At 68.2% G+C, this 56063-nt stretch carries 57 protein-coding genes (2 of these 57 only partly in view); 28 read left to right on the forward strand and 29 right to left on the reverse strand.

Going from position 1 to position 56063, the window contains the following annotated elements:
* The 3 genes in view from AC3IFE_RS34175 to AC3IFE_RS34185 are tightly spaced (at most 49 nt apart) and all read left to right on the forward strand, a layout consistent with a single transcriptional unit that may run on beyond the window.
* Nucleotides 1-388, forward strand: partial view of a hypothetical protein gene (locus AC3IFE_RS34175; RefSeq protein WP_489194841.1) — the 3' portion only. Its footprint begins 302 nt before the window's first position; the window shows 388 of its 690 coding nt (coding positions 303-690); the start codon falls outside the window, past its left edge; its stop codon occupies nt 386-388.
* A 45-nt stretch (nt 389-433) separates the two neighbouring features.
* Nucleotides 434-1753: an MFS transporter gene (locus AC3IFE_RS34180; protein ID WP_489194934.1), complete on the forward strand. Its 1320-nt coding sequence runs from the start codon at nt 434-436 to the stop codon at nt 1751-1753.
* A 49-nt stretch (nt 1754-1802) separates the two neighbouring features.
* Nucleotides 1803-2504: a DUF2848 domain-containing protein gene (locus AC3IFE_RS34185; RefSeq protein ID WP_489194843.1), complete on the forward strand. Its 702-nt coding sequence runs from the start codon at nt 1803-1805 to the stop codon at nt 2502-2504.
* Nucleotides 2505-2862: 358 nt separating this feature from the next.
* Here AC3IFE_RS34185 and AC3IFE_RS34190 read toward each other — a convergent pair whose 3' ends face one another.
* A complete protein-coding gene (locus tag AC3IFE_RS34190; RefSeq protein WP_489194845.1) occupies nt 2863-3840 on the reverse strand; it encodes an NAD-dependent epimerase/dehydratase family protein in 978 nt (325 codons plus the stop codon).
* 99 nt (nt 3841-3939) lie between these two features.
* Between AC3IFE_RS34190 and AC3IFE_RS34195 the strand changes: the two genes are divergently transcribed.
* Complete coding sequence (locus AC3IFE_RS34195) at nt 3940-4842, forward strand: LysR family transcriptional regulator (protein ID WP_489194847.1); 903 nt, start codon at nt 3940-3942, stop codon at nt 4840-4842.
* 31 nt (nt 4843-4873) lie between these two features.
* Here the strand turns inward: AC3IFE_RS34195 and AC3IFE_RS34200 are convergent, their stop codons facing one another.
* Nucleotides 4874-5194, reverse strand: coding sequence for a DUF7660 family protein (locus AC3IFE_RS34200; RefSeq protein ID WP_089470175.1), 321 nt, complete (start codon nt 5192-5194; stop codon nt 4874-4876).
* A gap of 60 nt (nt 5195-5254) precedes the next feature.
* Complete coding sequence (locus AC3IFE_RS34205; RefSeq protein ID WP_089470607.1) at nt 5255-6127, reverse strand: LysR family transcriptional regulator; 873 nt, start codon at nt 6125-6127, stop codon at nt 5255-5257.
* Between the two features lie 147 nt (nt 6128-6274).
* On the opposite strand from AC3IFE_RS34205, the gene AC3IFE_RS34210 reads away from it, so the two are divergent.
* The gene (locus tag AC3IFE_RS34210) at nt 6275-7735 is read left to right on the forward strand and encodes an MFS transporter (protein WP_489194850.1); all 1461 of its coding nucleotides are present in this window, start codon (nt 6275-6277) and stop codon (nt 7733-7735) included.
* 89 nt (nt 7736-7824) lie between these two features.
* Here AC3IFE_RS34210 and AC3IFE_RS34215 read toward each other — a convergent pair whose 3' ends face one another.
* From AC3IFE_RS34215 to AC3IFE_RS34235, 5 genes are all read right to left on the reverse strand, one after another.
* Complete coding sequence (locus AC3IFE_RS34215; RefSeq protein ID WP_489194936.1) at nt 7825-8022, reverse strand: oxidoreductase-like domain-containing protein; 198 nt, start codon at nt 8020-8022, stop codon at nt 7825-7827.
* Between the two features lie 241 nt (nt 8023-8263).
* Nucleotides 8264-9652 (reverse strand): cell envelope integrity protein CreD, encoded by a 1389-nt coding sequence (gene creD, locus AC3IFE_RS34220; RefSeq protein WP_489194852.1) that lies wholly within the window; start codon nt 9650-9652, stop codon nt 8264-8266.
* Between the two features lie 103 nt (nt 9653-9755).
* Nucleotides 9756-11216 (reverse strand): two-component system sensor histidine kinase CreC, encoded by a 1461-nt coding sequence (gene creC, locus AC3IFE_RS34225; RefSeq protein ID WP_489194854.1) that lies wholly within the window; start codon nt 11214-11216, stop codon nt 9756-9758.
* A gap of 15 nt (nt 11217-11231) precedes the next feature.
* Nucleotides 11232-11939, reverse strand: a complete 708-nt coding sequence (gene creB / locus AC3IFE_RS34230) for a two-component system response regulator CreB (protein ID WP_489194856.1) — start codon at nt 11937-11939, stop codon at nt 11232-11234.
* Between the two features lie 76 nt (nt 11940-12015).
* Complete coding sequence (locus AC3IFE_RS34235; RefSeq protein ID WP_489194858.1) at nt 12016-12729, reverse strand: SDR family NAD(P)-dependent oxidoreductase; 714 nt, start codon at nt 12727-12729, stop codon at nt 12016-12018.
* Between the two features lie 374 nt (nt 12730-13103).
* Between AC3IFE_RS34235 and AC3IFE_RS34240 the strand changes: the two genes are divergently transcribed.
* On the forward strand, nt 13104-13781 hold the full coding sequence (locus tag AC3IFE_RS34240; RefSeq protein WP_489194860.1) for a dihydrodipicolinate reductase: 678 nt from the start codon (nt 13104-13106) through the stop codon (nt 13779-13781).
* Nucleotides 13782-13877: 96 nt separating this feature from the next.
* Here AC3IFE_RS34240 and AC3IFE_RS34245 read toward each other — a convergent pair whose 3' ends face one another.
* Both AC3IFE_RS34245 and AC3IFE_RS34250 read right to left on the reverse strand, forming a co-directional pair.
* On the reverse strand, nt 13878-14687 hold the full coding sequence (locus tag AC3IFE_RS34245; protein ID WP_089470183.1) for an SDR family oxidoreductase: 810 nt from the start codon (nt 14685-14687) through the stop codon (nt 13878-13880).
* Nucleotides 14684-15517 carry a molybdenum cofactor biosynthesis F family protein gene (locus AC3IFE_RS34250; RefSeq protein WP_489194938.1) on the reverse strand — a complete coding sequence of 278 codons (834 nt, stop codon included), beginning with the start codon at nt 15515-15517 and terminating at the stop codon, nt 14684-14686. The genes AC3IFE_RS34245 and AC3IFE_RS34250 overlap by 4 nt, the downstream gene beginning before the upstream one ends.
* Before the next feature lie 170 nt (nt 15518-15687).
* Between AC3IFE_RS34250 and AC3IFE_RS34255 the strand changes: the two genes are divergently transcribed.
* The 3 genes from AC3IFE_RS34255 to AC3IFE_RS34265 all read left to right on the forward strand — a co-directional run bounded on the left by AC3IFE_RS34255 (nt 15688) and on the right by AC3IFE_RS34265 (nt 18354).
* A complete protein-coding gene (locus AC3IFE_RS34255) occupies nt 15688-16482 on the forward strand; it encodes an AraC family transcriptional regulator (RefSeq protein ID WP_489194862.1) in 795 nt (264 codons plus the stop codon).
* A gap of 190 nt (nt 16483-16672) precedes the next feature.
* Nucleotides 16673-17605 carry a DMT family transporter gene (locus AC3IFE_RS34260; protein ID WP_489194864.1) on the forward strand — a complete coding sequence of 311 codons (933 nt, stop codon included), beginning with the start codon at nt 16673-16675 and terminating at the stop codon, nt 17603-17605.
* A 200-nt stretch (nt 17606-17805) separates the two neighbouring features.
* Entirely contained in the window at nt 17806-18354 is a 549-nt protein-coding gene (locus AC3IFE_RS34265) for a permease (protein ID WP_489194866.1), read from the forward strand.
* Nucleotides 18355-18455: 101 nt separating this feature from the next.
* Here the strand turns inward: AC3IFE_RS34265 and AC3IFE_RS34270 are convergent, their stop codons facing one another.
* Nucleotides 18456-18590, reverse strand: a complete 135-nt coding sequence (locus AC3IFE_RS34270; protein ID WP_050017418.1) for an entericidin A/B family lipoprotein — start codon at nt 18588-18590, stop codon at nt 18456-18458.
* 235 nt (nt 18591-18825) lie between these two features.
* On the opposite strand from AC3IFE_RS34270, the gene AC3IFE_RS34275 reads away from it, so the two are divergent.
* From AC3IFE_RS34275 to AC3IFE_RS34310, 8 genes are all read left to right on the forward strand, one after another.
* Nucleotides 18826-20121 carry an aspartate carbamoyltransferase gene (locus AC3IFE_RS34275; RefSeq protein WP_089470186.1) on the forward strand — a complete coding sequence of 432 codons (1296 nt, stop codon included), beginning with the start codon at nt 18826-18828 and terminating at the stop codon, nt 20119-20121.
* A gap of 472 nt (nt 20122-20593) precedes the next feature.
* Complete coding sequence (locus tag AC3IFE_RS34280; protein WP_489194869.1) at nt 20594-22837, forward strand: TonB-dependent receptor; 2244 nt, start codon at nt 20594-20596, stop codon at nt 22835-22837.
* A 3-nt stretch (nt 22838-22840) separates the two neighbouring features.
* Entirely contained in the window at nt 22841-23596 is a 756-nt protein-coding gene (locus tag AC3IFE_RS34285; protein WP_489194871.1) for a tetratricopeptide repeat protein, read from the forward strand.
* The gene (locus AC3IFE_RS34290) at nt 23593-24276 is read left to right on the forward strand and encodes a Fe2+-dependent dioxygenase (RefSeq protein WP_489194873.1); all 684 of its coding nucleotides are present in this window, start codon (nt 23593-23595) and stop codon (nt 24274-24276) included. Before AC3IFE_RS34285 ends, AC3IFE_RS34290 begins: the two co-directional genes overlap by 4 nt.
* Before the next feature lie 85 nt (nt 24277-24361).
* Complete coding sequence (locus tag AC3IFE_RS34295) at nt 24362-24601, forward strand: type II toxin-antitoxin system Phd/YefM family antitoxin (protein WP_021158157.1); 240 nt, start codon at nt 24362-24364, stop codon at nt 24599-24601.
* Nucleotides 24598-24993, forward strand: a complete 396-nt coding sequence (locus AC3IFE_RS34300) for a type II toxin-antitoxin system VapC family toxin (protein ID WP_089470610.1) — start codon at nt 24598-24600, stop codon at nt 24991-24993. Before AC3IFE_RS34295 ends, AC3IFE_RS34300 begins: the two co-directional genes overlap by 4 nt.
* Nucleotides 24994-25372: 379 nt before the next feature.
* The gene (locus tag AC3IFE_RS34305; RefSeq protein WP_089470190.1) at nt 25373-25957 is read left to right on the forward strand and encodes a nucleotidyltransferase family protein; all 585 of its coding nucleotides are present in this window, start codon (nt 25373-25375) and stop codon (nt 25955-25957) included.
* Between the two features lie 171 nt (nt 25958-26128).
* The gene (locus tag AC3IFE_RS34310; RefSeq protein WP_012339712.1) at nt 26129-26269 is read left to right on the forward strand and encodes a hypothetical protein; all 141 of its coding nucleotides are present in this window, start codon (nt 26129-26131) and stop codon (nt 26267-26269) included.
* Between the two features lie 50 nt (nt 26270-26319).
* On the opposite strand, the gene AC3IFE_RS34315 is transcribed toward AC3IFE_RS34310, so the two are convergent.
* The 8 genes from AC3IFE_RS34315 to panE all read right to left on the reverse strand — a co-directional run bounded on the left by AC3IFE_RS34315 (nt 26320) and on the right by panE (nt 35593).
* Complete coding sequence (locus AC3IFE_RS34315) at nt 26320-27078, reverse strand: SDR family oxidoreductase (RefSeq protein WP_089470191.1); 759 nt, start codon at nt 27076-27078, stop codon at nt 26320-26322.
* Complete coding sequence (locus AC3IFE_RS34320) at nt 27075-28622, reverse strand: FGGY-family carbohydrate kinase (RefSeq protein WP_489194877.1); 1548 nt, start codon at nt 28620-28622, stop codon at nt 27075-27077. The genes AC3IFE_RS34315 and AC3IFE_RS34320 overlap by 4 nt, the downstream gene beginning before the upstream one ends.
* A gap of 29 nt (nt 28623-28651) precedes the next feature.
* Complete coding sequence (locus AC3IFE_RS34325; protein ID WP_089470193.1) at nt 28652-29740, reverse strand: alcohol dehydrogenase catalytic domain-containing protein; 1089 nt, start codon at nt 29738-29740, stop codon at nt 28652-28654.
* A gap of 46 nt (nt 29741-29786) precedes the next feature.
* Entirely contained in the window at nt 29787-30794 is a 1008-nt protein-coding gene (locus AC3IFE_RS34330; protein ID WP_089470194.1) for an ABC transporter permease, read from the reverse strand.
* Nucleotides 30781-32301 (reverse strand): sugar ABC transporter ATP-binding protein, encoded by a 1521-nt coding sequence (locus AC3IFE_RS34335; protein WP_301738149.1) that lies wholly within the window; start codon nt 32299-32301, stop codon nt 30781-30783. The genes AC3IFE_RS34330 and AC3IFE_RS34335 overlap by 14 nt, the downstream gene beginning before the upstream one ends.
* A 62-nt stretch (nt 32302-32363) precedes the next feature.
* Nucleotides 32364-33305: a substrate-binding domain-containing protein gene (locus AC3IFE_RS34340; protein ID WP_006485848.1), complete on the reverse strand. Its 942-nt coding sequence runs from the start codon at nt 33303-33305 to the stop codon at nt 32364-32366.
* A gap of 119 nt (nt 33306-33424) precedes the next feature.
* Nucleotides 33425-34384, reverse strand: a complete 960-nt coding sequence (locus tag AC3IFE_RS34345) for an AraC family transcriptional regulator (protein WP_489194880.1) — start codon at nt 34382-34384, stop codon at nt 33425-33427.
* A gap of 261 nt (nt 34385-34645) precedes the next feature.
* Nucleotides 34646-35593 carry a 2-dehydropantoate 2-reductase gene (gene panE / locus AC3IFE_RS34350; protein ID WP_489194882.1) on the reverse strand — a complete coding sequence of 316 codons (948 nt, stop codon included), beginning with the start codon at nt 35591-35593 and terminating at the stop codon, nt 34646-34648.
* A gap of 248 nt (nt 35594-35841) precedes the next feature.
* Here panE and AC3IFE_RS34355 point away from each other — a divergent pair, with 248 nt between their 5' ends.
* Nucleotides 35842-37395, forward strand: coding sequence for a methyl-accepting chemotaxis protein (locus tag AC3IFE_RS34355; RefSeq protein ID WP_089470198.1), 1554 nt, complete (start codon nt 35842-35844; stop codon nt 37393-37395).
* A gap of 22 nt (nt 37396-37417) precedes the next feature.
* Here AC3IFE_RS34355 and AC3IFE_RS34360 read toward each other — a convergent pair whose 3' ends face one another.
* On the reverse strand, nt 37418-38095 hold the full coding sequence (locus AC3IFE_RS34360; RefSeq protein WP_089470612.1) for a LuxR C-terminal-related transcriptional regulator: 678 nt from the start codon (nt 38093-38095) through the stop codon (nt 37418-37420).
* Nucleotides 38096-38474: 379 nt separating this feature from the next.
* Here AC3IFE_RS34360 and AC3IFE_RS34365 point away from each other — a divergent pair, with 379 nt between their 5' ends.
* The gene (locus tag AC3IFE_RS34365; RefSeq protein WP_089470199.1) at nt 38475-38966 is read left to right on the forward strand and encodes a hypothetical protein; all 492 of its coding nucleotides are present in this window, start codon (nt 38475-38477) and stop codon (nt 38964-38966) included.
* 68 nt (nt 38967-39034) lie between these two features.
* Here the strand turns inward: AC3IFE_RS34365 and AC3IFE_RS34370 are convergent, their stop codons facing one another.
* The 4 genes from AC3IFE_RS34370 to AC3IFE_RS34385 all read right to left on the reverse strand — a co-directional run bounded on the left by AC3IFE_RS34370 (nt 39035) and on the right by AC3IFE_RS34385 (nt 43296).
* Nucleotides 39035-39541: a hypothetical protein gene (locus AC3IFE_RS34370; protein WP_089470613.1), complete on the reverse strand. Its 507-nt coding sequence runs from the start codon at nt 39539-39541 to the stop codon at nt 39035-39037.
* 130 nt (nt 39542-39671) lie between these two features.
* Complete coding sequence (locus AC3IFE_RS34375) at nt 39672-41069, reverse strand: sigma-54 dependent transcriptional regulator (RefSeq protein WP_489194940.1); 1398 nt, start codon at nt 41067-41069, stop codon at nt 39672-39674.
* A gap of 131 nt (nt 41070-41200) precedes the next feature.
* On the reverse strand, nt 41201-41785 hold the full coding sequence (locus AC3IFE_RS34380) for a hypothetical protein (protein WP_489194884.1): 585 nt from the start codon (nt 41783-41785) through the stop codon (nt 41201-41203).
* Nucleotides 41786-41940: 155 nt separating this feature from the next.
* Nucleotides 41941-43296 carry a chemotaxis protein CheA gene (locus tag AC3IFE_RS34385; protein WP_489194886.1) on the reverse strand — a complete coding sequence of 452 codons (1356 nt, stop codon included), beginning with the start codon at nt 43294-43296 and terminating at the stop codon, nt 41941-41943.
* Between AC3IFE_RS34385 and AC3IFE_RS34390 the strand changes: the two genes are divergently transcribed.
* Nucleotides 43286-43579: a hypothetical protein gene (locus AC3IFE_RS34390; RefSeq protein WP_256979757.1), complete on the forward strand. Its 294-nt coding sequence runs from the start codon at nt 43286-43288 to the stop codon at nt 43577-43579. The two genes, AC3IFE_RS34385 and AC3IFE_RS34390, sit on opposite strands and share 11 nt — an antisense overlap.
* Here AC3IFE_RS34390 and AC3IFE_RS34395 read toward each other — a convergent pair.
* The 3 genes from AC3IFE_RS34395 to AC3IFE_RS34405 form a co-directional block, all read right to left on the reverse strand.
* A complete protein-coding gene (locus AC3IFE_RS34395) occupies nt 43563-43841 on the reverse strand; it encodes a hypothetical protein (RefSeq protein WP_089470202.1) in 279 nt (92 codons plus the stop codon). The two genes, AC3IFE_RS34390 and AC3IFE_RS34395, sit on opposite strands and share 17 nt — an antisense overlap.
* Nucleotides 43842-43913: 72 nt before the next feature.
* Complete coding sequence (locus AC3IFE_RS34400) at nt 43914-44504, reverse strand: hypothetical protein (protein ID WP_089470203.1); 591 nt, start codon at nt 44502-44504, stop codon at nt 43914-43916.
* A 111-nt stretch (nt 44505-44615) separates the two neighbouring features.
* Nucleotides 44616-44939, reverse strand: coding sequence for a hypothetical protein (locus tag AC3IFE_RS34405; protein ID WP_089470204.1), 324 nt, complete (start codon nt 44937-44939; stop codon nt 44616-44618).
* 634 nt (nt 44940-45573) lie between these two features.
* Here AC3IFE_RS34405 and AC3IFE_RS34410 point away from each other — a divergent pair.
* Nucleotides 45574-45765 carry a hypothetical protein gene (locus tag AC3IFE_RS34410; RefSeq protein WP_489194889.1) on the forward strand — a complete coding sequence of 64 codons (192 nt, stop codon included), beginning with the start codon at nt 45574-45576 and terminating at the stop codon, nt 45763-45765.
* A gap of 1034 nt (nt 45766-46799) precedes the next feature.
* Here AC3IFE_RS34410 and AC3IFE_RS34415 read toward each other — a convergent pair.
* Nucleotides 46800-47723, reverse strand: a complete 924-nt coding sequence (locus AC3IFE_RS34415) for an AraC family transcriptional regulator (protein ID WP_089470206.1) — start codon at nt 47721-47723, stop codon at nt 46800-46802.
* Nucleotides 47724-47904: 181 nt separating this feature from the next.
* On the opposite strand from AC3IFE_RS34415, the gene AC3IFE_RS34420 reads away from it, so the two are divergent.
* Nucleotides 47905-48366, forward strand: a complete 462-nt coding sequence (locus AC3IFE_RS34420; protein ID WP_050015050.1) for a (2Fe-2S)-binding protein — start codon at nt 47905-47907, stop codon at nt 48364-48366.
* A gap of 2 nt (nt 48367-48368) precedes the next feature.
* Nucleotides 48369-50579 carry a xanthine dehydrogenase family protein molybdopterin-binding subunit gene (locus AC3IFE_RS34425; protein WP_489194892.1) on the forward strand — a complete coding sequence of 737 codons (2211 nt, stop codon included), beginning with the start codon at nt 48369-48371 and terminating at the stop codon, nt 50577-50579.
* Nucleotides 50580-50699: 120 nt separating this feature from the next.
* Here the strand turns inward: AC3IFE_RS34425 and AC3IFE_RS34430 are convergent, their stop codons facing one another.
* Nucleotides 50700-51902 carry a Fic family protein gene (locus AC3IFE_RS34430; protein WP_489194894.1) on the reverse strand — a complete coding sequence of 401 codons (1203 nt, stop codon included), beginning with the start codon at nt 51900-51902 and terminating at the stop codon, nt 50700-50702.
* Between the two features lie 415 nt (nt 51903-52317).
* Between AC3IFE_RS34430 and AC3IFE_RS34435 the strand changes: the two genes are divergently transcribed.
* The 5 genes from AC3IFE_RS34435 to AC3IFE_RS34455 form a co-directional block, all read left to right on the forward strand.
* Nucleotides 52318-52716 carry a winged helix-turn-helix domain-containing protein gene (locus AC3IFE_RS34435; RefSeq protein ID WP_089470209.1) on the forward strand — a complete coding sequence of 133 codons (399 nt, stop codon included), beginning with the start codon at nt 52318-52320 and terminating at the stop codon, nt 52714-52716.
* 391 nt (nt 52717-53107) lie between these two features.
* Nucleotides 53108-54247 carry a type III secretion system cytoplasmic ring protein SctQ gene (gene sctQ / locus AC3IFE_RS34440; protein ID WP_489194896.1) on the forward strand — a complete coding sequence of 380 codons (1140 nt, stop codon included), beginning with the start codon at nt 53108-53110 and terminating at the stop codon, nt 54245-54247.
* 4 nt (nt 54248-54251) lie between these two features.
* Nucleotides 54252-54926, forward strand: coding sequence for a type III secretion system export apparatus subunit SctR (sctR, locus tag AC3IFE_RS34445; RefSeq protein WP_489194898.1), 675 nt, complete (start codon nt 54252-54254; stop codon nt 54924-54926).
* Complete coding sequence (locus AC3IFE_RS34450) at nt 54926-55714, forward strand: lytic transglycosylase domain-containing protein (RefSeq protein WP_489194900.1); 789 nt, start codon at nt 54926-54928, stop codon at nt 55712-55714. Before sctR ends, AC3IFE_RS34450 begins: the two co-directional genes overlap by 1 nt.
* A gap of 251 nt (nt 55715-55965) precedes the next feature.
* Nucleotides 55966-56063: the 5' portion of an LWXIA domain-containing protein gene (locus tag AC3IFE_RS34455; RefSeq protein ID WP_489194902.1), read on the forward strand. It continues 13402 nt past the right edge of the window; only the first 98 of its 13500 coding nucleotides appear in the window; it begins with the start codon at nt 55966-55968; its stop codon lies beyond the right edge, outside the window.

Here is a 56063-nt window from a genome sequence, read left to right on the forward strand (position 1 = left end):
CGGCGAACTGACGATCGAGGCCGGCGACGGCGAAGGCGCGCATCTCGCGCTCTTCGTGCTGCCGCCGGATCGCATCGACGTGCCGCAACTGCGCGAGGGCTTCAACGCTGCACTGCGGGAACCGGGCATCCACGCCGCGCGGCTGTTCCGCACCGCGCCGGACTTGTCCGCACCGATCGGCGCCGCGGCGGCCGCCCGGCCCGCCGCCGATGCGCTGGTGCTGATCGAAGGCAGCGACGCAGTAGCCACGCGCCGCGTGACCGCCACGCTCGCCGGACACGACGACGTACGCACCTTCGAGCTGCTGTGGCGCGCCGCCGCACCGCTGCCGGCTGCGCACCGCGAGGCCGAAGCCGAACCGGCCACCGCTGCCGCGCTGCCTGCCTGAACGCTCGACGCCGGCACCCACGCCGGCCCCGTCACCCGTCACGACCTGCCCGATACCATGAGCACTCTCGCCCAGCCCGCCGCCCACACGCCCCACCGTGTCCGCAACAGCCGACTCGCGACCGCGAGCATGATCGGCACGTCGCTCGAGTGGTACGACTTCACGATCTACAACACGCTCGCCGCACTCGTTTTCAACCATCTGTTCTTCCCGTCGGTCGATCCGCTGGCCGGCACGATCCTCGCGTTCTCGACCTATGCGGTCGGCTACGTGTCGCGCCCGCTCGGCGGCTTCGTGTTCGGCAACCTCGGCGATCGCATCGGCCGCCGCGCGGTGCTGATGCTCACGCTCGTGCTGATGGGCGTGACGACCGCGCTGATGGGCGCGCTGCCGACCTATGCGCAGGCCGGCATCCTGAGCCCGATCCTGCTCGTCGCGCTGCGTTTCGTGCAGGGCGTCGCGCTCGGCGGCGAATGGGCCGGCGCGGTGCTGCTGTCGGTCGAGCACGGCGACCAGAAACGGCGCGGGCTGTCCGCGTCGTGGACGCAGATCGGCCCGTCGTTCGGCACGCTGCTCGGCACCGGCTGCATCGCGCTCGTCACGCTGTCGACCACGTCCGACAGCTTTCTGTCGTGGGGCTGGCGCGTGCCGTTCGCGGCCAGCGCGCTGCTCGTGGCGTTCGGCTTCTGGGTGCGGCGCGGCGTCGACGAAACGCCGCAGTTCGAGCAGCTCGCCGAATCGCACGCGACCGCCGAAGTGCCCGTCGCCGACGTGCTGAAGTACCACTGGAAGCGCCTGCTGATCGCGGGCGGCTCGCGAATCGGTTCGGACGTGCTGTATGCGCTGATCGTCGTGTTCACGCTGACCTACGTGACGACCGTGCTGCACCTGTCCCGCCCCGTCGCGCTGACGGCCGTGATGATCGGCACGGCCTGCAACGCGCTCGCGGTGCCGTTCTTCGGCGCGCTGTCGGACCGTTTCGGCCGCCGGCCCGTGTATCTCGCCGGCGCCCTGGCCGGGATCGTGTGGGCGTTCGTGTTTTTCACGCTGCTCGATTCGGCGCGCCCCGTGGCGATCGTCGCGGCCGTCGCGATCGGCCTCGTGATCCATGCGGTGATGTACGGCCCGCAAGGCGCGTTCGTGACCGAACAGTTCCCGACGCGCGTGCGCTACGCGGGCTCGTCGCTCGCGTACACGCTCGCCGGCATCGTCGGCGGCGGCTTCGCGCCGCTCGTGATCGCCGCGCTGTTCCGGCAGACGGGCACGACGACGGCCGTGTCGCTGTACGTCACCGCCGCGCTCGTCGTCACGTCGATCGCGCTCGTCGCCGCGCGCGAGACCGCGCACCGGCCGCTCGCGGATTGAGCGTCGCCGCCAGCCGGTTCATTCCCTTGCACCTCGAACGGATATCCGCATGCCAACCCTGTCGTTCAACGTGATTTCCCTGCACGGCGCGCCAGCCGCCGTCGACGTCGATATCGAACGCGTCGTGATCGCCGGCTGGGCCGGCCGCGACCCGGCCGCGATCCGCGCGCACATCGACGAACTCGCGGCGCTCGGCGTCGCGCCGCCATCGACCACGCCGTGCTTCTATCGCGTGTCGTCGGCGCTGCTCACGCAGGCGCCGTCGATCGGCGTGCTCGGCGCGCGCTCGGGCGGCGAGATCGAATGCGTGCTGATCGACAGCCCGGCCGGCACGCTGGTCACGGTCGGCTCCGATCATACGGATCGCGAAGTCGAGGCGTACGGCGTCGCCGTGTCGAAGCAGGTATGCGCGAAGCCGCTCGGCCGCGACGCGTGGCGCCATGCGGATGTCGCCGATCACTGGGATGCGCTGGAGATGCGTTCGTGGCTGATCATGCGCGACGGCGAGCGAACGGCGTACCAGCACGGCGCGCTCAGCGGCCTGCTCGCGCCCGACGCGCTGTGGCAGCGGTTCGACGATCGCCGCACGATGCCCGCGCGCTGCGCGATGTATGGCGGCACGGTCGCCGTGCACGGCACGATCGCGACGATGGGTGACGGCGATGCGTTCGAGATGGAGTTGCACGATCCGGTGCTCGGACGCAGCCTCACGCATCGCTATGCAGTCGAGGTGTTGCCGGTCGTGGCTTGACGGCGAGCGGAAAACCGCACGCGACGGGGACGCGGGCGCGACGGCTGTCGGTCGTTACGCCTGTTCCTACCTGTACGGCTCGAAGCAGTGATAGTCCGGGAAGTTGAACTGCGCGTTGCCGCAGTACAGCACACCTGCCAGGTTGGTACACCCGCTCAATGTGAACATGATTGCTCCCGCAACCGACATTTTCCACCCGAAATACCCCATCGCGCCCCCGTTTTCGCCTTATCGGTATCGACCGACATGATGCGCACCGGACGCACGCGGGTATGTGGAGAATTGTGGTCCCGGGGGCACTTCGGTTTACCGTGACACGTTTCCGCGCGCGGGCGCCGCCCGTGCTCCCCGCCGTTGCTCACCCGAGACACCCGAGCCCCGCCAGCGTCGCCTCCACCGCCGTATCGAGCGGCGTCACCGGCTCGCGGCCAAGCACCGCGGTCACGCGCGCGTTGTCCATCCGGATCGGTTCGCGCCACAGGTAACGCATCTCGAGCAATTCGCGCAGCGTCGTGACGAACGGCGCGGCCGCCCACACGAGCCACCACGGGAAATCGCGCAGCGCCGGCCGCATGCCGTGCCGCTGCGCGACGCGTTGCACGGCCTGCGCCATCTGCATGCCGTCTTCATCCCAATGCCCGCCCAGATGGAAACGCGCGAACGGCTCCAGCGTCTCGCGCCGCTCGATCAGCTCGAGCATCGTGCGGGCCACGTCCGGCACATACGACCATTGATGGCCGACGCCGCGGCTCGGCACGCTGATGGTCGCGACGGGCCGCCCGGGCTTGATCAGCCCCTGCGAGAACCAGCTGTTGCCGAGCTGCGGCCCGAAGAAATCGCCGGCGCGCACGACGATCGCCCGCACGCCGTGCACGCTGGCGTCCTGCAACCGCCGCTCCAGTTCGACGCGGATCGCGCCCTTGCGGGTCGCCGGATGCTGCGGCGCATCTTCCCGCAGCACCGGAAACGCATCGGCGCCGAAGTTGTAGACCGTGCCCGGCAGCACGACGGTGGCTTGCGCGGCCCGGGCCGCCGCGATCGTATTGTCGATCATCGGCAGCACCTGCGTGGCCCAGTTCCGGTATCCGGGCGGGTTCACCGCATGCACGATCACGCTGCAGCCGCGCGCGGCGCGCACCACCGCATCGCGATCCAGTGCGTCGCCGCGCATCCATGCGATGCCGTCGCGCTCCACGACCTCGGCATCGAGCCCGCGCTTGAGCGCCCGCACCTGCCAGCCCGCATCGCGCAATTGCCGTGCGACTTCCCCGCCGATCCCGCCGCTCGCACCCAGCACGAGTGCCTGCCGTTGCGTCCCGCCTGCGTTTGCCAACATTGCCGCTCTCCTTGAATGGCGTCATCACGACACGCATTCTGGCGCGCGGGCCACTAGCAAGGAATTGCCGAACCTGGCAGATCGGCTATACATTTATGCATGACCACCGATCTGAACTGGGAACGCTACCGCACCTTCCTCGCGGTGCTGACGGAAGGCTCGCTGTCCGGCGCGGCGCGCGCGCTCGGCATCACGCAGCCGACGGCCGGCCGCCATGTCGCGGCGCTCGAAGCCGCATTCGGCCAGACGCTGTTCACGCGCTCGCCGTCGGGCCTGCTGCCGACCGAGGCCGCGCTCGCGCTGCGCGGCCACGCGGAGGCGCTGCGCAGCGCGGCGGCCGCGTTCGAGCGCGCGGCGGCCAGCCATGGCGCCGGCGTGCGCGGCATCGTGCGGATCTCGGCCAGCGACGTGATCGCCGTCGAGGTGCTGCCGCCGATGCTCGCGCAGTTACGGCGCGACCATCCGGGGCTCGTGATCGAACTGGTGCCGACCGACCGCATCCAGGACGTGCTGAAACGCGAGGCCGACATCGCGGTCCGGATGGCGCCGCTCACGCAGGACGCGCTCGTCGCGCGGCGAGTCGGCGACATCGAAGTCGGGCTGTATGCGCGCGACGATTACCTGGCGCACCACGGCGCGCCCGCGACGAGCGACGCACTCGCGCATCACGCGCTGATCGGCTTCGATACGGTCACGCCGTTCATCCGCTCGGCGGGGCGCGGCATGCCGCTCTGGAAGCGCGACGCGTTCGCGCTGCGCACCGACAGCAATCTCGCGCAGCTCGCGATGATCCGCGCCGGCTACGGGATCGGCTTCTGCCAGACGGCGCTCGCGAAACGCGACGCGCGGCTCGTGCGCGTGCTGCCTGACGGGCCCGCGACGCGGCTGGAAACCTGGGTCGTGATGCACGAAGACCTGCGCACGAGCCCGCGCTGCCGCGTCGTGTTCGATGCCCTCGCCAACGGGCTGCGTGCGTACGCGGACGGTGAAGCCACCGAGTAGAAAGCGGCGGCCGTGAATCGCGCAGGCCGCGCTATTCGTAGATTTTTCCGGCGAACAGGATGTCGGCGATCCGCCGCCACGGGTTGTCCGGCACGTCGTAGAAACGCAGCCCCTCTTCCGACGCCTCGGCCCAGTCGATCATCGCTTCCAGGTACTCGCCGATCGACCGGTTTTCCCAGCCGAGCGCGGCGTGCGCGTACGGCGACAGCGGCGAGTCTGCCTCGAGTTGCCGCTCCGTGTGCCAGTCATGGCCGAGCACGCGCAGGAAGTGGATCAGCGAACGCTCGTCGACCACGCGCTCCAGCGCATCCTGCAGCTTCGCGGCCATCTCGCGCTTCAGTTCGTCGTTCATGCCTGTGGTCCCCCTGGCGCGCCTCTCGTTACGCGCCGTCGCGTGTCGCGCGGCATGGTTTTACATCAGCAGTTGACGCGACAGCACCTCGCGCGCCTGGGTAACGGTTTCGCGCTCGCCCGGCAGCGGCGGCGTCAGCGAAAACACCGCGTCGGGCAGCGGCGGCAGCCGGTATTTCGGGCCGAGCCGCATCAGGCCGTCGCCAATCGCCGACGCGCACAGGCAGCCGACTCCCAGCCCCGCCGCGAGCATCGACTGCAACCCCGCGACACCCGACGCGCTGTGCACGAGCACGTACGGCGTGTGCTGCTCGTCGAGCGAGCGCACCGCGACCTGATGCATCATGCAGTCGTCCGGCAGCAGCACCAGCGGCAGCGGCTCGGGCAACTGCTCGGCGAGCGCCGGCGACGCGACCCACGACAGCGGTTCGCGCCGCAGCACCCAGCGCGTGTCGGCCGACACCGGCCGGAACGGCCCGCTCGACATGTTCATCACCACGCCGAGATCGATCTGCCCGCGCGCGTGCGCCGCTTCGATCTCCGCGCTCTTCATCGCGCTCACGTGCAGGCTCAACTGCGGGTAGCACTCGCGCAGCCGCGCCAGCATGCCCGCCACTTCATTCGTACGGTAGTAATCGGTGATCGCGACGCGCAGCTCGCCCTTGATCGCCTGCCCGCGCAGTTCGTCGAACGCGGCCTCGTTCAGCGCGACGATGCGCCGCGCGTGCTGCAGCAGCCGCGAGCCGGCCGGCGTCGGCTCGACGCCGCGCTTGCTGCGCACGAACAACGGCACGCCGGCCCGCGATTCGAGCTTGCGCACCTGCTCGCTGACCGTCGATTGCGACAGGTGCAGCAGCGGCGCGGCGGCCGTCAGGCTGCCGGCGTCCGCGACCGCCGCGAAAGTGCGTAACTGATCCAGGTCGAAACCGCGCATCGCCTCCCCCATCCATCGAATAACCCGATGGATGCTACCACTCTTTCCCGCTTTTCCGAATCATGAGCGATATCCAGAATAAGGGGTCAACGGCCTGCCTGTGTCGATCGCATACCCGGCCCTCATTTTTTGGATCCTGCTTTCCTCATGACGAACCACACCCTTGCTCCCCGCGCGCCGGCCGGCGCGACTGCCGCGGCGATGCCGCGCAGCCGCCACGGCTGGGCGCTCGTGGTCCTGCTGGTCGGCGCCATTCTGCCGCCGCTCGACTACTTCATCGTGAATCTCGCGCTCCCGGCCATTCGCGACGGCATCGGCGCGCGCCAGGCCGAGTTGCAGCTCGTCGTGTCGGCCTATGCGTGCGCGAACGCGGTCGTCCAGATCACCGGCGGGCGTCTCGGCGACCTGTACGGACGCAAGCGCATGTTCATGGTCGGCATGGCCGGCTTCGTGCTCGCGTCGACGCTGTGCGGGCTCGCCGGCAACGGCACGGTGCTCGTCGGCGGCCGCGTGCTGCAGGGCCTGTTCGCCGCGATCCTCGCGCCGCAGGTGCTCGCGACGATCCGCAGCGTGTTCAGCCCGCAGGAACAGGTGCGCGTGATGGGCTTCTACGGGTTCGCGTTCGGCCTCGCGGCCGTGATCGGCCAGCTCGGCGGCGGCGCGCTGATCAGCCTGCATCCGTTCGGGCTCGGCTGGCGCGCGATCTTCCTCGTCAATCTGCCGATCGGCATCCTGGCGCTGATCGGCAGCTGGCGCTTCATCCCGGAAAACCGCGCGCCGCGCGGCCAGCGCATCGACGTGCCGGGCACGGTGCTGATGTCGCTGTTCCTGCTGATGCTCGTGTACCCGCTCACGCACGGTCGGGAAGCCGGCTGGCCGCTGTGGATGATCGCGTGCGGCATCGGCGCGCTGCCGATGCTCGGCGCGCTGCTGGCGGTCGAAGCGCACCGGCTCGCGCGCGGCCACGATCCGCTGCTCGACGTGCGGCTGTTCCGCAACCCGGTCGTCGCGCTCGGGCTCCTGCTCGCGTTCCTGTTCTACATGCTGAGCGCGTTCTTCCTGAGCTACGGGATCTATCTGCAGGGCTGCCTGAACTGGTCGCCGCTCGCGTCCGGCTTCGCGATCCTGCCGCTCGGGCTCGGCTTCCTCGCGAGCCCGCTGCTGATGCCGCGCCTCGTCGCCCGCTTCGGCGGGTATCGCGTGCTCACGCTCGGCTTCGCGATGCTCGCGGGCGGCGTCGCGGTCGCCGCCGCGCTCGCCCGCGACGGCGCGCCGGGGCCCGGCTTCTATGCGGGCATCGCGGCGATCGGCATCGGGCAAGGGCTCGTGCTGCCGTCGGTCGTGCGGATCGTGCTCGCGGAAGTCGACACGGCCCGCGCGGGGGTCGCGTCGGGGATGGTCAGCGCGATGCTGCAGATCGGCGCGGCGGTCGGCGCCGCGACGATCGGCGGCGTGTTCTTCGCGCGGCTCGGCGTGCATCCGGCCGCGCTCGATTACGTGCAGGGGTTCAGGGCGTCGATGTTCACGCTGACGATCGTGTTGCTGGGCTGCATCGCCTTGTCGATGGCGCTCGGGCCACTGCATCGGCGGCTGCATGCGCATGCGTGACGGATACGCGGGACGGAAATGGCCGCGTCAGTCCAACGCCGGCAACCGATGCGGCGCATGCAACGCATGGCCGCTCGCCGGCATCCGGTTTATTCGCGATGCTCGCGCTGTGTTTGTCGCGCCTCCCATTCGGCCAGTTCGACGCGATAGCGCGCGAGCGCTTCGTCGTACAGGTCGAAGACGCACGGCGAACAGCCGCTGTTGCAGCAGTCTTCCAGTTCGGGTGGGATAGGCGGGGTCGGACGGGGATCGTCGATGGACGGATCTCCGGAAACTGAGTTCGGCACGGCGTGGTCCGGTAACGTGGAGTGGAGAGTATAGGGCGAGACGGGCCGCCGCCGCGTTCGGCCGGCCGCGCCGAGCGTCTCTCCCATCCCGACCGCTGATCGAGATCGCGGCCATCGTCGAGATTCCGCTGGCGCGGTTTCGTCGCGCCAGGATGGCCGTGTGAAAGGCATCAGGCCCGCGTGAAAACGCGCGCCGGCCGCTATATTCCCGACCGGCGCGCGCTCATGCTCCCCCTCGCGCTTACTTCGCCGGCGCGCCCGGCTTCACCGCCCCCGGCTTGTCGGCCAGCGGCTGCCACGCGGCGCCGAGCGAATACCAGTCGACGCGGCGCGTGAGCGTCATGATGCCGGCAAGGATCGCGAACAGCAGCAGCGAACCGAGCATCAGCGCATTGTCTTCCGACAGCAGCAGCCCGTAGAGCGCGGCATACAGCACCGCGAGCAGCGCCGTGAACGTCGCGCCGCGCTTCACGCTGTGCAGCACGAACGACAGGTAGAAGCCGAGCAGCCCGATGCATGCGCCGCTCGCCGCGAGATACGCATAGCCGAACGCAATGTGCTCGGACAGGCTCAGCAGCAACAGGAAGAACAGCGCGAGCGACAAGCCGACCAGCGCGTACTGGATCGGGTGAATGCGCAGCCGCTTGACGAGCTCGTACATGAAGAAGCTCGCGAACGTGAGCATCACGAACAGCGCACCGTATTTCGTCGCGCGTTCGGCCTGCAGATAGACGTTTACGGGTTCGATCACCGACACCGACGCCATCTCGATCTCGCCCCCGCCGTTGCCGGACGCCACTTGCTCGCGCGCCTTCGTGTTGAACGACGTCACGTGCCAGTTGCCGACGAAACCGCGCGCATCGATCGTGCGCTCGGCCGGCAGGAATTCGCCGCCGAAACTCGGATGCGGCCACGTCGATTTCAGCGAGAAGTCGTTCTGGTCGCCCACCGGCGCGAACGCGACCGATTCGGCGCCCGCCAGCGGCAGGCCGATGCTGAACGGCACGACCGCCGCGCCGGCGTTTGCGTCCGCCAGCGCCGCGAGATCGACGTTCGCATGCACGCCCTGGCGCAGGCTGTCGAGCCGCGTGCCCTGCTCCACGTCGATCCGCTTGCCGCCGATGCGCAGGTCCGGCTGCGCCTTCAACCCGCGAAGGTCTCCGATGCCGAGCGCGACATACGCGCCGTCGATCTTGAAGCTCACGTGGCCGTCGGCCTGCGGCAGCTTCTTCAGGTCCGGCAGCGGCAACGTGCCCGTCACCCGGCTGTCGAGCGCGTACACCAGTGCCTTGTGGATGCCGCGATAACGCACGCTGACCGACAGCGTGCCGTCGACGTTCAGCGTCTTCGGGAACACGAGCAGCCGTTTCGTCTCGCTTTTCAGGCTCGTTTTCGCCTTGCCGCCGGCGCGCACGTCGTCGCTCACGCGCGTGACTTCCGTGTAACGGACGACGAGCACCGGCCCCGTCACCGTCTGCGGCCCCGCGTAGCTCGCCCAGATGCTCTGCAGCGCGCTCTGCCGATAGTCGGCGCGCTCTCGCACGATGCTCTGGACCATCTGTAGCGGGATCAGGATCGCCAGCGCGAGGAACGCGGTGATCATGGACTTGAACAACAGGACTCGATTCATGGCTGGCAAGTACCGGGATGGAAGGTACGGTCAGCATGAGCGGCCCCGGTGAAGGCCGATTGAAGCCTGTGTGAAGCGAATGTGTGGCGAGCGTGAAGCGCAGTCAGCCGGCCGACGGCAGCGTGAGCGTCGCGCACGCGCCGCCTTCCGCGCGGTTGGCGAGCGCGACCTGACCGTGGTGCAGCATCGCGACTTCGCGAACGAAACAGAGCCCGAGGCCCGTACTGCGATCCTGCCCGTCCGGGCGCGGCAGCGAATAGAAGCGTTCGAACACGCGCGACAACGCATAGTCGGGCACGCCGGGGCCGTCGTCCGCGACGCGCACGACCGCGACGTACGCCCTGCCCGCCGGCTGCCGCTCGAGCGCGATCCGGATCGTGCTGCCTTGCGGCGCGAAATCCAGCGCGTTGTCGAGCAGGTTGACGAGCGCCTGTCGCAGCAGGAACGGATCGCCGTCGACGACCGGCGCATCGGCCCCGTCAGCCGCATCGTTCGCGTCGATCCGCAGGCTCACGCCGCGCTGCCGCGCGCGCGGCTCGATATCGTCGACGAGCTGTTCGAGCACCGGCCGCAACGCGACCGGTTCGTGCACCGACAGCCGCTGCTTCTGCTCGACCTCGGCCAGCGCGAGCAGCTTGCGGATCATCTGTTCGAGGCGACCGGCCTGGCGGCGGATGTTCTCGGTGAAGCGCCGGCGGTTCGCGACCGGCATGTCTTCCTGCAACAGCTCGGCCGCGCCGCTGATCGCGGCCAGCGGGCTCTTCATTTCGTGCGTGAGCGTGTGGATGTAGGTTTCCACGTACTGCCGGTCTTCCAGCCGCTGATGCATGCTTTCCACCGCGCGCCCGAGTTCGGCCAGCTCGTTCGCGCCCTGCAGCGGCATCGACGCGCGCTCGCCGGCCGCGATCGCGCGCGCATAGCGCTGCAGGCGCCGCAGCCCGAGCACCAGCCACCACGTGCACGCCGCGCCGATCAGGATCGCGCCGCCCATCAGCAACGCGCCGTACAGCATGATCTTGCGCTGGCTGCGCGCGATGAACGGCGCGACCGTCTGGTTCGGCTTCGCGATCGTCAGCACGCCGATGATCTCGTTGCCGCGCCGGATCGGCGCCGCCACGTGCATCACCGTGCTGCCGTCGTCGTTCGGATCGCTGCGCGTGCTGCGCGCGCCGTATTCGCCGCGCAGCGTCCGGTACACGTCGTTCCAGCGCGAATAGTCCTGCCCGACCGCGCGACCGGACGAGTCGTAGCGGACGATGCCGTGCGCGTCGGTGATGTAGAGACGGTAGCCGATCGCATTCTTCTGGATGCCCCACACGTTCGCGCTGACCGGGCGCTCGTGCAGTTTCCCGAGCTGCCGTGCGAATGTGCCGTCGGCGATATGGCCGTTCGCCATGTCGTCGGCCGCCAGCGTCGCCAGCACCTGCGCGGTATCGACGAGCGTGTCCTCCATCGCTTCGCGCACGCCGGGCTTCACCTCCTGCACGAACACGCGCAGCGTGATCAGCGCGGCCAGGCCGACGATCAGGAAAAAGCCGAAGAAGATGCGCAGGCCGATATGCATGGGCGGTGTCGATCGTTACGGTTGCAGCGAATAGCCCATTCCGCGATGCGTGCGGATCGGGTCGCGCTCGGGATCGATCGCGCGCAGCTTGGCGCGCAGCGTCTTGACGTGCGTGTCGACCGTGCGGTCGGCCGAATCGAGCGCCTCGTGCCACACGAGATCCATCAATTGTTCGCGCGAGTAGATGCGGCCCGGATGCCGGACCAGCAGCGCGAGCAGCCCGAATTCATAGCGCGTGAGGTCCAGCGCGTGGCCGAGCCACGCCACACGCGCGCCGTCGGCGTCGAGCGTGAAGCCGGCGGCGACCGGGGCAGGCGCGTCGGCGGGTGCGGGTGCGGGTTCCGCCGTGGCCGCCCGATGGAAGCGGCGCAGGATCACGCGCACCCGGGCGGCCAGCTCACGCGGCGAAAACGGCTTGACGACGTAATCGTCGGCGCCGATCTCGAGCCCGACGATCCGGTCGATCTCGTCGTGCCGCGCGGTCAGGAAAATCACCGGAATGTCGGTGAACGTGCGCAGCCGCCGGCATACCTCGAAACCGCCGAGGTCCGGCAGGCCGACGTCGAGCACCACGAGATCGACACGCGTGTCGCGCAGGCGGTCGAGCGCCGCCTGCCCAAGCGTGCAGTGAACGGTCTGCATGCCGTCGGTGCCGAGGGCATAGACGATCGTGTCCGCGATCGCCTGTTCGTCTTCGACGATCAGGATGGTGGGCTGAGTCATGGTGTCGGGTTCGGGTCGCGCAAGCCGGTGCGACATTGTACGCACGGCCGGCCCCGGCGAGCCCTCCGCCGGCGCACTACGCGACGCGGCCGCTCACCGGAATCGACGCACCGGTGATCGCCTGCGCGCCGGCCGACAGCAGGAATCCGATCGTCGCCGCGAGCTGTTCGGGCCGGACCCAGCGCGAGAAGTCGGCGTCGGGCATGTCCTTGCGGTTCGGCGGCGTGTCGATGATGCTCGGCAGCAGCGCGTTCACGGTCACGCCGCGATCGAGCAGTTCCGCCGCCAGCGCCTCGGTGAGCCGTGCGACGCCCGCCTTCGCGGCCGCATACGCGCCCATCCCCGCGCCGGCCTTGAACGCCGCGCCCGCGCCGATGTTGACGATGCGGCCGGCCTGGCTCGCCACCAGGTACGGCAGTGCGGCCTTCGACGCATTCAGCGCGGTCTTCACGTTCAGTTCGTACATGCGGTCCCACGTGGCGGCATCGCCGTCGGCGATCGTCTGCCACACGAATGCGCCGGCGATGTTCAGCAGCGCATCGACCCGGCCGAATTCGCGGTTGACCATGTCGAGCGCCTGCGTGGCGGCCTGCGGATCGACGAGATCGATGCCGCCGATGCGCAGCGCATCGGCCGGCACGCCGGGCAGCGCCTGCGCCGCCGGGGCCGCGCCGCGGCCGATCAGCGCGACGCGTGCGCCGCGCTCGCCGAGCCACGCGGCCGTCGCGACGCCCAGATGACCGAAGCCGCCGGTAATCGCGACTACCTTGCCTTTGAAATCGGGTTCCATCGATGTGTTCTCCTGGATCGAGCGTGATGGGATGAAATGCCGACAGCGTAGCGCCGTTCACGCGTTCGTGCGCGCGGCGATGAGGGTGCGGCGGCGCAGTTCGTCCGTCGGTGAGCCGTGGCTGGCCGGGGGGAAATCGGCGAACGGTCGACGGGAGATTGGCTGCGAGCCGGGAGCTGCATCGCGAAACGGATCGCCGCTCATACGTCGCGAGACGGGGCGACGCCTGCGCGAGCCCACGAGCACGCGGTCGGACGGCCGGGCATAATGCGCGATGCCCGGCACCCATGGCGCGCGAGGAGGCAACCGGGCTGGCCCGCCCGACGGCCCGGGCCACCGCCGTCTCGCATCCCGAACCTCAACCCGTCAATCCCATGCAAGTACTCGTCATCGGAACCGGCAAGCTCGCCAACGAGTTGCTCGGCTCGCACAAGCTCGACCCGGCCACCTGTCGCGTGATGCCGTGGTCGGACAGCACACGAACCGAGGCCCGGTCGATCGTCGTCCATGCCGGCTCCGGCCGCGAACTCGCCGCGGCGATCGCGTTCTGCCAGGGCACCGCGTCGCCGCTCGTCGAGTTGTCGACCGGCTCCGGCCTCGAAAGCGGAACGTACGGCTTTCCGGTCGTGCTGTGCCCGAACACGAACATCCTGATGCTCAAGTTCATGAGCATGCTGGAAGCCAGCGGCCACCTGTTTCGCGACTGCGACGTCAGCGTGACCGAGTCGCATCAGGCCGGCAAGACCTCGGTGCCCGGCACGGCCGTCGGCATCGCCCAGTCGCTCGGCGTACGGCCGGAAACCGTCCGCTCCGTGCGCGAGCCGGTCGTGCAGCGCAGCGAATTCGGCATCCGCGACGATCAGCTCGGCCGCCATGCGGTTCACCGGATACGCATCGACGACGGCGCCTGCAGCCTGCAGTTCGAATCGCGCGTATCCGGCGATACGCCCTATGCGGATGGCGTATCGCGCATCGTCGAGGCCGTGCGGCAGCACGATCTCGAGCATCGCCGCTATTCGATCGTCGAATTCATCCGCAACGGCTGGCTGTAGTCGCGACAGCGGCGGCCTGCGACACGAGCGCCCATGGCGCGGGCCGCACGCCTGTGCCGGCGAGGCCTCGCCGCGCTCGCCCTCGCTGGCTCGCCGCTACCCGTCTGCCAGCACCGCGCCGCTCTCCGGCAACGTCGCCCCGCCATCGACGACGATCGTCTGCCCGGTGATGTACGCCGCATCGGCCGACGCGAGAAACAGCATCGCGTTCGCGATGTCCTCCGGCTCGCCCATCCGCGCCAGCGGAATGTCGCGCGCGATCTGGGCCGCGACCGACGCGTCGCCGAGATTGCCGGCCGCCGGCGTGCGGATCATCCCCGGTTCGACGCCGTTGACGGTCACGTTGCGGCGCGCCAGCTCCAGCGCCGCCGCCCGAATGAAGCCGTTTACGCCGGCCTTCGACGCCGCGTAATGCGCCAGCCCCGGATAGGCGACGCGCGGCCCCGTCACCGACGACGTGACGAGCAGCCGCCCGGCCCCCGCGCGCTCGAATGCCGGCAACGCGGCCTGCGCCAGCCAGAACAACGCCGACAGGTTGACCGACAGCGTCCGGTCGAGCGTCGGCTCGTCGATCTGCGCGAACGGCGTCAACGGAAAGTACGCGGCATTGTGGATGACGACATCGAGCCGGCCGCCGTCGCGCTCGACTGCCGCGACGAGCGCATCCAGTTCGGCCCGGCTCGCGGCATCGACCCGGTACGCGCGTGCGTCGCCGCCCGCCCCGGCCAGCGCGTCGGCCTGCGCGGCTGCCGCCTCGCCATTCAGGTCGGCGACCGCGACGAACGCATCGGATTCCGCGAAACGGCGCGCGATCGCCGCGCCGATCCCTTGCGCGGCACCCGTGACGAGCACGACGCGGCCGCTGAAATCCGCACGCAAGCGGCCGCCGCCGAGCACGGCGGTCATCGCTGCGCCTCGTCGCCGAGCGGATGCACGGTTTCGTTCAGCACCTGCGCGTACGCGCCGACCGGGAAATTCGACAACGAGCCGAAATCGCTGCCCTGATAGCCGAAGATCTTGCCGTCGGTCTTGTGCTGCGCGAAGTCGATCAGCACGACGCCGAGCGTCGGCACCACCTTCTCGCGCCACACGAACAAGTAAAGCTCGTCCGCAATCTTGAAGTAATGACAGCGGTCGACATCGGCCAGCCCGCCCTCGACGCCCTGCAGGCACTGCCACGCGTAGAAATTCTCGTTCAGGTAGATGTGCTCGTAGCATTCGGTCGGGCTGTAGCGGTACATCGTCCGCTTGCCGATCAGCTCGCGCGTGGGCGCATGCAGCGGCCCCGGCCGGGCGTGGCCGCCGAGCGTGCCGTGCCGGAATTGCGCATCGACGGCCGTCAACGGCAGCCCGCGCGCGACGCGCGTGAACGCATCGATGCGCGTGTCGGCTTCCGTCGGCAGCGTACCGACGACCGACGTCCACACGCCGGTGTCGAGATCGATCACGAGGCTCACCGACGTCGCCCGCGCTGTGGCATCGATGTAGTCGACGAAGTACAGCCCGTCGCGCAGCCGCGTCACGCGGCACGCCACGCGGCCCTCCGTATCGGTCGCCGCATCGCGCCACTGCAGCGCGCCCGCCTCGAACGTATAGACACGCCATGCGCCCGATGCGTCGTCGAGCGTCAGCGTCCGCCCAATGAGTGCGTCGACGGGGGCGAGGACGTTCGCGTCCGGCGCGAAGCCGTCCGCGAGCGCGCCCACCTGAATGAATACCGGATCCTGTCGTTCCACCTGCCCTCTCCCGCGCAGCTTCAGGCCCGGCGGGCCGTGTACGCTGCTCATGTGCACATGGTGCGGGCTGCGCGCGCGGCGCGGTATCGGCCAAAAGGATGAAGGGCGCGCGGCGCCGGAACGCGCTACAGTGCACGTGATCCGCGCCGCCACCGGCGCGAGGAGCGCACATGCACCGTGTCACCCACTACCGACGCACCGGCGAAGGCATCGAGGCGATCAGCCTCGAATCCGATCGCGCGTTTCCGCGCCACGCGCACGACGAATTCGGGGTCGGCGTGATCGTCAGCGGTGCGCACCGGTCGTGGAGCGGCCGCGGGCAAGTCGACGCGCTGGCCGGCGACACGATCATGGTCAACCCCGGCGAGATGCACGACGGCTCGCCGCTCGAGGCCGGCACTGGCCGGCGATGGCGGATGCTCTACCTCACTCCCGCGCTGATCGCGGGCGTCGCGGCGGAAGAAGGCGTCGGCGCCGTCGAGCTCGCGCATCCAGCCGTGCGCGACGCGCGGCTCGCGGCCGCCGTCGGCCGGCTGCATGCGCGCATCGTCGCAGGCGAAACCCAGCCGCTGGCCCGCGACGAAGCGCTCGTGATGCTCGTCGCCGGTTTGCTCGCCCGGCACGCAAACCGCACGCTGCCCACGGCCGGCGTCGCACCGGCGGTCCGCATCGCCCGCGAGCGGCTCGACGCGGCGCCGGCCGCGCCCGTGTCGCTCGCCGAGCTGGCCGACCTGAGCGGCGTCAGCCGCTTCCAGTTGCTGCGCGGCTTCGCGCGCGAGCTCGGCATCACGCCGCATGCCTATCTGGTCGAGTCGCGCACGCGGCTGGCGCGCACGTTGCTGGCCAGCGGCCTGCCGATCGCCGATGCAGCGGCTGAAGCCGGCTTCGCCGATCAGAGCCACCTGACACGGGCGTTCGCGCGCCACTTCGGGATCACGCCGGGGCGATTCACGCAGGCGGGTTAAGTCGCACTGTCCCGCTGCCCTGCGCGCAGCGCGAGGCCGCCGGGCGCACCGCATTCGCAGGCGGTTGCCGCCTCGACGGCGGCCGCGACCCATTGCGTCCGGGCACGTCGACGGCGCCCCGTATTCAACGCCCCACTCTGCTGCAATTTCGTTCAAGACGCCCCGTGCCCGGTACGCGACGATGCGGCGCATGAAGACACGACTGATTGGCTATCTCTATCTCGCCGCCGCGATGGCCGGTGTCGGCAGCACCGTCATCGCGAGCCGTCTCGCGGCGGGCGGCCTGCCGCCGTTCGCGGCCACCGCGCTGCGCTTCCTGATCGCGACCCCGCTGCTGTTCGCGCTGATGCGCGCGCAGCGCATGCGCTGGCCACGCATTTGCGCACGCGACGCCGCGCTGCTCGTGATCCAGGCGGCGGCGGGCGGCGTCGGCTATACGGTGCTGCTGATCAGCGGGACGAAGCTGTCGTCGCCGCTCGATGCGGGCGTGATGCTCGGCACGCTGCCGGCCATGTCGACGCTGATCGCGGCCGTCGTGCTGCGCGAGCGGCAGACGCCGCGCGACTGGCTGGCTGCCGCGCTCGCCACCGCCGGCGTGCTGTTCGTCACGTTCGCGCCAGGCCACGCGATGCCGTCGCTGCAGACGCTTGCCGGGGATGCGCTGGTACTGGCGGCCGTCGCATGCGAAGCGGTCTTCATCCTGCTCAACCGGCGGCTCGCCGCGCCGTTGCCGCCGCTTGCGCTTTCCACCGCGATGTCGGGCCTTGGCTTCGTGCTCGCCCTCGTGCCGGCCGCGTTCGAATGGCATGCGGTGGCGAGCGGCTGGACCGTCGGCGCGGTGTCGGCGATCGCGTACTACGCACTGATTCCGACCGTGCTCGGCTATCTGTGCTGGTATGCGGGTTCGGCGCGCACGAGCGGCACCGAGGCCGCCCTGTTCACCGCGGTCGCACCGGTTTCGGCCGTGCTGTTCGCCGTCGCGCTGTTCGACGAAGCGCTGAGCGGCACGCGTGTCGCCGGCATCGCGCTCGTCGTCGCCGGCATGCTCGTCGGCGCGACGCGACGGCGCGAGCCGCCCGGCGAATCGCGCACGACGCTCGCGGCGCGGGCCGCCACCGACTGACGCGCGTTCATCGCGCCCCGGCGGAAAGGGCAGCCGCGCCCTGCCGTCGCATCGCCTGTCGCTCTCCGTCTTCCCGCCATGCAGCCGGCGACTGCAGGAATGTGTCCGCGCGCCGCAAAACCGTTGCGCACGGCTGCGCAAGATGCAATATTCGCGTGGCCGGCCCCTTTGACCACCCTCGAACGACAATCCGCCAAGCAATGAACAGGAAGGAAGCCAAAACAAGAATCGCGGTGCTGCTGTCCGCGGGAACGAGGAAGGCCGACGCGCTGGCCGAACTGTCCGGACAGGGGCTCAAGGATCGCGTGCTCGCGCACCTGATCGCGTCGCGCCCGGACCCCGAACGCTGCCGCAAGAACAAGGTGCACATCCGGATCCTGATCGCGCTCGGCATCGCCCAGCTGGTCATCAGCCTGATGCTTGCGTACTACTTCTTCGCATCCGACGCCGGCACCGTCCTCGTCACCGTATTCCTTGCGTTGACCGTGCCGCTGTCGCTGCTGTTCATCTGGGGCTTCGCAACCCATCGTGTCGGCGCGTATCACGCGTTCATCGTGTTGTCGCTGCTGCAGATGCCGAAGGCCATCGCCGATCTCGGGCGCGATCCGGCGGCCGCGCTGCCGAGCGTCGCGATCACGGCCGTGCTGGTCGGTTACGTGTGGTTCGTCCGCAACCGGCTGTTCCCCGACTACGGCTGGTTCGCGCCGCGCAAGGTCGACGGCAGCTACGCATTCGTGGAACGCACCTGACGCCGGCGGCGTCGACTCGCGCACAAAAAAGGCGCCGGGCCGCCCCGCCATCGCGGGAAGGCCCGGCGCCTTCTGCATTTCTGCATGCCGGAACGGCTGGCTTACTTGGCCTTTTCAGCCGAATCGCTGATCGCCTGGCCGCCCTTCGAAATGTCCTGGCCCACGCCGGCGACCGTATTGCAACCGGCGAGCGCGGCGGTCAGTACCAGCAGCATTGCAGCAATCGTACGCGTCATTCTCATTCTCCTTGGAATCAACAAGCCCGATCGGGCGAATCGTGTGTGGCGTGGCGCCCGGCATGCTGCCGGACACGGGGCCTGACCTGATTATACGGAGAGCCGCGCCGCGCGCCAGTACGGCCCCGCCGCGTGTCCGGCGCGCCACATCGCGCATGCGCGAAGATTTTTCTTGACTTCATTGCGGCAGGAACTAATATACGCACCGCGTATATTTTCCGCCCAGGAGCCGCCGATGACCGTTCCCCAGCAAGCCTTCCTCCGCGACGCGATGCGCCGCCTCAACATGACTCGCGAGGCCTTCGCGAATCGCATCGGCGTCAGCCGGCGCGCGCTGGATACTTGGCTGCTTCCGGACGATTCGCAGGAATCGCGCGGGATGCCCGAAATCGTCGAGCGTTTCGTGTCGGAAATCGTCGAACGCTCGGCGCCGGACGGGGAGAACTATACGCAAAGCGTAGACAAACAAGGGCTCGCGAAGCAATTCCTGTTCGAAGGCAAGCCGCAATTGATCTCGGTCGACCAGTTCTCGCGGGATTCGGTCGAGGCGCTGTTCCGCGTGGCCGACGTCATGCAGCCGATCGCGCGGCGTCACAAGATTTCGCGCGTGCTCGAAGGCGCCGTGCTCGGCAACCTGTTCTTCGAGGCCAGCACGCGTACACGCGTGTCGTTCGGCGCGGCCTTCTGCCGGCTCGGCGGCTCGGTGTGCGACACGACGGGCTTCACGTTCTCGTCGATGGCCAAGGGCGAATCGATCTACGACACGAGCCGCGTGATGGCCGGCTACGTCGACGCGCTCGTGATCCGTCATCCGGAAAAAGGCTCGGTGGCCGAATTCGCCCGTGCGACCAACCTGCCGGTGATCAACGGCGGCGACGGCCCCGGCGAGCACCCGAGCCAGGCGCTGCTCGACCTGTATACGATCCAGCGCGAATTCTCGCGGCTCGGCAAGATCGTCGACGGCGCGCACATCGCGCTGGTCGGCGACCTGAAATACGGCCGCACCGTGCATTCGCTCGTCAAGCTGCTCGCGCTGTACCGCGGGCTGAAGTTCACGCTCGTGTCGCCGCCGACGCTCGAAATGCCGGCGTACATCATCGATCAGATTTCGACGAACGGCCATGTGGTCGAGCAAACGAACGACCTCGCGGCCGGGCTGCGCGGCGCGGATGTCGTCTACGCGACGCGGATCCAGAAAGAGCGCTTCACCGACGAGTCGTTCGAAGGCTATACGCCGGATTTCCAGATCAACCAGGCGCTCGTCGATTCGGTATGCAAGCCCGACACGCTGATCATGCATCCGCTGCCGCGCGACAGCCGGCCCGGCGCGAACGATCTCTCGGTCGATTTGAACCGCGACCCGCGCCTCGCGATCTTCCGGCAAACCGACAACGGCATTCCGGTGCGGATGGCGATCTTCGCGGTGCTGCTGGGTGTCGAGAATCTCGTCCAGCACTCGATGCGCGATGCGACGTGGCGTCCGCCGGCGTACCTTGGGCCGGAGGATGCCGTGTTTCACGGAATCGATTGAGCTGCGGGCGGCATCGCGCGCCTGAACGCGAAATTGCTTCAGTTCGAGGGCCGCGCGCAGTGACGCAACGCCCCTCCAACGCGCCGGCTTGCACGGCGCGTTGTCATTTTCAGCACCGGCGCCGCAGCGGCTCGGAAATGACGTTGGTATCGACGAGGATCACCACATTTGCTTTCAATGCAGTCATACCAACACCTTGCTGTCATTTGATCCGGGTTGGGATGCAGCCACTGTAAGCCATCTGTCACGCCTTTCCCATTCGGCCGTTCGGCCATCCTCCCGCCCCGCCAGCCCCTCACAACCCCTCCGCAACATTCGTCAACAATCACTCCACAAATGAGAACAAGAACGCTTCTCATTCAACAAGAAATTACATAGAATGCCGCCTGAAAACAAATCGTAATAATTCCCGGCGGCATGCACATTTCCGCAATAACCGCCCCGGGGCCACATCGCGAGGTCGAAGCGCACCATGAAGTCCCGTCCCGACGAGCTGAAGCTCGGTAAATTCACCACCCTGTGCAGCGTGCTCGCCGCGAGCCCCGCGTTCGCCGACGGCACGCCGCCCGCGACGCCCGTCAGCACCGACGGCCATCTCGCGCCGATCGAGATCCAGGGCAAGACCGAGCACAGCTACAAGGCCGACTTTTCCGCTTCCGCGAAATTCACCGCGCCGCTCGTCGACACGCCGAAATCCGTCACCGTGATCCCGCAGGAACTGATCCAGAACAGCGGCGCGGCGACGTTGACCGAAGCGCTGCGCACGGTGCCCGGCATCACGTTCGGCGCCGGCGAAGGCGGCAACCCGCTCGGCGATCGTCCGTTCATCCGCGGCTACGACACGCAGGGCAGCATGTTCGTCGACGGCATGCGCGACACGGGCGCCACCACGCGCGAGATCTTCAACACCGAGCGCGTCGAGATCACCAAGGGCTCCGACGGCGCGTACGGCGGCCGCGGCGGCGCCGGCGGCAGCATCAACCTGATCACGAAGGCCCCGCACCTCGGCACGACGGCCGCCGCGAGCGCGGGCCTCGGCACCGACCGCTATCGCCGCTTCACCGCCGACGGCAACTGGCAGTTCGCCGATCACGCCGCATTCCGCCTGAACCTGATGAGCCACAACAACGACGTGGCCGGCCGCGACGCCGTCAACAACGAGCGCTGGGGCGTCGCGCCGTCGATCGCGTTCGGCCTCGGCACGCCCACGCGCGTGACCGCGAGCTACTACCATCTGCAGACGGACGACATGCCCGACGGCGGCATCCCGTACTTCTACACGACGTCGAACAAGCCCGCGAACGTCGGCACGATCTATCCGGCGCCCGTCGATCGCCACAACTTCTACGGCCTGATCGACCGCGACTTCCGCAAGACCACGTCCGACATCAGCACGATCAGGATCGAACACGACATCACGCCGAACCTCACGGTGCGCAACACCACGCGCTACACGGAATCGACGCAGGACTACATCTGGACACAGCCGGACGACAGCCAGGGCAACGTCGTGAACGGCAAGGTCTGGCGCCGCAACAACAACCGCGACAGCTCGATCAACAGCCTCGCGAACCTGACCGAGCTGTTCGGCGAATTCCGCACGGGCCCGTTCAAGCACAGCTTCACGACGGGCATCGAGCTGTCCCGCGAATGGGGCAAGCGCGATTCGTACAAGGTCGCAACCGACACGGGCAAGATCTGCCAGAAAGGCATCGGCGCCGCGTCGGGCTACAACTGCACGAGCCTCTGGTCGCCGAACCCGAACGATCCGTGGGCCGGCTCGATCACGCGCAACAACGACTACGCGCATGCGCGCACCACGACGAAGTCGATCTACGGCTTCGACACGATCGAGATCACGCCGCGCTGGCAGGTCAACGCCGGCGTGCGCGTCGACGACTACTCGACCCGCTTCACCGATACCAAGGCGAATGGCGGCAAGACCACGACGCGCGACGACACGCTCGTCAACTGGCAGGCCGGCCTCGTGTTCAAGCCCGCACAGAACGGCAGCATCTACGCGTCGTATGCGACGTCGTCGACGCCGGCCGGCATGCTGCTCGGCGAAGGCAGCGAAACGCAGTCGCTGACGCCGGGCCGCGGCGGCGTCGGCCCGAACGCCGACCAGATGGCGCCCGAGAAGAACCGCAGCATCGAACTCGGCACGAAGTGGAACGTGCTGAACGACAAGCTGTCGCTGACGGCCGCGCTGTTCCAGATCGACACGACGAACGCACGCGTGACGCTGCCGAACAACCAGTACGCGATGGTCGGCAACAAGCGCGTGCAGGGCCTCGAGCTCGGCCTCGCCGGCCAGATCACGAAACAGTGGCAGGTGTTCGGCGGCTACACGTACATGAAGAGCGCACTGCGCGACAACGGCAAGGACGCCGCGAACAACGGCAACCGCTTCCCGAACACGCCGAAACACAGCCTCACGATGTGGTCGAACTACGACGTCACGCCGAAGTTCACGGTCGGCGGCGGCGCGTTCTACATGTCGGAAGTGTTCGGCGACCCCGCGAACCTGCGCGCCGTGCCGTCGTACTGGCGCTTCGACGCGATGGCGCAGTACCGGATCAACAAGAAGCTCGACCTGCAGCTGAACGTGAACAACCTGTTCAACCGCACGTACTTCGATCAGGCGTATCCGGCGCACTATGCGTCGATCGCGCCGGGCCGCTCGGCGTTCGTCACGCTGAACGCGCGCTACTGATCGATGGAGGCCGTGTCGCTGAAGGCGCTCGCGTCGGTATCGCCGCGCGAGTTCGCCGACATCCTGGCCGGGCCGCCCGAGCGCGCCGCCGCGTGGGTCGCGGCGGCGGCCGACCACGGCATCGTCGACGCGCAGGCCGTCTACGGGCAATACCTGCTCGACGGGCACGGCGTCGCACGCGATCCGGCCGCCGCGTTCAACTGGTTCCGGCACGCGGCGCGGGCCGCCCACCCGATGGCGATGAACATGCTCGGGCGCTGCTACGAGTTCGGCTGGGGCACGGCCGCCTGCGCGCCGGTCGCCGTGTACTGGTATCGGCTCGCCGCGCAGGCGGGCCTCGACTGGGGCATGTACAACTACGCGACCGCACTTGCGCTCGGCAACGGCGTCGACGAGAACCGCGCCGACGCGCTCGACTGGTTCCGCCGCGCGGCCGCGCTCGGCCATGCGAAATCGATCAACCTGATCGGCGGCTTCTACGAGGACGGCTGGGTCGTATCGGCCGATATCGACGCCGCGTTCGACCACTATCGCCGTGCGGCCGAAGCCGGCGATTTTCGCGGCCAGTTCAACTATGCGCGGCTGCTCGCCGAACGCGGGCGCGTCGACGAAGCGCTCGCCTGGCTCGCGCGCGTGCCGGCCACCGCGACGCCCGCGTTCATCGCGAAGATGCGCGCGTATCTCGTGTCGTCGCCGCTCGACGCTTTTCGTTCGGCGGCCATGCAATTGACGCCGCACGCATTGGAACCCGCATCATGATGCTTCATATCCCCGGCGTACTGACCCAAGCACAAGTCGCGCAATGCCGCGACCTGCTCGATGCCGCCGAATGGGTCGACGGGAATGCGACGTCCGGCGCGCAATCGGCGCTCGCGAAACGCAATCGGCAATTGCCGGAAGGTTCGCCGGTCGCGCGCGCGGTGGGCGACGCGATCCAGGATGCGCTCGCCCGCCATCCGCTGTTCTTTTCGGCGGCGCTGCCGCTCAAGGTGTTTCCGCCGCTGTTCAATCGCTATGCAGGCGGCGAGACGTTCGGCACGCACGTCGACAACGCGATCCGGCTGCTGCGCGGCACGGATTTCCGCGTGCGCAGCGACCTGTCGGCGACGCTGTTTCTCGAGGAACCCGACGCGCACGACGGCGGCGAGCTGTGCGTCGAGGATACGTACGGCGTGCATCGCGCGAAACTGCCGGCGGGCGATCTCGTGCTGTATCCGGCGTCGAGCCTGCATCACGTGACGCCTGTGACGCGCGGTGAACGCGTGGCGTCGTTCTTCTGGATTCAGAGCATGGTGCGCGACGATGGCGATCGCACGCTGCTGTTTCAGCTCGATACGCAGATTCAGGCGCTTTCCGCGGAAAAAGGCGCGAAGGACCCGATGGTCATTTCCCTGACCGGGATTTATCACAACCTGTTGAGGAAGTGGGCGGATGCGTAGCGGGAGCCGGTCATGCCCCACGGCGCTTGCGCCGCGTCGAAATGCGGGTCTAAAATGACCGTCGTCAAATGACCATGCTCATATCATGATGCCGCACGCTCCCGTATCGAAATCCGAATTCAAGGCTCGCGCACTCGAATACTTCCGGCTCGTCGAGGCGTCGGGCGAAAGCCTGATCGTCACCGACCACGGCAAGCCGACGCTCGAGATCCGGCCGTATCGCTCGCGCGAAGCTCAGCCGTTGGACATATTGCGCGGGTCGGTCATGCGCTACGACAATCCTCTCGATCCGATTGCGGAAGATGATTGGGAGGCGTCGCGGTGATCGTGCTGGATACGCATGCATTGGTGTGGTGGGTGGCAGGCGACCCTGCGCTCAGCAAGAAGGCGAGAAGCGCGATCGATCGCGCACGGAGCGAAGGCGCGCTCGCCGCATCGGCCATCTCCGCGTGGGAAATCGCGATGCTGGTGCGCAACGACCGCCTCGCATTGACGATGGATGTCGACGCGTGGCTCGCCACCGTCGCGCAAATCGACGGCATGCGGTTCGTGCCGATCGATGCCGACATCGCCGCGAAATCCACCGATCTGCCCGGCACGTTCCACAAGGATCCGGCCGATCGCATGATCGTCGCGACCGCGCGGCGGCTCGGCGCACCGCTCGTCACTCGCGACGAAAAAATCCGCGCATACGCACACGTCAAGACGCTCTGGTAGGCGTCGCCCGCCCGTGGGTCGAACTACGGCGCATCTTCCGCCCCACTCCCGCATATTGGCGATTCGTCCGACCAACACGACCGCGGCCGGCCCATCCCATATCGGCCAGCGGCCCGCAGCCGTCGTCGCGCCAAGTGCCCGCGCCGGCTTAACGCATTACCCGTCCGAATGGTGGCACGGGTCGTTCGGCGATCGCTATTGGGCCACCCCGCAGAACGAATCGCATGCAATTTACAGTCCTGTCGACGAAAGCATGCTCGAAGAAGCCTCGCGGTGACGGTTTTCCCGATTCGACATGCGTGACTCGGTAACATTCTCACTTGCCGATCCCCGTGTGCTACCGCACAATCGCAGCACCTGCCTCACTCCCCGCACGCCGATGTCCTATGCGTCACTCGCGACCGGCGTCCTGCTCGCCGGCGGCCTTGGTCAACGCTTCGACCCGACCGGCCTGCACAGCAAGCTGCTCGCCCGGCTTCCCGACGGCACGCCGGTGGCGGTGGCCGCCGCCCGCCATCTCGCGGCTGCCACCGCCGACGTGATCGCCGTCGTGCGCCCCGGCGCCGAAAAGCTCGCGATTCTGCTGAACGAAGCCGGCTGTCAGGTCGTCTATGCACCCGACGCGCTACGCGGCATGGGCGCGAGCCTCGCGGCCGGCGTCCGCACCGCGCCCGATGCGAGCGGCTGGCTCGTCGCGCTCGGCGACATGCCGTGGATCGCGGCTTCCACTTACGAAACGGTCACGCGCGCGCTCGAAGCCGACGGCGCGTCGATCGTCGCGCCCGCGCATCGCGGCGTGCGCGGCCATCCGGTCGGTTTCGCCGCGCGCCACTTCGAGGCGCTCGCCGCCCTCGACGGCGACGCGGGCGCCCGCGCGCTGTTCGCCAGCGCGCCGGTGACCCTGCTCGACGTCGACGACCCCGGCATCCTGCGCGACGTCGATACACCGGCGGATTTGCGCTGACGTCGATTGCGCGGGCCCGCGGGCTCCCGCCCAAACACCGCCAACAGGCGGATTTCTCCGACGATCGACAACCCGTCGCAAGAATCCCGCTGCAAACGCGCGACCGATTGGCTATAACGAAGACGAGGCGCGTCCGCCGCGCCACCCCGTCACGCACGCCACGAGTTCTCCATGAGCGACCACACGACCCCAACGCCCGAGCCACCGGCCGACCCGAACCGAGATCCGGAAGACGATCCATTCTCGTCGCCGCCCGGCCATCACGACAACCCGCAGCAGCCGGACGGACCGCCGAGCAAGGATCCGGTCTAGCCGCACACCGCCCCGCTCCGCGAATGCAGCGCGCCACTACCGTGGCGCGTCTAGCGCGCCGTATACCCGCCATCGATCGGCAGCGACACGCCGCTGATCATCGACGCCGCGTCGCTCAGCAAAAACAGGATCGGCTCGACGACTTCGTCAGGCTGCGCGAAGCGGCCGAGCGGAATCGCGGCCAGCATCGGCGCGCGCTTCTCCGGTTCGCTCCACGCGAACTGCGCCATCGGCGTGAGCGTGACGGTCGGGTTCACGCTGTTCACACGAATGCCGTACGGCCCGAGTTCGATGCACAGCACGCGCGTGATCGCGTCCATCGCCGCCTTCGACGCGCAATAGCTCAGATGCGCGGGCAGGCCGACGAGCGCCGCTTGGCTCGATACGTTGACGATGCTGCCCCGTGCGTTCGCCGCGCCGCGTCCGTCGCGCTCGATCATCTTGCGCGCCACGGCTCGCGCGACGAGCGCGGCGCCGCGCGCATTGACGGCCATCACGCGATCGAAATGCGCGGCGTCGACCTCGAGCGCCGGTTCGAGCGACGCGATCCCCGCGCAATTGACGAGGCCGTCGAATGCCTCGTACGAGGCGAGCGCGGCATCGATCGCGTATTCGTCGCCGCCGACATCCATGCGCAACGTTTCGCACGCAATCTCGCCGGCAAGCGCGTCGAGCGCGGCCATGTCGCGCGCCGCCGCGACGACGCGCGCGCCTGCGTGCGCCAGCGCGACCGCGCACGTGCGGCCGATGCCGCTCGACGCGCCCGTGACGAGCACCGTTGACCCGCCGAAATCGAATCGTGTGTTCATGATGATGTGCCCAGCCTGTGCATGATCGGCTTGAGTGCCGGATACAGCGCCGTGTAGAGCGCAAAACGCGCGTCGTACGTTTTCGCGCGCTCCGCATCGGGCCGTGCGCGCTCGATGAGCGTGACCCAGCCGCCCTGCGCGTCGTCGCGCGACACGAGCCCTGCCCCGACACCGGCGAGCAGCGCCGCGCCCATCGCGGCTTCGACGTCCTGCTCGATCGTCCACACCGGAAAACCCGTCACGTCCGCGATGATCTGCATCCACAGCGCCGAATGCGCGGCGCCGCCGACGACGATCAATCGATTATCCAGCGCCACCGCGCCACGGCGGCCGGCCTCGATGTTGTGGCGCAGTGCGAACGCGACGCCTTCGAGCACCGCGCGATAAAGATGCGCACGCGTATGCGCGAGACTCAGCCCGACGAACGCGCCGCTCGCCTTCGCATCCCACACCGGGCTGCGCTCGCCCATCAGATACGGCAGGAACAGCACGCCGTCGGCGCCGGCCGGCACGCGCTCGGCCGCCTCCTCGAGCAGCACGTGCGGATCGCCGTGCGACAGCAGCCGCGCCGCATCGATTTCCGCGTGACAGAACTGGTCGCGAAACCACGCGACCGACGCGCCGGCCGTGATCGCGCCGCCGAACACGTACAGGTCGCGCTGGCCGTCGAACACGTGCGGCATGCTGACGAGGCCGTGTCGCGCATCGACGTGCCGGCTCACGTAGCCCCAGCACATGCTGGTGCCGATCATCGCGACGTGCTGCCCGGCACGCGTCGCGCCGGCCGCGAAGGTCGCCACCGCCGCATCGACGCCGCCCGCGACGACGGGCGTGCCGGCCGGCAGCCCGAGTTGCGCGGTCCATTGCGACAGCAGGCCGCCGACGACGTCCGTCGAATCGACGAGCCGCTCGGGCATCATCGTCGCCGGAATGCCGAGCATGTCGAGCGCGTCGTCGGACCATTCGCGGCGCGCGACGTCGTACACGCCGCCGATATTGCCGGCCGAACTGTGATCGACCGCGACTTCGCCGGTCAGCAGGTAGATCACGTATGCGTTCGGCGGCAGGAAATAGCGCACGTTCGCCCACACGTCCGGCCGCTGGTCGCGCAGCCACAGCATCTTGGTGAAGCCGTAGTAGCTGTCGACGCCGTTGCCGGTGATCGCGCGCAGCCGCTCGACGTTCACGTGTTCGTCGACCCAGTCGACTTCCGCGGTCGCGCGCCGGTCCATCCAGATCAGGCACGGATGCAGCGGCCGCATGTCGATGTCGACCGGGATGCCCGAGCCGCCGTACAGGCTGCTCACGCACACCGCCCGAATCGCATCGGCCGGCACGCCCTGCGCGCGCGCGTCGCTCACGCAGCCCGCGATGCAGTCGAGCACCGCGTCGAACCACACCTGCGGCCACTGCTCGGCCCACAGCGGGCGCGGCGTATCGGGCTGGTAGCCGGCCGAGCGTCGCGCGACGATCGTGCCGTGCCGGTCGACCAGCAGCGCCTTGGTGCTCTGCGTGCCGATGTCGACGCCTATCACGTATTCCATGATGTCTCCGGTGAGGCGCGCGCCGGCTGTCAGCGGGCCGGCTTCAGCAGCACCTTGATCGATTCGGGCGATTTCGCGACGCGGATCGCGTCGTCCCACTCCTCGAGCGCGAAACCGTGCGTGACGATGCCCTTCGACGTGACGAGCCCGCGCGCGAGCAGGTCGATCGCGACCGGATAGCAGTATGGCCCGAGGTGCGCGCCGCGTACGTCGAGCTCCTTGCGGTCGCCGATGATCGACCAGTCGACGGTCGCATCCTCGCCGAACACGCTGAATTCGACGAAGCGCCCCAGCTTGCGGATCAGGTCCAACCCCTGGTTCACGCCGACCGGCGCGCCGGTCGTCTCGATGTACACGTCGCAGCCGTAGCCGTCGGTGAGCGCGCGGACGATCTCGCGCGCGTCGTCGCGTTGCGGGTTGATCGTCACGTCGGCGCCGTACTGGCACGCGAGTTCGAGCCGTTCGTCGATCAGGTCGATCACGACCAGCTTCTTCGGCGTCTTCAGGTGCGCGACCTGCGTCATCATCAGCCCGAGCGGGCCCGCGCCGGCGATCACGACGACGTCGTCGAGCTGCACGTCGCCGCGGTTCACGGTATGGATCGCGCACGACAGCGGCTCGATGATCGCGGCATCCTCGAGCGATACGCCGAACGGGATCTTGTGGACGATCGCGGTCGGCGGAATGCGCATGTACTCGGCCATCCCGCCGTCGGCGACCTCGCGCTGGAAGCCGAAGATGTTGTGCACCTCGCACATCCAGTACTGGCCCGACTTGCAATAGCGGCACTTGCCGCACGGCACGATCTGCTCGGCGATCACGCGGTCGCCCGGCGCGACGCCGAAATGCTCGGCCGCGCCGTCGCCGAGCGCTTCCACATAGCCGAAGAATTCGTGGCCGGGAATCACCGGCGCCTTCACCCACGGGCTCGGTCCGCCCCAGAACATCTTGGCACCGGTGTAGCACTTGCAGTCGCTCGCGCAGATGCCGCACGCGGCGATGCGGATCACGAGCTCGTTCGCGCCGGGATGCGGCATCGCGACCTGTTCGACGCGATAGTCCTCGGGGCCGTGGCAGACGACCGCGGTCATGCGCGGCTGGGCTTCGGGTGTCGTCATGAGTTGTCTCTTTCCTGAATGATGCGGAGGACGGATGAATCAAGCGTTACCGCGATCGCTCGCGGCTGATATAGATCGCGAGCAGGATGATTCCGCCCTTGATCACGTTCTGCACGTACGGGTTCACGCCGATCATGTTCAGTCCGTTGTTGAGCACGCCGAGCAGCAGCGCGCCGACCAGCGTGCCGAGAATCGCGCCGCGCCCGCCGGAGATCGACGTGCCGCCCATCACGACGGCCGCGATCGCGTCGAGCTCGAAGCCCACGCCCGCGTTCGGCTGGCCGCTCATCAGGCGCCCGGTCAGCACGATCGCGGCGAGCGCCGACGTGAGCCCGGCCAGCGTGTAGACGATCAGCTTCACGCGCGCGACCCGCACGCCGGTGAGCCGCGTCGCCTGTTCGTTGCCGCCGATCGCATACACGTAGCGGCCGAACGGCATCCGGTCGAGCAGCAGCCATGCGATCGCATAGACCGCCAGCATGATCAGCACGGGCGCCTGGATGCCGAGCACCTTGCCGCTGCCGAAGAACGCGACCCAGTCGGGCAGCCCGTCGATCGGATAGCCGCCCGTATAGATCAGCGCGAGGCCGCGCGCGATGCCCATCGTCGCGAGCGTGACGATGATCGGCGGCATCCCCGCGAACGCGACGAACACGCCGTTCAGGAAGCCGAAGCCGAGCCCGACCGCAATCCCGATCGCCAGCGCGGCGACCGCGTTGACACCCGCGACCATCAGCCCGGCCGCGAGCGTGCCCGACAGCGCCATCACCGAGCCGACCGACAGGTCGATCCCGCCCGTCAGGATCACGCAGGTCATGCCGACCGCGATGATCGCGTTGATCGAGACCTGGCGCAGCACGTTTTCCAGGTTCGCCGCGGACAGGAAGCTCGGGCTCGCGATCATCATCGCGATGCACACGACGATCAGGCCGACGAGCGGATAGAACAGCGTCGAGCGGCGCAGTTGCGCCCACATCGGGCGCGGCGGCGGCGCGTCGCCGGCCGCGGCCGCGAGCGTCGTGGAACGCGTGGAAGAAGAATCAGGCAGGTTCATGGGTCGCTCCTCGCGTGCCGGCCGTGGCATAGGTCATGACCGTGTCGGGATCGATCTCGTCGCCTTCGAGCGTCGCCTCGATGCGGCCCTGCCGGAACACGGCGACGCGATCGCACATGCCGACGATTTCCGGCAATTCGGACGAGATCATGATGATGGCGTAGCCGCGCGCGGTGAGTTCGCGCATCAGCCCGTAGATGTCGGCTTTCGCGCCGACGTCGATGCCGCGCGTCGGCTCGTCGAAGATCAGCACCGACGTGTGATGGTTCAGCCAGCGCGCGATCACGACCTTCTGCTGGTTGCCGCCGGACAGCGTCGCGACCTCGGTATGGATCGACGGCGCCTTCACGCCGACGCGGCGCATCACGTCGTGCGTGGTGCGCGCCTCGCCGCGCCGGTCGATCAGCCAGCGCATCGACCGGTACTTGCCGAGGTTGTTCAGCGAGATGTTGTCGCGAATCGAGAACGACGTGACGAGCCCTTCCGTCTTGCGGCTTTCCGGCAGGATGCCGATACCGGCACGCAGCGCATCGGCCGGATCGGCCAGCCTCGCCGCCGCGCCGCGCACGCGCAGTTCCTTGCGATGCGCACGCGTCGCGCCGATCACCGCGAGCGCGGTTTCCGTGCGCCCCGAGCCGACCAGGCCCGCGAAACCCAGGATCTCGCCTTCATGCAACGCAAAGCGGTTCACCGGGCCGTCGCGCTCGATCTGCAGCGCATCGACTTCGAGCACGGCCGGCGCGTCGGCCGGCACGACCGGCTTCGGCGGAAAGCTGCTCTCGATCCGGCGGCCGACCATCATGCGCACCAGTTGCTCGACGTCGGTGTGCGCGACCTCGGTCGCCGCGACGTACTGGCCGTCGCGCAGCACCGTGATGCGGTCGCACACCGCGAAGATCTCGTCGAGGTGATGCGAGATGAAGATCATCGCGACGCCCTGCCGCTTCAGCTCGCGCATGATCGCGAACAGGTGCTCGGCCTCGGCCGGCGTGAGCGTGGCGGTCGGTTCGTCGAGGATCAGGATGCGCGCGTCGAGCGACAGCGCCTTGCCGATCTCGACGAACTGCTGCTGCGCGACCGACAGCGTGCGGATCGGCGCATCGAGATCGATCGTCACGCCGAGCCGTGCGAAGATGGCGGCCGCCGCGGCGCGCATCCGCTTGCGGTCGCGCGCGCCCCAGCGGTTGCGCAGCTCGCGGCCGAGGAACAGGTTGTCGACGGCATCGAGGTGCGGAATCAGGCTGAACTCCTGGAACACGATGCCGACGCCGGCCGCGACGGCGTCGTGATAATCCGCGAAATGGCGCGCGGCGCCGTCGATCTCGATCGTGCCGGCATCCGGCTGGTGGATGCCGCACAGGATCTTCATCAGCGTCGACTTGCCCGCGCCGTTCTCGCCGAGCAGCGCATGAATCTCGCCGCGCGCGATCTCCAGATGAATGTCGGACAGCGCCTTCACGCCGGGAAAGCTTTTCGTGATGTGGCTGAGCCTGAGTATCGTGTCCATCGGCTTCTCCGTGCGAAGGGCGCGGCCCGTGCCGCCGCCCTTCGCGTCGCGTCGCACGTCGTTCACCAGCTGAAACCCTTCGCGTTGCCGCGATCGACGACCTTCACGTCGACGGGAATCGCCTTCGGCACCGTCGCGCCCCACTTGCGCGCGATCGCGATGCCGAGCGCGATGCGCACCTGGTCGGCCGGGAACTGCGCGGTCGTCTCGATGAACTTCGAGTTCGGCTTCTGGATCGCGGCGATCGCCTCGGGCGCGCCGTCGACACTCGTCAGCTTGATGTCCTTGCCGGAACCCTCGATCGCGGCGAGCGCGCCCATCGAGCCGCCGTCGTTCACGCTGAAGAGGCCCTTCAGGTTCGGATGCGCGGAGATCATGTTTTCGGTGACCGACAGCGCGGTCGCGCGCTCCTGCTTGCCGTTCTGCGTATCGACGAGCTTCACGTTCGGGAATTTCGCGAGCCCGGCCTTGCAGCCGCGCACGCGTTCGAGAATCGGCACGACCGGAATGCCGTCGAGGATCGCGACCTCGCCGCTGCCGCCGATCGCCTTCGCGAGGTATTCGCACGACATCACGCCCGCGTCGTAATTCTTCGAGCCGACGAACGAATCGACCGGGCCGTTCGCGTTCGCATCGACGGCGACGACCACCGCGCCGGCCTTCTTCGCCTGCGTGATCGCCGACTGGATGCCGGTCGAATCGGTCGGGTTCACGAGCAGGATGTCGATCTTCTTCTGCAGCATGTCCTCGACGTCGCTCACCTGCTTGCTGACGTCGTGATGCGCGTCGGTGACGACGACCTGCGCGCCGATCGACGCGGCCGCGTCGTTCAGCGCCTTCTGCATCGTCACGAAATACGGATTGTTCAGTTCCTGGAACGTCATGCCGATCCGCAGCGGCGCGGCGTGCGCGGCGGCGGGCAACAGCGCCGCGACGGCGAGCGCAGCAACGGCCGCCAGGCGGGCGGCGCGACGGGGGGATGAAGCGGGCGATGCGTGCGTCATGACGGTGTCTCCAGAATTGTGTGCGGCTTTTTCGTGGGTGAATGCGCCCCTCGCGACGTGAGCGACGCGATCGGCGGGTAAAACGGCGAGGAAAACTCGGGCGGGCGGCGGCCCGGCGATCATCCGGGCTGCGGCATGAGTTCGGGCGCACCGGGCGTCAGCACGCGCGGCGGCAGCGGGTTACCGGTCGGCGCCGCATGCAGCGCCAGCTCGCGGCTGCGCGCGTTCAGGCGTTGCAGCGCACGGAATTCGGACGGCGCCATCCCCTTCACCGCGCGGAACTGGCGGTTGAAGTTCGACACGTTGTTGAAGCCGGCCTGGAAGCAGATATCGGTGATGCTTGCGTCGTCGGCGAGCAGCATCTGGCAGGCGGATTCAATCCGCAGACGATTCACGTACTGGACGAACGGCATGCCGGTATGGCGATGGAACGCGCGCGAGAACGCGCTGACGCTCTGCCCGGTCAGTTGAGCGAGATCGGATTCGCGCATCTCGGACGCGAGGTTCTTGCCGATATACGACAGCGCGTGGCTCAGGCGCGTCGGCGTGACATCGGCCTGGTCGTACGCGGGGCTCGCGAGCAGCGTGCGCTCGGCCGCATCGCACAGGCGCTCGAGAATCGTCATGAACAGCGCGATGCGGCGCATCCCGCGCGCGCTCAACAGTTCGTCGAACAATGGTGCGATCGCGGCGCTCGTCGCGGCGTCGAAGCCGACGCCACGCCGCGCGTCGCCGAGCAGCGCCTGCGCATCGCGGCATTCGGGAAACGCATCCATGCAGCGGCGCACGAACGACGGATCGAACTGGATCACGAGATTGCGGCGCTCGACAGTTTCGCCTTCGGCCATGTCGCTGACCCAGTTGTGCGGCAGGTTCGGGCCGAGCAGCACGAGATGGCCGGGGCCGAACGAGCCGATGTGATCGCCGACGAAGTACTTGCCGTGCGTCGCGACGATCAGATGCAGCTCGAACTCGGGATGGAAATGCCAGCGGATCGTGCGATACGGATAGCCGTGCGACCAGACCTTGAACGACTCGTCGCGTCGCACGTCGACCACTTCGAGATCGGGGTGCATCATGTTGGCGTCTCCATTCCCATGATTCGCTGGCCGGCCTGTTCGGCTGTGCGCGCAGGCGCCGCGTGATTCGCGTGTCTCGCGCGGCACCGCGACCGGTCGCATGGGAAGCAATGTAGGTCGATCGAGCACGCGGCTCCACCAACTTTACGCCTGATTTCCGATACTTTTTTGCCGCCCATGCGCGGAAATGGCGCGGGCCGGCAAATTTGTTGCAGCGCGGAACGGTGCGGACGGCCGCCGGCTCCGGCCGCCCGCGCCGGCTTACGCAGCCGCGTGCTCGCGCGCCGTGCGCACCTCGTATGCCTTCAGGTGGTTGTACGCGATCCGCAACAGCGACAACGTATCGGCCGCGTGCGGATCGCGTCGCGCGAGCAGGTCGCCGATCACGTGATCGGCTTCGACGCGCGCATGATTCTCGACGTCGCGCAGCATCGACGCGGTCAGCGGCGACGGCGTCAGCACCATCCGCTGCATCCGCTCGCTGGCCGCCGAGTCGGGCCGGTGGCCGTTGTGTTCGGCGATCGCGCTGCATTCGGCGAGCATCGTCTCGAGCAGGCGGCGGCCGTCCGGCGCGGCGAGAATGTCGCCGATCGACCCGCGAAACAGCGACGTGCTCGCGGCGAGCGTCGCGAGGAACACCCACTTGTCCCACATCCGCGCGGCGATGTCGTCGCTGAGCGTCGCGTCGAAGCCCGCGCCGCCGAGCACGTCGGCCACCGCGCGCACGCGCGGCGATTCGCCGCCGGCCAGTTCGCCGAACGACACGCCGTGCGTGTCGTTCAGGTGCACGATGCGCTGCTCGCGATCGAGCGTCGCCGCGATCACGCACAACCCGCCGAGCACCTGGGACGCGTCGAAGCGCTCGCGCAGCACGTCGACGTGACGCATTCCGTTGAGCATCGGCAGGATCAGCGTCCGCGGGCCGACGAACGGCGCGAACGATGAAATCGCGTCGTCGAGGCTGTACGCCTTGCAGCTCAGCAGCACGAGATCGAACGGCGCGACGCCGGCGCCCGCGGCGCCCGCGCGCACGGTCTGCACGTTCGCAAGCGTCAGGTCGCCGCGCGGGCTGCGGATCAGCAGCCCGTCGCGCGCGAGCGTGGCCGCGCGGCCGTCGCGCACCAGGAATGTCACGTCGCGCCCCGCCGCGGCCAGCCGGCCGCCGAAGTATCCGCCGACCGCGCCGGCCCCTACCACCAGAATCCGCATCGTTGCCTCCTTTCGGTTTCGTTCGAAGTCGCGCTGCCGCCCGTGCGGGCGCGCCGCAAACCATCGCCCGACAGTATAGCGGCCACTGTTATGCATATGCATAGATGCCCGCGCCCGCGTCTCGGGCAGCGGGAAAATGACTATCTCTAGGGGATTTCCCGTCTACGGCGACGCACATTGCGCGCCGTCAAGACACTTATCCCGTCACGCCGCTCCGGCGAGCTTCCACGACTGACCGACCTCATACCATGCGCAACCTCTCCCTGAATCAGAAACTCGCCTCGATGATCGTCATCCTGTGGCTCGGCCTGCTCGTGATCGCCGGGCTCGGCGCATGGCAGACCCGCGCGTCGATGATCGCGGACCGCCGCGACCAGCTTGCGTCGCTGGTCGCGCAGGCCACGAGCGTGGCCGATCACTACTACAAGCTGTCGCAGCAGAACGCGCTGCCGGAAGCCGATGCGAAGCAGAAGGCGCTCGAGGCGATCGCCGCGATGCGCCACGGCGCCGACGGCTATGTGTCGATCAACGATTCGAAGCCGGTGATCGTGATGCATCCGATCAAGACCGAGCTCAACGGCAAGGACGTGTCGAATTTCACCGATCCGAACGGCAAGCACCTGTTCGTCGAGATCGTCAAGGCCGGCAACGCGGAAGGCGGCAAGGGCTTCGTCGAGTATCTGTGGCCGAAGCCGGGCGCGGACAAGCCGCAGGAGAAGACCAGCGCCGTGCAGCGCTTCGCGCCGTGGGACTGGTATCTGGTGACCGGCATGTACATGAACGACGTGCGCTCGGCGGTGCTCGCGAGCATCGGCCGCTGGCTCGTGATGACGGCCGTGCTCGGCGCGATCGCGACGGCCGTGATGGTGCTGGTGCTGAAAAGCGTCCGCGCGAGCCTCGGCGGCGAGCTCGAAACGGCGCTCGACGCCGCGCAGCGCATCGCGCAGGGCGACCTGACCGCGCGCGTGAGCGTGAAGCACGACGACCGCGGCAGCCTGCTGCAAGCGCTGCACACGATGCAGGGCGGGTTGATCGACATGGTGTCGCGCGTGCGCACGGGCACCGAAAACATCAACGTCGGCGCGAGCGAGATCGCATCCGGCAACACCGATCTGTCGCAGCGCACCGAGGAACAGGCGGCCGCGCTCGTGCAGACCGCGTCGAGCATGGACGAAATGACCGCGAACGTGAAGCAGAACGCGGACAGCGCCGCGCAGGCCGCGTCGCTCGCCGGCCAGGCCGCGCAGGTCGCGACGCGCGGCAGCGAAGTGGTCGACGACGTCGTGCGCACGATGAACGAGATCACCGACCGCTCGCACAAGATCGGCGACATCATCGGCGTGATCGACGGGATCGCGTTCCAGACCAACATCCTCGCGCTGAACGCGGCCGTCGAAGCGGCGCGGGCGGGCGAACAGGGCCGCGGCTTCGCGGTGGTCGCGGCCGAAGTGCGGTCGCTCGCGCAACGCTCGGCGACGGCGGCCAAGGAGATCAAATCGCTGATCGTGTCGTCGAACGAGACGGTCCAGCACGGCGCGACGCTCGTCACGCACGCGGGCGAGACGATGGCCGAGATCGTGCAGTCGGTGCGGCGCGTGAACGAGATCCTCGACGAAATCAGCCACGCATCGCGCGAGCAGAGCGCCGGGATCGAGCAGGTCAACCGCGCGGTGGGCGAGATGGATCAGGTCACGCAGCAGAACGCGGCACTCGTCGAACAGGCGGCGGCCGCCGCGCATTCGCTGCGCGATCAGGCCGAAGCGCTGCGCGACGCGGTGACGCGGTTCGCGTTGCCGGCCTGACGGCAAGCGCCCCGCCCCGCACTCACGCCGCGCTGCCCGCCCGCAGCGCGGCCTCGCCGCTCCCGAGCCCCAGCCCCGCCGCGCGCTGGATCAGCTCGACGTCGTTGCTCGCGCCGAGCTTCTTCATCGCGCTGATCTTCTGCGCACTGACCGTCTGCTTGCCCTTGCTCAGGCGCTGCGCGATCGTCTTGATCGGCACGCCCGACAGATACAGGCGAATCACCTCGATTTCGCGCGCCGACAGCTTCACCGGCGCGTCGCCGTGCGCGCCGAGCGCATCGACCGCGCGGCGGACGGACGGCGACAGGTAGGTCGCGCCGCTGTAGCTCGAATGGATCGCCGTGACGATATGGCCGACCTCGTCGAGTTTGCTGACGACGCTCACGCCGCCGATCGCGAGGATCGACCGGAAGATCAGCGGGTTCTCGTTGGCGACCAGCGCGACGATCCCGACGTTCGGCCGCGTGCGGCGCAGCCAGTCGAACAGCGCAAGGCCGTCCATCTGCTCGTCGCCGCGAATCGCATAGTCGACCAGCACGACGTCGCAGTCGACGCCGCCGAGCGACGCGATCAGTTCGGCCGTGCTCCGGTAGACCGCGGCGAGCTCGATCGCGCAGGCGCCGCCTGCGATCTGCTCGATACCGGCCAGCGTCAACGGCCAGTCGTACGCGACGACGATGCGAACATTGAATTTCCTCATGCGCAATTCCTGGTGGTTCACCGGCCGCGACACGCGACGCGCACGCGACCGGTTGGGCGTTGAAAGGACATTCAGGCTATTTTTAGCCCGAATGTCGATTCTATGAAGGTCTGCCCGCGCGCGATATCGGACGGCGTACGAATTGGCTGCAGAAGACGTAATACGGGTTTGATATTTGCCCCGGCTCGACGCCCGGCGGCCGGCGCTCGACCGTCGCGGCATCGGCCCGATGGCCGATGGTGCGCGCCGCACGGCCGGCCAGCAGGTAAAATTGCGCGTTTGCATGCCACCCCGGGCTCGCCGGCGGCGAGCGACGCGCCGATGCCGGCCGCGCGCCACCGCCTCTTCGCCGGCTTGCCCGATCTCCCCCGCTTTCCTCATGACCGATTCCGACCTGCAATCCGACGACACCACCCTCCACGAAGACGGCCTCTGGCGCGACAACGGCTGGACGGCCCGCATCATCAAGAACGAAGACGACGACGGCTGGGCCGTCGAGATGGTCAAGGACGGCGAGTCCGAGCCCGCGCTCGTCGGGCCGTGGACCATGGGCCGCGACAAGAAGAACCCGAAGCCGATGGACGCGAACGCGTTCCGCACGCTCGTGAAAACCGCGACCGAAGTGCTGATGCGGCACGAACAGCAGCGGCGCGCGCTGCTGCACAAGGAAGTGACGGTGCAGGACGAAGCCGGGCAGGATGTGTCGGTGACGCTCGACATCGTGCCGGACGAGTTCGAGCCGTATGCGCAGCTCAAGGCGTTCGACCCGTATGGCGAGCTGCTGGCCGAAGCGAAGGTATCGGCCGGGTTCAAGCTCAACAAGGCCAGCGCCGAACGCTGGGTCGCATCGGGTTTCGACCGGCCGGCATAGGGCTGTCACGCTAATAACGGCTTGCGCGGGCCGCCAGCAGGGCCGAGCGCGAGGATTGCGACGAAGCGTCAGGCGCCGGCACCCCGCTCCGCGCGCGCGAGCCGGCGGGCGGCCAGCTTGCGCCGCACGAACGCCTCGAACTGCGGCGTCGCGGCCTCGGCGTCGCGCGCGGCCAGGCCCAGCAGGTTGCGCGCGAGCTGGATCGGCGTCAGCACGATGCCCCACGGCAGCCCCCACCAGCCGAGCGTGGCCGACGCGAGCAGCGCGACCGCCTGCTTTCTGCGGCCGCACCGGCGGCAGCACACGTGGCGCCGCGTCGCCCAGCGCGTGACGAACACGAGCGACACGACGCGATGCGACGCGTGGACGTCGACCGGCTGCCCTTCGCGCAGGCAGATCGGGCAGGGCCCGTAGCGCCAGTCGTCGACGTACTGCCGCACCTTCGCCTCGGGCACCCGTTCGGCCTCGACGACGACCGGATGCGCCCGCGCGCATGCCGGGCTGCAATAGCGGCGGCCGTCGATCGTCTGCCCGCCGACCAGGAACGTCCTGCCGCAGTGATTGCACTCTGCCACGATGCCCTCGGATAAACGTGATGCACCGCGTGCCGGTTGCGCGAGGATCGCCGCGCGCAACCGGCCGGGGCCGTTGGGTGTTTTAACGGCTGCCGCCGCGAGGTCTTGAGCGGTCGCGCGCCGCGGCGCGTCAGCCATGCAGCCCGTGCGCGTTCATCAGCCGGTACAGCGTCGCGCGCGAGACGCCGAGCTCCGATGCGGCGTCCGCATGCTGGTGGCGGTGACGCAGCAGCGTTTCCTCGATCGCGTGCCGCTCGGCCTGCCGGCGCGTCTGCGCGAGCGTCGGCGGCCGAAGCGACGTGTACGGGCGCAGCTCGAGATCGGCGGCCGAGATCAGCGGGCCGCTCGTCATCACGACCGCGAAGCGGATCCGGTTGATCAGCTCGCGCACGTTGCCCGGCCACGGATAGTTGTGGATCGCCGCGATCGCGCATGGCGTGAAGCCGCGAATCCGGTACGAGCCGTCGCCGCGATAGCGCCGCAGCACATGATCGGCGAGCAGCATGATGTCGCGGCCGCGCACGCGCAGCGGCGGCTCGTCGATACGCAGCACGCACAGGCGGTAGTACAGGTCGGCGCGGAAGCGCCCGGCCTGCATCGCGGCCTCGAGATCGACGTGGGTCGCCGACACGATCCGCACGTCCACCGGAATCGACGCGTGGCCGCCGAGCCGCTCGATGGTGCCCTCCTGCAGGAACCGCAGCAGGCTCGCCTGGCTCTCGAACGGCATGTCGCCGATTTCGTCGAGAAACAGCGTGCCGCCGTGCGCGGCCTCGATGCGGCCGATCAAGCGCTGGTGCGCGCCGGTGAACGCCCCGCGCTCGTGCCCGAACAATTCGGATTGCAGCAGCGTCGCCGGGATGGCCGCGCAGTTCACGGCGACGAACGGTGCGTCGGCACGCGACGACTGCCGGTGGATCGCCGCCGCCGTCAGCTCCTTGCCGGTGCCGGATTCGCCGGCAATGAACACGCTCGCCTCGGTGTTCGCGACCTTGCGGATCGTCGCGAACAGCCGGCGCATCGCGTCGCACGCGCCGATCATCACGCCGTCGGGCGGCGGCGCCTCCGCGGCCGGGTCGCCGTCCGCGAGATTCAGCATCCCGTATGCATGGCCGACAAGATAGCCGATCGTCGTGTAGGCCGCCGCATTGCGCACGTAGTCGAAGCAGCAGCGGCGGATCAGGCGCGCGATCGTGACGTTGCGCAGCCGCTCGCCGTCGGCGAGCGCGACCCAGCCGACGCGCGGGTCGCGCAACAGCGTCTCGAACGACGCGACGTCCGGCGCCGCGAAACCGGCGAAGTCGACGATGCCCGCGTGCGGACGGTTCGCCTTGACGAGATTCAGCGCGTCCGCAACGGTTTTGGCGCGCCGCACGTCCCAGCCGCGCGACGCGAGCACATCGACGAGCGCGGCATCGTGTTGCCGCGACAGGTAGACGAGCGGCCGCGACGACGCGGCAGGGTCGCGCCGGACCGCGATGAACGGCAGCGTGCTCAACGCCCGTTCTACATCCTGCAGGACCGACATGCCGAGCTGACAGCAATGGTTCACGATCGCCTCGCCGCATAAGGTTGTGTATCGGAGCGGCCGTTTCCCGATCGCGCGTCGCGGGATCGCCATCCCGCGGCGCGACGCCGCTCCGTCCTCGAATCGATGCGTCATCGGCAGAACACGACGCGCTGCGTGTAGATCTGCGGCTCGACGACGGGTTGCGCCTGGCCGTTGAGATCGTCGCGATAGGCGCGGTAGGTCTTGCCGTTCACCGTCACGTCCGACGCGCGGGCCGTCTCAATCCTGTCGAGCCCGGTGTGCCGCCATTCGTTCACCCGGTCCGCCGCCGTGACGTTCGACTCGCCCGCGATCTTCTGCGTGATCGCGCCGCCGTCGCTCCACGGTTGCGTCTGCATGTCCTCGGCGTGGTGCATCGCGCCGACCGTCTTGCCGGTGGACTTCGGCCCGTTCCGCGCGTCGAACGGCGCACCGCGGCCGTACACCGGCGATTGCCACGACGGCGCGTGGCCCGCCTCCGGCATCATGTAGACCATCTGCGGGTCGCCGATCATCATCATCGGCGCGCACGCCGTGTTGTCGGGACGGCCGAGCGTCGACAGCGCCTGCTGGACGCTCGCGGCGTTCGCGAGCGTCTGCTCGTTCAGGATGACGAAGACCGCGGGATTCTGGAAAATCGACTGCGCAGCGGCTTGCACGCTGGCCAGCAGCAAAGCGACCCAAAAGATCCTCATGATTGAGGCCTCCCTGCATCCTCGTCACGCAAAAAGAGGTGTTGACCTCGGGGATCGGAACAACACCCGTCAAACCGGAAAAGACGATCGGGCAACGGGCCGAACGCCTGCCGTGCGATCGGCGCGCCGGCCGCCCGGCAGGCCGGCCCGCATGCTCACGACGAGGTACTCGTCGAGATGACGGTCGGCGCCGGCGCGAGCGGCGCAGCCGGTGCGGCCTGCTGTTCGACCGCGGCGGGCGGCAACGCTTGCGCGGGATCGGTCAATGCAGGCATGCCGGCGGCATGCGCAGCCGCTGTGCCAGCAGTTTCGACCGCGTCCGGCACGGTAGAAGCGGCTGCCGGCATGTCGGCGGGCGCCGCGGCGACGGCAGGCTGCGCGGCTTCCGGGGCAGGCGCTTCGGCGATTGCCTGTGGCGCCGGCTCGGTAGCCTTCGCGTCAGCGGCAGGCGCCGCAGCGACGGCGGCCGCCGGCATCGGTTCGGCCACCGGTTCGCCCGCGGCCTGCGCGGCGTCGGTCGCGGCAGGCATCGGCTCCGGTGCGTTGCCGGCGACGGCCGGGGTGGGCTCGGGGGCTTTGTCGGCGACAGCCGGCGCTGGCTCGGGCACCTTCTCGGCGACCGGTTGCGCGGGCTCCGGCGCCTTCGTCTCGGCAACCGGTGCGGCAGGCGCTGGCGATGCCTTGTCGGCCACAGCCGGCGCGGCGATGACCGCGGCAGCCGGCACGGTCGGCACGACAGATGCGGCGGGCGCGGCGGCGGCCGCAACAGGCGCGACGGGCGTGGTAGCAGCCGCAGGTGCCGCGGCTGCCGGGACTGCAGCGGCAACCGTCGGCGCTGCAACAGCGGGGGCCGCTGCGGCAACGGCCTGCGTCGCAACGGCCGGAGCGGCGGCGACAGGCGTCATCGCCGGCACCGAAACCGGCGCAGCGCGCATCGACGCCGTCTCGATCGGGCGCGTCGCCGCGGGCGCGGGCGCGGGCGAGCCGAGCGGCGGCAGGCCCATCCGGTTGCGCACGATCGGATCGCGATACTTGATGTCGTCCGCGACGGTCGCTTCGACGCTGGGCGCCACGTTCGAACGCGCGAGCGGTGCGGTCGTGCCCGGGCACAGGTGCCCGGTCGCTTCCACCGCGCGCCGGTTCGCGTCGCTCTGGCACAGCAGCGCGAGCGCCACGTCGGTCAGGCCCATCGCACGGAATTCACGCGCATCGAGACGCCGCACGCAGGCCTGGTCGACCAGCGTCGTGCCGCCCGTCGCGCCGAACCCCGGGAACGACACGCCGACGCTCACCGAGCCCATGCAGGTATCGGACAGCGTGGTCGTGAGGCCCGGCGCCTGGATCGACGGGTTCGTCTTGATCGTCTGCGTGCCCGAGTAGTTGACGTTTTCCGAAATCTGGGTGTTGTACGGGTTGGTGCCGGGCGCGCCGGACGACTGCAGCGAGTTCACGCTCTGCGGCGTCACGTTGCCGCCGGCCGTGCCGGACGGCATCGTCACGTTGACGTTCACGCTCGAATTGCCGCTGCCGCGCACCCCGCTGCTGCTCGTTGCATTACCGCCGCGCGAACTCGTGGTGTTCGTGTTCATGCTCGAGCCGCCGCCCTGGCTGACCGCCGTCGACGACGTCGAGGATTGCGCGCTCGAAGTCGAGTCGGCAGTTTGCGCCTGGGCACCGATTGCGGACATCGCGAACATCGCCGCGCATGCCACCTTGATCCTGTTGCTGTTCATTTCACTCTCCGGACGAGGTTGGACCTCCTACCCAGGCAACCGTGCTACTTCCCCTGAATGACTTCAGTTTTTGCTGCTTCCCCGAACTGCTTCCAGCCGCTACCCAGCTGGGACCACGGGCCATCCGGCATGCCCTGCTGCTGGGTGCCCGGTGCGCCGATGGCACTGCCCGACGAAAGCGACTGTTGTTCTGACGGTTTGGTTGTCTGAGCAGGGTTGTTTGACGTCTGCATAGTCGATTGCCCACCATCGGCAGCACGGTCGGTGCCATATGCCGTCAGTGACGCGAGCATCAGAGCGGCGGCAATCAGGTTCTGCTTCATGCCAACTCCTTACGTGACAACAAGGCGGGAAAAGAGACCAGCGTCGCTGGGAAACTGGCCCCCCACCCCTGACTAATGACTGCTCCCGGTCGCGCTCGAACTGCTCTGGCTTCCGCCCGACGCGGACGGCGAACCGGCCGGACCGGTACTCCACGCGGTCGACGCGTTGGTGTGATTCGAGCCGGTGATCGCGCCCGATCCACCCCCGCCCGTCCACCCCGCGGCACCCGCGTTGGCATTACCGTTGTCGTTCGCGCCCGTGGCCGTGTAGTGGTTCGCGCCGAGTACGATCGTGGCGGTCACCCCTCCCGACAGTGCGTTTGCGTTCTCGTTCGTTTTGCTGTTTCCGCCGTACGAGCCTGCGGCACCGATACCGCCGCCTGCCGCAAACGCGCCCCCGTTCGTGCCGAAACCGCTGGCCGTCGAGGTCGAGTTGTGGTTGGCGGACGCCGTGCCGACGGAACCGGCGGGTGTCACGGTACTTCCAGCGCTCGCACCAGCCGTCGATGTCGAATTGCTCGTATAGCTGCCGGACCCGACCAGTACCGAACCGGACACACCCGCTGCGACGGATTGCGTCTGGTTGGTCGTGAACGAACCTGCTGCCAATACGGCCGACGATAGGACGGTGAGCGCTGTCGCTAATATGACTTTGGCTTTCATAGCAATTCCTTGCCGTGAGGAAGTTCGACGGTGGCGGAGCCGGGCCTGCCCGCATGGGGCAAGGCCCGGCATCCGACCCGCCAGCCAATGACGAACGCTACGCGTCGCGGCTTAGTGGTGATACGTCCAGCCGGTCGAGCCGGCATTCGCGCCGCTGCTGCCGCCAGCCTGCGCACCGCCGAAGCCGAAGCCACCGACCGTCGACGTTTGGGTGTGGTTCGTGTACGAGATCGAACCGCTGCCGCCGCCGCCAGCCATTGCGCCGGCTGCGCCGAGCGCCGCGCCCGAATCGGTCGCGGAGAAGTGACCGAACCCGGTGACCCCGGCCATCGTCTGGCCGCCGCTCGACGAGTTGCTGGTCGACACCGTGCCGCTGCCGGCAAACGCTGCACCCGAAACCGCCAGAACTGCTGCTGCAATCAGAAGCTTCTTCATGGTGGACTCCTAACGGCGTGGAGAGAATGAGCACGGAAGATCGCACGCCATCGACCTTCCAGCCACGAGCAATCCTTAAAAATAAGGATCACTATCAAATCAATAAACAATTGCCGCCTCGAAAATCTGCGATCACAAATCTGCAACATTATTTTTTGCCAAGCCGAAGTCTAGTTTTATGTTTTTACGTTGTCCAAAATTTCAGAGTAGGTGTTTTCTATTATTTTTAAGATCATTGAGAATATCTCAAAAACACCTTGATTCAATTAACCTAAATGACACGCATGCCTTTTCGGCTCGCTATTTTTCAATACCCCATCGAAAACGAATGCCGCACTGGCGCCCGTTTCCGGAATTGAAAATTGGCGAATGTATTGACTACCGCAAAATGCAGTGCCCGCTCGACACGCGCCCTTCATCCGGGCGATAACAAGCCTGCATCGCAGCCAGACGACATGTCTGCTCCCTGAGCTGACGAAGAAAGTCCTTCCGGACAATCCGGCCTACGCGCGTTCGATCTAGTCCGCCCCACGCCGGGGCTGGCCCGGCGCGATCGAAACGGCGCTGCACGGTTGAAGAGGAATCGGCGCCACGCTGTCCGGAACGAACAGCCGGCCGCATCCGGAAACGCCGAATGAAGTCGAGCACCGCTGTCGGCGGGTTGCCGCGCGAAGCGACGGCCGCGCCAGCACGCGGCGTGCGCGGCGGGCAGGAAACAGGCAACGCGCTACCGACGACGCTGGCACTGCGTCGCAAGCGCTACCCCGATCGTTCCCACTACCCCTTTGGTGCGCAAGAAATGCGCGGATCATGCCACTGCTTATAGTGTTCATCGCCGTTTCCCCGACAGGCTCGTGACGAACTGGCCGCCCCCACATCGTTGTTGCATCGTGTCGACCGCTCGCCGGTACGGCCTATATCGCAAACCCCATGCCATGCGATATTCCACCGAGCATTGCATGCGGCGTGCGTCCGCCAGGCCTGATCATTCTCCGGAAACGGCGTTTTTTCGTTTCATGAATGTATCGCGATAACGGGGCGGGCCCTACAGCGATCATTGAAGATCGTGGCGCAATCCCGTGATTTGACGGAAGAATCCGGCTCGCCGCGCGTTGGCGGACACCCGTGCGAACGGGTGTTTCAATCTTGAGAAGCGAATCTCGACTCACCGCGCGTAGTCCGCGCGTTTCCGCTGACAAACCGCGTGTCGCGGCATGCCAGCATGCCGTCCATTACCCCGACGATCGGGGGCCGTTCACTCGGTGCCTCCTGCCGAACGGCCGCCGATACGGCGGGAACACGGGTTCTCCCTGAAATGCACAAGGAATTTGATTCATCCGTGAAAATCCCCCCACGATCACGCGGTGAAAAATCGCGCCATCCGGCATGTTTCAGGCGCAATAACCGAACCAATGAAAACGTGCGATCCCAAAAAAAACGTCGTGTGCATTTTTTTGTTTCCACTCGACTCACCTTTCGCCCACGAAGCGATAACGGTCGATTCATCGAATAGACATCTTCAGCCAGCTATCCGCTTGATTCTCATCACTGAAACATTTCTATTAAAAAAATCGCCCAGACCGTCAATCTCGTAAAAGCCTGATTCATCGCGCGCTTCGTCGCATCGAACCGTATCGATCCGGCAATCGCCGTGGGCTCGTCCCTGTTCCGACGACGCATGCGTGAGACACAAACGTTCGCGATCGACGAAGGCCTGCGTCGGAGGACGGTCAACGATTTCAGTCGCGAAGTGGCGCCAGCCGGCACCGCGCGCAATCGCAGCGGGCCGCTCGTCGCCACACACGTCCTCGAGCGCAACGCGCTGCCGTCGTGCGATGACGATCGATGGCCGGCCGCCCGTCAGCCGAGCAGCTCCTTCTTCCGCAGATGCACGACGTCGCGCATCGGCGGCGCGCCGAACAGCCGGCTGTATTCGCGGCTGAACTGAGACGCGCTTTCGTAGCCGACGACGGCCGCCACCGACCCGACGTCGCCGCCCTGCCGCAGCAACAGCCGCCGCGCCTCGTGCAGCCGCAGTTGCTTCTGGTACTGCAGCGGGCTGAGCGTCGTCACGTGCTTGAAATGATGGTGCAGCGACGACACGCTCATGTTGACCGCCTGCGCGAGCGATTCGACGCGCATGGGCTCCGCGAAATGATCGCGGATCCATTCGATCGCGCGCGCGATCCGGTGCGTCTGGCTGCCCGCGATCGCCATGTGCCGCAGCCGCGTGCCCTGCCCGCTCGTCATCAGCCGATACAGCACTTCCTTTTCGATCAGCGGCGCGACGACCGCGATATCCGCCGGCGTATCGAGCAGCCGCAGCAGCCGCAGCGCCGCATCGAGCAACGGCGGCGTCAGCTCCGCGAGCGCGATTCCCTCGCCTTCCGGGCCCGCGTCGGGTTCGGGGAGCCGCATCTCGGCCGCCAGCTCGACGATGCGCTGCGGATCGAGCGTCAGCGACAGGCACAGGTACGGTTCGTCCATCGACGCACGCGTCACGCGCGAGAGGATCGGCAAGTCGATCGACGTAATCAGGCAATTGTGGGTGTCGTATTCGTAAGCCTGGCCGGCCACGATCACGCGCTTCGCGCCCTGCGCGGCGATCACCAGCGCGGCGCGCGATACGCCGCAGCCGAGATCGACCGGCCGCGTGTGCCGATGCAGCATCAGGCCCGGCACGGCCGTCGAATGCGAACCGTCCGCCGGCGCGAAACGGCCGATCAGCGACGCCAGTTCGCGCCGCCCGGATTCGCGCGACGCCACGATATCGGTCATGTCCATGACGCATCCTCGAAAGATTTCCCGTGTCGCGCGAGCATAGCGAAACGGCCTGCGGCGTGCCGGGGATTTGCAGGATTGTTCAATAAATTTGCAGGATTGGGTAGACGCAAACACCGGCTCCTCGCGCACACTCCCGGCTAACCTGCCCGTGCGGCGGGTTTTCCCCACGGAGACATACAACATGCCTACCTCGTTTGTCCTGAACGGCAAGAACGTCACGCTCGACGCCGATCCGTCGATGCCCGTCCTCTGGGCGATTCGCGAACATGCGGGACTGACCGGCACGAAATTCGGCTGCGGCATGGCGCAGTGCGGCGCGTGCACGATCCATCTCGAAGGCCAGGCGGTGCGCTCGTGCGTGCTGCCGCTCGCCGGCATCGCGGGCAAGCACGTCACGACGATCGAAGGCGTACAAAGCAAGCCCGCGCAGGCCGTACAGGCCGCGTGGGTCAAGCTGCAGGTGCCGCAATGCGGCTACTGCCAGTCCGGCCAGATCATGTCGGCCACCGCGTTGCTCGAACAGAACCCGAAGCCGACCGACGCGGACATCGACGCCGCGATGAACGGCAACCTCTGCCGCTGTGCGACCTACGCCCGCATCCGGGCCGCGATCCACGACGCGGCCGCGACGCTGGGAGCCTGACCATGACGATCGAACTCGACCACACCGACTCGGTGCGCCCGTCGCGCCGCACGTTCCTGAAAGCCGCGGGCGCCACGGCCGCCGTCAGCCTGACCATCGGCTTCGACTGGGCCGGCCTCGGCCGCCGCGCGCTCGCCGCGACCGCGCCGGCCGGCGATTTCGCGCCGAACGCATTCCTGCGCATCACGCCCGACGGCGCCGTCACGGTGATCGCGAAGCACGTCGAAATGGGCCAGGGCGCCTATACGGGCATCGCGACGATCGTCGCCGAGGAGCTCGATGCCGACTGGTCGAGCGTGCGCGTCGAAAGCGCGCCGGCCGACGCGAAGCGCTACGCGAATCTCGCGTTCGGCACGATGCAGGGCACGGGCGGCAGCTCGGCCATGGCGAACTCGTGGCAGCAACTGCGCGAAGCGGGCGGCAAGGCGCGCGCGATGCTCGTGTCGGCCGCGGCGGCCCGCTGGAAGGTGCCGGCCGCCGAGCTGACCACCGCCAACGGCGTCGTCACGCACGCGAAGAGCGGCAAGACGGCCGCGTACGGCACGCTCGTCGCCGATGCGTCGAAGCTGTCGGTGCCCGACAAGGTCACGCTGAAGCAGCCGGCCGATTTCAAGCTGATCGGGCATCGGATTCCGCGCGTCGACGCGTCGTCGAAGTCGAACGGCACCGCGCATTTCACGCTCGACACGACGTTCCCCGGCATGCGCGTCGCGCTGCTGCAGCGGCCGCCGCGCTTCGGCGCGACGGTGAAATCGTTCGACGCGACGGCCGCGAAGGCCGTGCCGGGCGTCGTCTCGGTCGTGCAGGTGCCGGGCGGCGTCGCGGTCGTCGCGACGGGCTTCTGGGCCGCGAAACAGGGCCGCGACGCGCTGAAGATCGACTGGGACGAAACGAAGGCGGAAAAGCGCAGCTCGGATGAGCTGATGCGCGAATACCGGCAACTCGCCGAGAAGCCGGGCGCGTCCGCGCGCAAGGACGGCGATGCCGATGCGGCGATCGCCGGCGCGACGCGCAAGATCAGCGCGACGTACGAATTCCCGTATCTCGCGCATGCGCCGATGGAGCCGCTCGACGCGGTCGTCAAGCTGACGGCGAACAGCTGCGAGATCTGGGCCGGCGACCAGTTCCAGACGGTCGACCAGGGCAACGCGGCCAAAACGGCCGGGCTGAAGCCGGAGCAGGTGAAGATCCATACGTTGTATGCGGGCGGCAGCTTCGGCCGGCGCGCGAATGCGTGGTCGGATTACGTGGTCGAGGCGGTATCGATCGCGAAGACGCTCGGCGCGGACGGCAAGCCGGTCAAGCTGCAATGGACCCGCGAGGACGACATCCAGGGCGGCTTCTACCGGCCGATGTACTTCCACAAGCTCGACGCGGGCCTGACCGCGGACGGCAAGCTGGTCGGCTGGCGTCACCGGATCGTCGGCCAGTCGATCCTCGCCGGCACGCCGTTCGAGGCGTTCATGGTCAAGAACGGGATCGACGCGACGTCGGTCGAGGGCGCGGCGAACCTGCCGTACGCGGTGCCGAACGTGTCGGTCGAGCTCACCACCACCCGGGTCGGCCTGCCGGTGCTGTGGTGGCGCGTGGTCGGCAGCTCGCACACGGCCTATGCGGTCGAGGCGTTCATCGACGAAGCCGCGCATGCGGCCGGCAAGGACCCGTACGCGTTCCGCCGCGACCTGCTCGCGAAGGAGCCGCGCATGCGCGCGGTGCTGGACCTCGCCGCGCAGAAGGCCGGCTGGGATCCGGCCAAGCCGCTGCCGAAGGGCCGCGGGCGCGGGATCGCGGTGGCCGAGGCGTTCAAGAGCTATGTCGCGCAGGTGGCCGAGGTGTCGGTCGACGCGGACGGCAAGGTGAAGGTCGAGCGCGTGGTGTGCGCGGTGGACTGCGGGATCGCGATCAACCCCGACATCGTCGCCGCGCAGATGGAAGGCGGCATCGGTTTCGGGCTCGGCGCGGCGATGCACAGCGCGATCACGCTGAAGGACGGCCAGGTCGAGCAACGCAACTTCGACGGCTATCACGTGCTGCGGATGGCCGAGATGCCGAAGGTCGAGGTGCATATCGTCCCGTCGGCCGAGGCGCCGACCGGGGTCGGCGAGCCGGGCGTCGCACCGGTCGGGCCGGCCGTGGCGAACGCGATCTTCGCGGCGACGGGCAAGCGGCATTACGTGCTGCCGTTCGATTCGGCGGAAAGCGCGAAGGCTTGAGGTACCGGGACGCCGGCTGCGGGGTGAGGCAGGCCCCCGTGGCCGGCGTTTTTCGGCGCATCGCGAGAACGCGATGCTCATCCGGGCCGAAGCCGCGTGACAGGACGCGGCCCGCCACGCTCACTCCTGCTCGACTTCAGGCCAAAGCCTCGGAAACAGAAACCGGAGGCTATTCAACGGCAATCCAAAAGAAAGTTCGCCGCGATGCGAAGGCGAGGTCAGCAGCCCGCAGTCCAGCAGCGATCGAATGATCCTGCGCGCCAATACGTCGCTGACACCCAGCATCTGCGCGAATTCCGCACGCGTGACGGTTCGGCGCAGCGCCACGAACTCCATCGCCAGCGCAGCGGCCTCCGGTTTGATCACGGATTTTTCCGAGCGAATCGTCCACGGATTGGCTTCCAGGAACCTCAGCAAATCCAGCAGCCGTCCCGTCACTCCATCGAACTGGGTCATATGCACCATGAAACCGACCTGGTCCTGACAGCAGTCGAGAAAAAACCGGGCGAACTTGACCAATCCTTCCTGGGATAGGTTGCCACGACCGTCCAGATCGTTGCGACGCGTCTGATCGGCCTCGTTCAGCCTCGCGTAATACTGCTCATGCTCTCGCGCCAGCCCGCGAAGCGGCGACCAGAGACCGTGGGTCAGATCGGCAGCGCGCAATCCGAGATGCGAATGCAGCCGCGCCACGCGACCATTGCCGTCCATGAACGGGTGCACCCAGGCGAGACGATGATGCGAACAGGCGATGCCGATCAGTTGATATTCCTTGGCGCGAATGCGGGCATAACGTGTCGCCCAGGCCTGAAGCAGCGGCTCGATCATTTCCGGTTCCGGCGCCAGATGGCGCCCGACCGTCGCATCCGCGTGCCGAAATTCGCCCGGGACGACGACATCCCCGTCAGCGGTCAATCGCTCGTCGTCAGGCAGGCAGGAAAAGAAGCGATCGTGAATGGCCGAGATTCGCGCCGGCTCGAACAACGCCGCGACCGAAAGCGCACGCCACTCCTCCTCGAGCGCAGCTTCCGCGGCGATATGCGCAACTGCGAAACGTTGCTTCTTGCGTTCGACGATATCGGTCGAATAATCCCGATGCAGTGCCGCCTCGATCTTGGCAGGCGTCGTGTGCTGGCCTTCGATCTTGTTCGTGTAATACGAATTCATCGCGCGCAATTGCGGCACGAGTGCGGTGGCCAGCGGCGTATCGCGTATGGCAAGTAACCGCTGCGAAGAATCGACGAGTTCGGCGGCCTGCTCGAGCAGTGGATCGAGCACGCGATCCTCGGGAAACAACGGTTCGAAGGTAGCGACGGTCGTCATGCTTCGCTGTACGGTTCCATGTAGGGTTCCAAGTCGGCAATTATAATCACTTATCCCACTGATTTATATTGATTTTTCAGGTAAACATGTAGGGTCCAATGTAGGGTTCCATGTAGGGTTCCCATCGCACGCTGCCGACCCGAGTTGTGCCGCTTGTTACCGGCGTCGTCCCCCCGTTACGTCAGACGTAACGCCCGTAACGTCCGCGCCCGATGCTACGTAACAATCCTTCACTATTGCTCGGGCCCTTTCATCACGCGCCCGACGTTGCGCGTTAAAAATTCTTTTAAATTCAAGGCTTCCCCGCCGCCCGCGGCGCTCCCGCATGCCGTTATCACCCGACAACCGCTCCCTGGCCCGGAAGTTGCAGCACAGGACCCCGCAAACACTCCTTTACGGACATGCGAGGGCCACCATGGATTGCAAATACCTGTACATCGACAACATAAAAATCAACTTCGTCCGCCGCACGATCGAAATCGACAACAAGGTCGTCGACGTGACCCCGCGCGAATTCGACGTCGTCGAATTCCTGCTCGACAACATGAACAAGATCGTGCCGCGGCAGGCAATCCAGGAAGCCGTGTGGGGCCGTGAGCTCGGCGTGTCGTCGCGCACGCTCGACACCCATATCTCGCGGATCCGTTCGAAGCTGCAGCTCGAACACGACAAGAACCTGCGCATCATCCCGATCTATGCGGTCGGCTATCGCCTCGTGCTGTTCGGTGCGGCGATGACGCACGTCGAGCGTCACGACGCGGCGCCGTTCGTGCGCGCGGCGCCGCAGCCCGCGATGGCCGCCGACTACGCGTAACGCTTCATCCGCGCGCCGCCCGTTCGCGGCGCGCCGGCAACGCTTCCCCACCGCGCTGCGCGGATTCGCAGCCCCTCGCGGCCAGCCGGCCGGATGCGGCCTGCACGCCGCCCGGCCGGCTAACCGGCCGCGCCCCGACCGCCGCCTCCGGGCGGCGGTTGCCTTTGACCGCCAGCCGTCGCGCGGCCCGCTTCATCCCACGCCGCCGCACCTCGTCACGCTTCGTAGCGCCCCGCTCCCGCCGTCCGCGCGCGATGGCCGCGACTACGGATTCCGGCGCGGCACGCGGCCATCGCCGTCCCTACAATCGACGCAGCAGCCGCGCGCCCCTCGGCGCCGCCGGCATCAGAACAACCCGTCGAACCGACGCCGAATCCGCCCCGATCCCGCCGTGCCTGCGCTGTTCCTGACGAATGCCGACGCCGGCGACGCCGCGAACCCGGCCATGCCCGCCGCTTCCCCGCCGGCCGCGGTCGCGCTCGACGCGTCGCCTCACCTGCCGCGCCTGTCCGCCGCCGCCGCGCGCGGGCTGTCGCATGCGTACTGCGCGACCGGCCCCGTCCCGGTCACGCTCGGCGAGCACGCGTACGAGGTGAGCTGGCGCGTCGACGCCGAGCCGGCCGCCGATGCGCACGCATACCGCTTCGTCGTCGGCCCGGCCGCCGGCACGCTGTGGATCGACCCGATCGCGGAAACCGAATGGCTCGGCGACGCGGCCGATCCGGCGGTCCCGGCCGTGATACGCGCGGCGCTGCTCGCCGATCTCGCCGCACCGCTCACGGCCGTGCTGCAGGCGGCGACGCGGCAGCGCGTGGAATTGCTGCCGCCGCCCGACGGCGCGCCGGCCTGGCGCGCCTCGCCGGCCGCGCTGCGGTTCGAGCTGCGGCGCACCGACGCCGCGTGGCGCGGCCACGGCGCGCTGCTGTTCGACGCGCCGGACGCGCTGGCCGTGTTCTTCGCGGCCGCGCCGGTCGCGCTCGCCGACGCGCGGGCAGCCTACGCGAGCCTGCCCGTGCCGCTCGTGTTCGAGATCGGCCGCACCGAGCTGACGACGGCCGAACTCGCCGACGTCGTCGGCGGCGACATCATCGCGATCGAGCGCTGGCAGGCGCACGAGCAGAACCTGCTGTGCGTCGCGCGGCTGCCGGCCGCGCCGGCGTGGGAAATCACCGGACGGCCGTCGGGCAACCGGCTGACCGTCGAACGAATCAGGGAGATGCCTTTGGAACCGACCCGCACCGACTCCGCGCCGCCGACGACGCACGACGCGCCGCCCGCCGACGCGCCGCGCTCCCTCGACGGCCTCGCGGTCGACCTGCGCTTCGAGCTGCCGCCCACGTCGATGCCGCTCGGCGAGCTGAGCGCGCTGCAGCCGGGCGCCGTGATCGAGCTGCAGCAGGGCATCAACCAGAGCGTGATCCATCTCGTCGCGAACGGGATGCTGATCGGCACCGGTCATCTGATCGCGGTCGGCCAGAAGCTCGGCGTACGCGTCGTCACGCTGACGCAACCCGCGCCGCGCGAGCGCTGAAACGATGGGCAACCTGCCGAATCCGGTCGCGCTGATCGCGGTGATCGCCGCGCTCGGCATCGCGCCGTTCGCCGCGCTGATGGTGACGAGCTACACGAAGCTGGTGGTCGTGCTCGGCCTGCTGCGCTCCGCGCTCGGGATCCAGCAGGTGCCGCCGAACCTGGTGCTGAACGGCATCGCGCTGATCCTGTCGCTGTTCATCATGGCGCCCGTCGGGATGTCGATCCGCGACGCGCTGCAGGCGCGCCACTTCGATGCGTCGGCACAGTTGTCGACCTCGGACATCGGCGCGCTCGCCGATGCCGCGCTGCCGCCGATCAGGGATTTCCTCGTCTCGCATACGCGGCAGCGCGATCGCGAATTCTTCGTGCGCACCGCGACGTCGGTGTGGCCGAAGAACCGCGCGGACGGCATCAAGGACGACGACCTGCTCGTGCTGGTGCCGAGCTTCACGCTCGCCGAGCTGACGAAGGCATTTCAGATCGGCTTCGTGATCTACATCGTGTTCATCGTGGTCGACCTACTGGTCGCGAACATCCTGCTGGCGCTCGGGATGCAGATGATCTCGCCGACGACGATCTCCGTGCCGTTCAAGCTGCTGTTGTTCGTCGCGCTCGACGGCTGGTCGCTGCTCGTGCACGGGCTCGTGCTGTCGTATCGGGTCGCGGGAGCCGGATGATGCGCGCGCACGCACTGCGAACCGCCGCCGCGTGCGTTGCCGCGCTCGTCGCGCTCGTGCTCGCGTGCGGCCAGCCCGGCGTCGCGCAGGCGGCCGGCAGCGCCGCCGGTTTCGCGCAACTGGCACGCGCGTGCGCGCCGAACGTCGACCCCGATACGCTCGCCGCGCTCGTGCGCACCGAGTCGGGCTTCAATCCGTATGCGATCGGCGTGGTCGGCGGGCATCTGGCGCGCCAGCCCGCCTCGCTCGACGAGGCGCGCGCGACCGCGCGCGAACTGTCGTCGCGCGGCTTCAGCTACAGCGTCGGGCTCGCGCAGGTGAACGAACGCAATTTCGCGAAATACGGGCTCGACGAAGCGACGATGTTCGAGCCGTGCCGCAACCTGCGTGCCGGCGGCGCGATCCTGACCGAATGCTTCGCGCGCTCGTCGGGCACCGGCCGCGCGACGCAGGCCGCGTTGCGCGCGGCGCTGTCGTGCTATTACAGCGGCAACTTCACGACCGGCTTCTCGAGCGGCTACGTGAGCCGCGTCGTCGCGAGCGCGCAGCGCAACGCGCACGAAGGCGGCATCGAACCGATCCCGGTGGTGCGCGACGTGCCGCCGCCGGCGCGGCAGCGACGCATGGACGCGGCCGCGACCACGCCGCCCGATCGCGCGCGCAGACTGCCGTTGCCGGCCGCCTCCGCCGACGCCCCGTCGTGCCACGCGCGTCCGGTCGTGATGATGTGCCGCGGCTTGCCGGCGAGCCAGGCGAAGCGGCTGTGCGTGCGGTGTCTCGATCAGTGATCGGATGATCGCGCGCGGCGGCGTGCACGGCCGCCCACGCCGCTTTCAGGATCCGAACGACGACGCGCGGCATGGTTGCCGCACGCCGCGCGCGTCTCGTAGCCCGCGCGGCGCCGGGGCGCCGGCCCCTTCCTGCCGCTACGAAACAGCGGCGTTCCCGCTGCCGGGTGCGTCCGTACACTCGAACGATCGCGTCGCGGCGTGCAGGGCGCCGCGCGTGCCGCGCATCGCGCGGCTCAACGGAGACGAGCATGCTGTTGATCGACGGACTGGGGCTGGGTGTCAACTGGCAGCGTTTCCTGTCGGAAACGCTGAATCCGGTCGTTGCACCGCCGCCCCCGCCGCCTCC

This window comes from Burkholderia sp. APQ4-4ca, assembly GCF_057837105.1.

Coding starts and splice junctions, on each gene's coding strand:
- AC3IFE_RS34185 (WP_489194843.1), top strand. CDS start 1,803: ATGCCAACCCTGTCGTTCAACGTGATTTCCCTGCACGGCGCGCCAGCC.
- AC3IFE_RS34190 (WP_489194845.1), bottom strand. CDS start 3,840: ATGTTGGCAAACGCAGGCGGGACGCAACGGCAGGCACTCGTGCTGGGT.
- AC3IFE_RS34195 (WP_489194847.1), top strand. CDS start 3,940: ATGACCACCGATCTGAACTGGGAACGCTACCGCACCTTCCTCGCGGTG.
- AC3IFE_RS34200 (WP_089470175.1), bottom strand. CDS start 5,194: ATGAACGACGAACTGAAGCGCGAGATGGCCGCGAAGCTGCAGGATGCG.
- AC3IFE_RS34205 (WP_089470607.1), bottom strand. CDS start 6,127: ATGCGCGGTTTCGACCTGGATCAGTTACGCACTTTCGCGGCGGTCGCG.
- AC3IFE_RS34210 (WP_489194850.1), top strand. CDS start 6,275: ATGACGAACCACACCCTTGCTCCCCGCGCGCCGGCCGGCGCGACTGCC.
- creD (WP_489194852.1), bottom strand. CDS start 9,652: ATGAATCGAGTCCTGTTGTTCAAGTCCATGATCACCGCGTTCCTCGCG.
- creC (WP_489194854.1), bottom strand. CDS start 11,216: ATGCATATCGGCCTGCGCATCTTCTTCGGCTTTTTCCTGATCGTCGGC.
- creB (WP_489194856.1), bottom strand. CDS start 11,939: ATGACTCAGCCCACCATCCTGATCGTCGAAGACGAACAGGCGATCGCG.
- AC3IFE_RS34235 (WP_489194858.1), bottom strand. CDS start 12,729: ATGGAACCCGATTTCAAAGGCAAGGTAGTCGCGATTACCGGCGGCTTC.
- AC3IFE_RS34240 (WP_489194860.1), top strand. CDS start 13,104: ATGCAAGTACTCGTCATCGGAACCGGCAAGCTCGCCAACGAGTTGCTC.
- AC3IFE_RS34245 (WP_089470183.1), bottom strand. CDS start 14,687: ATGACCGCCGTGCTCGGCGGCGGCCGCTTGCGTGCGGATTTCAGCGGC.
- AC3IFE_RS34255 (WP_489194862.1), top strand. CDS start 15,688: ATGCACCGTGTCACCCACTACCGACGCACCGGCGAAGGCATCGAGGCG.
- AC3IFE_RS34260 (WP_489194864.1), top strand. CDS start 16,673: ATGAAGACACGACTGATTGGCTATCTCTATCTCGCCGCCGCGATGGCC.
- AC3IFE_RS34265 (WP_489194866.1), top strand. CDS start 17,806: ATGAACAGGAAGGAAGCCAAAACAAGAATCGCGGTGCTGCTGTCCGCG.
- AC3IFE_RS34270 (WP_050017418.1), bottom strand. CDS start 18,590: ATGACGCGTACGATTGCTGCAATGCTGCTGGTACTGACCGCCGCGCTC.
- AC3IFE_RS34275 (WP_089470186.1), top strand. CDS start 18,826: ATGACCGTTCCCCAGCAAGCCTTCCTCCGCGACGCGATGCGCCGCCTC.
- AC3IFE_RS34280 (WP_489194869.1), top strand. CDS start 20,594: ATGAAGTCCCGTCCCGACGAGCTGAAGCTCGGTAAATTCACCACCCTG.
- AC3IFE_RS34285 (WP_489194871.1), top strand. CDS start 22,841: ATGGAGGCCGTGTCGCTGAAGGCGCTCGCGTCGGTATCGCCGCGCGAG.
- AC3IFE_RS34290 (WP_489194873.1), top strand. CDS start 23,593: ATGATGCTTCATATCCCCGGCGTACTGACCCAAGCACAAGTCGCGCAA.
- AC3IFE_RS34295 (WP_021158157.1), top strand. CDS start 24,362: ATGATGCCGCACGCTCCCGTATCGAAATCCGAATTCAAGGCTCGCGCA.
- AC3IFE_RS34305 (WP_089470190.1), top strand. CDS start 25,373: ATGTCCTATGCGTCACTCGCGACCGGCGTCCTGCTCGCCGGCGGCCTT.
- AC3IFE_RS34310 (WP_012339712.1), top strand. CDS start 26,129: ATGAGCGACCACACGACCCCAACGCCCGAGCCACCGGCCGACCCGAAC.
- AC3IFE_RS34315 (WP_089470191.1), bottom strand. CDS start 27,078: ATGAACACACGATTCGATTTCGGCGGGTCAACGGTGCTCGTCACGGGC.
- AC3IFE_RS34320 (WP_489194877.1), bottom strand. CDS start 28,622: ATGGAATACGTGATAGGCGTCGACATCGGCACGCAGAGCACCAAGGCG.
- AC3IFE_RS34325 (WP_089470193.1), bottom strand. CDS start 29,740: ATGACGACACCCGAAGCCCAGCCGCGCATGACCGCGGTCGTCTGCCAC.
- AC3IFE_RS34330 (WP_089470194.1), bottom strand. CDS start 30,794: ATGAACCTGCCTGATTCTTCTTCCACGCGTTCCACGACGCTCGCGGCC.
- AC3IFE_RS34335 (WP_301738149.1), bottom strand. CDS start 32,301: ATGGACACGATACTCAGGCTCAGCCACATCACGAAAAGCTTTCCCGGC.
- AC3IFE_RS34340 (WP_006485848.1), bottom strand. CDS start 33,305: ATGACGCACGCATCGCCCGCTTCATCCCCCCGTCGCGCCGCCCGCCTG.
- AC3IFE_RS34345 (WP_489194880.1), bottom strand. CDS start 34,384: ATGATGCACCCCGATCTCGAAGTGGTCGACGTGCGACGCGACGAGTCG.
- panE (WP_489194882.1), bottom strand. CDS start 35,593: ATGCGGATTCTGGTGGTAGGGGCCGGCGCGGTCGGCGGATACTTCGGC.
- AC3IFE_RS34355 (WP_089470198.1), top strand. CDS start 35,842: ATGCGCAACCTCTCCCTGAATCAGAAACTCGCCTCGATGATCGTCATC.
- AC3IFE_RS34360 (WP_089470612.1), bottom strand. CDS start 38,095: ATGAGGAAATTCAATGTTCGCATCGTCGTCGCGTACGACTGGCCGTTG.
- AC3IFE_RS34365 (WP_089470199.1), top strand. CDS start 38,475: ATGACCGATTCCGACCTGCAATCCGACGACACCACCCTCCACGAAGAC.
- AC3IFE_RS34375 (WP_489194940.1), bottom strand. CDS start 41,069: ATGTCGGTCCTGCAGGATGTAGAACGGGCGTTGAGCACGCTGCCGTTC.
- AC3IFE_RS34380 (WP_489194884.1), bottom strand. CDS start 41,785: ATGAGGATCTTTTGGGTCGCTTTGCTGCTGGCCAGCGTGCAAGCCGCT.
- AC3IFE_RS34395 (WP_089470202.1), bottom strand. CDS start 43,841: ATGAAGCAGAACCTGATTGCCGCCGCTCTGATGCTCGCGTCACTGACG.
- AC3IFE_RS34400 (WP_089470203.1), bottom strand. CDS start 44,504: ATGAAAGCCAAAGTCATATTAGCGACAGCGCTCACCGTCCTATCGTCG.
- AC3IFE_RS34405 (WP_089470204.1), bottom strand. CDS start 44,939: ATGAAGAAGCTTCTGATTGCAGCAGCAGTTCTGGCGGTTTCGGGTGCA.
- AC3IFE_RS34410 (WP_489194889.1), top strand. CDS start 45,574: ATGAAGTCGAGCACCGCTGTCGGCGGGTTGCCGCGCGAAGCGACGGCC.
- AC3IFE_RS34415 (WP_089470206.1), bottom strand. CDS start 47,723: ATGGACATGACCGATATCGTGGCGTCGCGCGAATCCGGGCGGCGCGAA.
- AC3IFE_RS34420 (WP_050015050.1), top strand. CDS start 47,905: ATGCCTACCTCGTTTGTCCTGAACGGCAAGAACGTCACGCTCGACGCC.
- AC3IFE_RS34425 (WP_489194892.1), top strand. CDS start 48,369: ATGACGATCGAACTCGACCACACCGACTCGGTGCGCCCGTCGCGCCGC.
- AC3IFE_RS34430 (WP_489194894.1), bottom strand. CDS start 51,902: ATGACGACCGTCGCTACCTTCGAACCGTTGTTTCCCGAGGATCGCGTG.
- AC3IFE_RS34435 (WP_089470209.1), top strand. CDS start 52,318: ATGGATTGCAAATACCTGTACATCGACAACATAAAAATCAACTTCGTC.
- sctR (WP_489194898.1), top strand. CDS start 54,252: ATGGGCAACCTGCCGAATCCGGTCGCGCTGATCGCGGTGATCGCCGCG.
- AC3IFE_RS34450 (WP_489194900.1), top strand. CDS start 54,926: ATGCGCGCGCACGCACTGCGAACCGCCGCCGCGTGCGTTGCCGCGCTC.